Origin of the sequence: Massilia eburnea (assembly GCF_009720745.1) — a bacterium.
GTDB classification, from domain to species: domain Bacteria; phylum Pseudomonadota; class Gammaproteobacteria; order Burkholderiales; family Burkholderiaceae_D; genus Rugamonas; species Rugamonas eburnea.
Genome location: NZ_WNKX01000022.1, coordinates 1 through 56628 on the forward strand (window position 1 = coordinate 1; position 56628 = coordinate 56628).

Genomic DNA, 56628 nt, shown 5'->3' on the forward strand with positions numbered 1-56628 from the left:
ACTGAAGACATCACCGGAATGGCAAACATTACGTGAATTGGCCAATCAAGTTCTCGAACAGATGCTGTGGCCAAAGACGCCGCCATCCGTTCGTAGTGACATATACGTGACTCACCGTTAACGGCCAAAAGCAGCCTCTCATCCTTCCGGCTATATCGGCCAATTGCGGACATTTCAGATAAAGTTTAATGTTCCGATAGTTTCTCTGATCGCCACATCTAACCACAGACATGCTTTCATACCTTACCGCTCAGTTGAAATACGAAGACATGCCGCTGGCGTTACGGGTTAGGCCATACGCAGAAGACGATGAAATTTGGCAGCGACTGCCACATCTAGTTACCCTGACGCACACGCTCGAGGAAGTGCTTAGTGACGGCATGCCCATGCCAGACTACAACGACACGCTCTTGGAATTTGATGGGGACGTACATGATGCCGTTCTGGCAGACGGGGAAGTGTTCTTGGTGGAGACCTTTAACGGTAGGCGCACGTACTATGCCTGCGTATCCTCCACCGCACGCGCAGAGGAAGCGCTACAGGGCCTCATCTCAAGATACGCAACCCACGACCTGCAAATGGGCGGTAAGCGGAATCACGCCAAGAAGTTCTATCAGCGTTACCGCCAAGACTTCAAATGGCCAATTGCAGGTGACACCTAAATTCAGCGCTGAACGACCGCTATGTAGAATCACAACGGTCCGCAAAGGGGCGGAAGCCGCCTCCCATTGAGAGCCCGTGACAAGAAAAGGCAGAGCAGCTACAACCGTTTCGACCAACGGTCTACATGCCGCCAGCGCTTCACCAGTTCTGCTGCATCGCCATAGTCCAGTCGACCAAGCGCCTGCACAACGGTATATCCCATCTCACGCAGCCAACCTATATCGCTGGCCCCGAGGGCAACATAGAGGCGTTCTCCAGTCGACAGCCCTGCCGTTCTGAAATAATTTCCATCCAAGACGTCAGCGATCACCTCATCCAAATAGTCAAGTTGTTCGTGCCGCATCTTGCTTCCTTTTTCCGGGATTCGTCCTGAGCCCTTTACCGCATCTGCCGCGCGTCTAGAGCCGCTTGTGGTAATTGGCGAGGCCAATATTCGCGAGCGCGCCGCAGCAGAACAACAAGGCCGGCATCAGCGCCACCGGCAACTGGATGGGCAAGACACAGGCGATGACCAGGCAGCAGCAGGCCACAATCGCCCCTGACACGCACGCTGCGAACACTTCTGGGTTGTGGCCGGAGAAGTCTTTTCCTTTGACGGACCGCCGCACAACCCCGTCCACGACAGCGGCGACAAGAAAAGGGAGCAAGCCAGGAAGCAGGTACAGCACCACGGCAGCGCGGTAGGTGGCCTGAATGAGCAACGCATTCAAGGAGCGGAAGTATTCGTTATTTAGAAGACGGTTCCCGACGGCGGCTACTTCCGGCAGTACCTTGGCGTTCTTTCCTGCCGGGCCTTGCGCAATCGGGATCAAGGGAGGGCTCGGCGTGGAGTCCGGTTGCAGGTCGAGCATCTTGGCCAGCATCGCCATGGCGTGGTCCTGGCCCCAGAATTCGGACAGCAAAGCATGCTCAATGCGCACCTGAGAAATGAACACGCCAGCAGGTTTCGCGGCGGGCAGGTAAAGTACCAGCATGAGCAGCGAAACCAAGGAGCAAATGGTGACGATCCGGATCATCCTGATTCTCCCGCGTCCTCCTGCCCCTCCCCGCCTGCGTACGGTCCGGGATCGAGCAGTGTGAAGCGCCCTTTGCACAACCGGCCACCTGACACGGAGGCAAAGAACTGCAGGTTAGGCAGTTTCCCCAACAGCGAAGTTGGGATCAACTCACTCATCTCTTCGGAGATCTGGGCGGATTCGACCATCGTGAAGTCACCGAGATGGCCGTCCGAGGCCGTGTTACGGCCGACCTTCATGTTGTGGATCGGCGTCTGGCCAAAGGTTTCGTTGACAAATTCCTGCGTCGGCTGATCCTTGGTACGGAAGGCAATCAGGTTGTTCAGGTTACCCAGCGCCATGCGCGCCGCCTCTTGATTCCCGAGGCGCTTCGCCAAGTCAGCGATCGTCTGCATGGCCGCCGTCGTATAGATTCCCCCTTCCGCTCCCTTGTTCATGATCTCGATCAACGGCTGGTTAATCACGTTGGAGACTTCGTCGACGAACAGGGAAATCCTCCGGTAGCCACCAAGGTTGTAGCGGATGCCGGAGCGTGCCGCCAGGTCCGCCAGGCACATGGCGCCGATGGCCGACGCCACGGACGGATCTGGGAGCGAATCGAGGCACATCAGCAGGACGTGACCACCGCGCTCGATCTTCTCCAGGTTCATGATCGGGCGCTCGTCGTCGGCATCGAACGGGTCGGGCGATAGCGTGCGGCCCAGGTCGCCGGAAGTGAGCATGGAGAGGATCGGCAGCAGGTTGGCCGTGATCTTCTGATAGTGCTCGCGGTTGTGACGGAAAACGCGGACCTGAGAATCGATTGCCTTGTCGCGCCGCGATTCATGGACAAACCGCTCGTAATATTCGACAAATCCCAGCAGTTCGCAACTGGCGATCGGCGACGGTGACTTGATGGTTCCGCGGCGTGCACGGTCAATGAGACGCGCGAGTTCTGGTTCCTGGCGCCAGCCCATGCCGAGCAGCTCCTCGTAGAAGCGCTCGAGCGACAGTTCTAGGATCGGCTCAATACCGCCTTCGATATACTTGGTCAGCTTCATGAGGTTAGGCCGCATCTCCAACCGGACCATCCCTTGGGTCACTACATTGACTGCATCCCAGCCAAACGCGGAAAACGCCCCGGCCGTGTCCGGTGGCAGGATGGACTGGATACGTGACGCGATCTCAGTTGGTTTCTGCCAGTTGAACGTGAAGTCCAACCTGGCGCCCGTTTCCGGGAACGCGGGGTGAAACCAGAGAAATCTGTCCGGTTCGCGATAGTCGGCGCAGGCCCGCATCACGATATTTTTCAGCCGCTTGGAATTCTTCGGGTCCAGGATGATCACGACGTCGCCGCGCCGGATCGCCTGGGTTATCAGCCAGCCGAGACATACGCCTTTGCCGGACTGCGTGGTCCCGACAATCAGCGTCCCGCCTTCGAAATTTTGCAACGGACGCGTCAGCAAGATTTCCTTCTGCTCGACGCCATGAATGTACGGCAGACCGATCTCCCCTTCCGGCTGGGCCGGGGTCACATACCCCAGCAGGCGCAAGATGTGCGGCGAAATTTGCAGATCGCGGTAGTCGACTTTCGCTAATTCATAGAGCCGCTGCGAATGAAGCGGCTGCCACTCAAATCCAAAACCGAAGACCACCTGGTCCGGATCGGTCGTGAGATGAGAAAGCTCTTTCGTAGTGATCACCTGCATTGCCCGTCCCGAGAGCGCCGCACGCACACCGATAATGCGTAGGCCCTGGCGGAGTCGCCGGAAAGCGAACGCGACGCAGATGAGAAGCATCGCCGCCCCCAGACGCAGCGGAACATGCCGCGGCGTCATGGCCACGTATGCCAACCCGGCTCCGCACCAGACCATGGCCGAAAGCAGTTCGATCGGCCGGCGCCAAGGCATTTCATATCGACGAAGCAGCATCGTGCCCTCCGCCATGCGCCTTCTCGCTCGTTTTCTCCAACTGCAGGCCTGATACGCAACCGGCGTTGATCAGGAGGCCGGGAACTTTGGCACCGTGCATTTCCTGTGTATGGATACGCTCACCGTCCGGTTGCGCGGCCAGCATGCCGGCATCCGCCAGCGCGCGCTGGGCACGTCGGGCGTCAATCCCGCGCCGCGCCAACTCGCCCAAAGGAACGAACAGCACGCCATTGTCCAGCAGGCACGCCGACGGCGGCTCTCCGGACAGCGTCCCGACAATGTCGGTGAGGGCGACAGCAACCTCCGGATTGAGCCGCATGGGTGCCGATAACACGGCGCGGTGCCGTTTTCCGCTCCCCTCTCGCGGAGTCCGCGTGCTCGCCGTACCAGCCGCGCCCTGGTCAGTGGCCTCGACTGGCCCTTCGCCCGTTGGAGGAGGCATTTCGCCCATTTCGGGCAGGCTAAGCTGCATGCACTCACGCTTGTGCTTAGGAGCTTCAACAGGAACTGCAACACCGCGCCTCTGGCTGTCGTCCGCTTGCATCGCTTGCGCCACCGGCGCAGTGTCGTTTGACGGGGCTGCAGGCAGATCCGGTGGCGTCTGGCCCGCCGGTTCGGCAGATAGCTCCAGGGGGAGCGGCGATGGGCGTGGCGTCAGAACAGCAAGGATGGTGGATGGCGAAGACAGCTTGATTGCCTCGACCGGCTCGGTCCCTCCCGGCGGGTAGATGGTCCATACCCTGCACTCGGCGCTCTGCGCCCTGACGAGATCCGCTGACTCCAGAATGTCCAGTACGCCCGTAGCGGAGTCGGGAATGCCCGGGAGGCGCTCATCTTCAAGCAATTTAACGACGTCATTGATGCCGTTCGGCCAGACCAGAAATAGCCCGTCCTGGCCATACCAGAGGCGCGATTTGCCGATGTTTGGCTGCCAGCCGTGATGTGACAGCACCAGTTCGCGCATGGCCTCGACCAGATACCGTGCCACGTGCTGCGCGGGCCGGCCGGGAGCACCGCCATTCAAGCTTCGCAGGTTTCGATGAATGACCAGCGCGGCTGCATGCCGTACCAACCGGTACATGACGCTATGCTCGTGGTACATGGTCGCTCCTGCGATGGACGCCAGCATGTGCGGAACGATGATCGCATTGTCCTGGGCCAGGTCGCACATCGTCTCCGCGGGAACGATCATCGGTAGCGCGAATAGGCCGAGTGCCCTCGCTTCCTGTGACGCCTGCCACCTGACATGGACGCGGCCCAGGTTTTTCTCCTTTGACCAGCGCGATAGCGGCATCAGGTAGGGTTGCCATTCGCTCCCTTTGGCATCGACCACGCGTACGTGGCTCAGCGCCCGATGCAGCTCGTTGCAAAGACCCGCGATGAAGGTCGCGCGGCGCCAGCGCGGCTCGAGCACCCGGCGATTCGAGATGGTGGCGCGCCCCGCAAAGATCTGCGAGTCGGTCGCCTGCAGCGCATAAAAGGCGGTTTCCAGTCCGATGCGGGCGAGACCACCGTCGGCAGTAAAATAGCTGTCCATCGTAGCCGGCAACTGATTCACGTAGGCCAGGTAGTGGCGAATGGGCGCCAGCAGATCGGCTGAAAACGAGGCGGCATCGCATCCGTAGCACAGCTTGATGCGGCCAACGAGTTCGCGGTTCGATTCGAGGATCTCATCGACCGTCAGCAGGCGGAGTCCTGCATTGATCGGCGTCCCCGGCTGCCGAACATGCGGCTGCGCGGGAGAGGCCGATATCCCCTGATTGCCACCGGCATGCCGAAGCGATGCCAATATCCGCCCGATCCACATCGCCCGCCCCTCACAACGCTCAACCTGGAGCAGTGTGTGATGAGGCCAGGTGAAACTCCAGACGAAATGGGCAGATTTCGGGTGAGCTTTCGTGGCGTCCGGCTGCTACCCCACGTTACTGGCAATCGCCACGACGTTCTGCGCGACGAAGTGCGCCTGGATGTGGGGATCGCGATGGTAGCGTTTTAAAAGTTTGCAAAATACGCAGCCACCAAGATCTGCCGTCTGGTCGCCCGCTGCCACCAAGTACCGGGAATGACATCGCCGGCAGTTATGGAGTGCGAGCTGCGGTGGGCCGCTATCCCAGATGCCGTGCATTTCGCACGCAAGATTGAACGCCCGCTCGAACGGAATCGCCGGCGCAAGCGCACATCGCTCCTGGTATAGCCGATAGGCGCCAACGAGCGCTTCCGATGGCCTGTAGCCATGCTCCACGAGCAACGTGTCAAAGATCACAGCGAATATAGAAGCCTCGGCGCGATCCACCACACTGCTGCGGTGATACCAGTCGCTCGATTCGAGCCACCTGCCGGGCGCCGACGACGTGTCCTGGTAAAACATGGAACGCAGCATGGGCAATTCCAGTCCCGTAATGCGCGATACGGTGCGAATGCGTGCGCCCATGTCGACGCACTGCTTGGCCAGTTGCAGCGCACGAATGTGCGTTTCGGCGTAGAGGGAGCCCATGATAGCGGATCGTCTCGACCTAGCCGGCCGCTGCCGTGGGCAGCGTGGTGTCGCCATTTGCCGCCAGGTTGGTGCCGGCCGCGCAGAGCATCATGGCCAGTCCCAGGGGCGCATCAAGCAGCTTAGCGAGGTTGTCGACTGGTCGGAACAGGCTCTCGTGAGGCATATTCGCCGCCAGCAGCTGGAGTTCGCTCGTCGTCATGTCGGCGAGCTTGGTCGCCGACTCGGGATCGAGGTGGAATTTGTAAATTGCCGACAGACGCTCGCTACGCAGGCTGGCCTGGATCGCGAGAAGAAAATTCAGGTTGAGGTACTGCACTTCGGTCAGATGAATGGAATTCTCCATGATTGCACCTCCATTCTGCCCCGCTTTCCCGAGGCGTGGTCATCACTCCGGTACCGATATCGCGCCGCTTGGCCCGCTACCAACACCGCGCTAAAACGCACTGTGCGACGCAGCATAAGACGCCATATCAGGGGTCAGGCTATACCGCGCCCGCCGCCCGGTCAATAGCATGTGCTGGTTGTGTGCACAGCAAAAGAAAACTGGTCTTGACTTCGCCACCTACTAAGGTAGATGCTAACGCTTATAGCATCGTGAAATCATCGGGTACCGCGCATAGCTTTTGCTAAATTCCGACTCCACTGATCGCACCCTGGAACAACATGGAAACTACCCAGCGCAACGTTCCTCTTACCCGGCTTCAGGCACAGCAGATTGACCTTCACCTGGCCCCCGGTGTGGCTAACCGGTTGGTCGCAGAAATGGCGTTACGGGATGTATCGCAACACCAACACGTGCACTACCTCAGCGAGATTACTGGCCGCGCACTGCAAACCGTTTCCCGCTGGGTCGATCCCGATAAACCTGGCATGCCCGATCTGCGATCGCTCGCCCTGCTCTCCATCCAGTTTGGCGTTGATGCCAACTGGTTGCTCGGTCTCTCTGCCCACCGTACATCGTTCCGAAATGACCTTTTGCCGCCCACGCTGACACGGCAATTACTCAAAAAACCGCCACCAACCGATTGGCTTGGGCCGTTGCTCGCTCAAACCACCCCTTTCGCCAAGCAGTCCGTTGCGACGATGCACGGTCAGGACATGGCACCTGTTATCCTTGATGGCTCGCCGTTCTTCTTCGATGCTACGATCACGAGCGTCAACTGCAACGGCATCTACTACCTCCAATACCGCGGTCAAACGATGGTACGCCATATAGAGATCCGCATCGGAGAAGGCGTGCTTCTCCGATGCGAAAACCCTCAGTACGAGGCGACGAGCATCTCCGACCTGGATGCGACGCCCGATTTGCACATCCTCGGACGCGTCACCTTGGTCATCAACGCCTGCCGCCTATAGCCTGGCCTTCCGCGGCACCATACAGTACTTCATGCCGCCTCGGCCAGATGCTTCCATTCGCTCGGGCTTAACTCCAGCAACTTGCCACCGAGTTCTTCAAATTCGGTCGCGCGATCATAATCGGCGACCTCCTGCGAGTAACCGGTGACGGCGTTGACCAGACCATAGCCGTTCAAATGGTGATCGGAAACCAGGTGCCGCAGGACACCTGCGCACTCCATCTCATTCAAGGCATAGCGGTTGGCCAGCACTTCGACGACCTTCAACGGGTTGCCGGTAATCTTGATGCCCATCGTCTTGCGCATCTTCTCCGAGATGAGCTGGAACGTCGTCTCAGATACAGCCGTCTGCACCAGATCCCGTACCTTCAGGAAGATTGCCTTGTCCTCGGCTTCCAACGTATCGTCCTGGTATACCCGCACAGATTCATCATCGGAAACGAGGGCCCGGCCAGCGTGGTTCTTTCGCATGCTGCGGTCCGCGACGATTAAACCGTTGCTGCACACCAAGCGGTACAGCAGCGGTTCTACGCGAAGCGTGCCACAACCGACTTCCGAATTGCTGACGATGACGCCGGCCTGCAGGATGTCGCCAGGGGCCACCTCGCATTCGATCTTTGAGGTGATCACCTTCAGGTACAGCTTCGACTCGGTCAGTTCAACCGATTCGAATCGTGCACCAGGTAGTTGCTTCAGGATCGGCATGACGCTCATCGCCAGGTCAAAGTTATCGAGGCGCCGATAACGGTTGGACAGGAACGCCCTCGCCCTGCCATCCAGCGTCCGCACCATGTAGCTGTCCGGCGCGTTGATCCGGAGCCAGCCATTGATGTTCTGGTCCAGCAGTTCCGGATACAGGTCTCGCATCAGCTTGAAGTAGGTGAACGGGATGTTCAGCTTCTTCGCCAACTGCGAGCATGCCAACTCGCTCAGCGGATAGCGCCATGGACCATCGGCCTCGTCAACCACCAGGCCGCACTGATGCGATGCCAGCGTTGCGCTTTGCATCATCTTTGCAGGAACGATCAAGTCCTTTTTTGCGACGGCCTGGCGTTCGAGTTCGTTTGCCAGGTCAATCAGGTTGCGTCCAGTCTTCATGATTACGTCTCCAGAAAAGAAGCGGACGGCCCGCCCCCACCGGGGAACGTGCCCCCGCGGGGTTGAAATCAAACCGGCAAATACCGGCACTACGACATCCCGTTGACCGGGACTACATCACTTCGTTCAGGCAGCCTGCTCAACACCAGGCGCTTGGTGGAATAGGACGTTTGCCCAATCTGCGCCAGCGGCACGGGGAATGAACACCTCCGCCGAACGCTTCTCGCCGCGCACCCGCCTTTTTAAAAATTGGCGTGCCAGCACATACGAAGAGGCCTGCCCGTCAAACATGGAGTCCGCATCGTTGTCACCGTAGATGCGCAACCTACGGACCTCCTCCGGAATCCACATGCGTTCCAGGTTTCCCGCGCAGATCCCGATCCAGATGGACTGCCCGGTGCGCTTCAAGATGGCCAGACCAGTCTCAATGCCCTCGCAAACCGCGAGTTCGGCACCAGCTGCGGCCAACCTGATCGCGCCGCCTTCAACGCCTCCGCATAGCAATTTCTTGGCGTCCCTGCCGGAAAGCTTTCGTCCATCCTGCAGGTAGGTCCGGTGCAACGATACGATCGCACCATGCCGGTCATGAACGCATGCGACCATTGCAGGAAAGCGGCCTACAAGCACCGGTTTCCCGGTTGCAGCATCGAGCTCGAAATATCCGAGCGACGGGTGCGACCGCAACGCGTCGGGATATGACCCCATTCCCAAGCCTCGGTTACATAGATAACGGTCCACTTCGTCGCCATGCGTAATTGGCCTGGTTTCGGCAAGAATCTTTTGCATAAGCGATGAGGCATCCTTTTCCGAAGTTTTCCTGGGCGGCGGTGCCGGCTGCATGCATAAGGCGCGCTCCACACGATGGAGTGCAGTCGCTGCGCTCCATCCGAAGTACCCCATGAGCAGCTTGAAGCCACCGCCAGCGCCGCAAGCCCGGCAGACATAGTTGCCATCGCCGAACTTATCGGTGTATTGGAACCGGTCCGTACCACCGCAGCCAGCAAGCGGGCAAGGTTGGTTTTTCCGATTCAGCACGGCCTCCTCCACGCCGAGTGCGATCAGCAGGCTGGTCCACCGCCCGTAGGCATTGGAGCGCGCCAACCGAAAGCGTTCTTCCAACTGTTCCTTGGTCATACATCCTCCGAACAGTCAGCCGGCCAAGCGCTGCGTGAACAGCATGCCGCTCTTGAGCGCGTGGCCCAGCAAGGCATCCATCATCAAACGACGCGGCAGATAGATCGCACGGCTTTCGTCGCACCGATCGACACTGCGGATCACGAAACCACCTGATTCCAGTGCGATGTGGACTGGACGATCCTGGCTGCGGATATGGAACATCCGGCCCGCTTGGTTCGTCACAATCTCGCTTTCCTTGACCAGGTATTCCAGCTCGCTCAAACCACGGACCTCGATAAAGCGTTGGTCCGAACGTAGAGCAATCGACAATTCTTCGAACATGATGATTTCCTTCCAAATGTCAGGTGCCGATTGATCAGGCGAGTCTCGCCTGATCGCGGCAAACGATTCACGAGAACAGGTCATTGCGTTCGCTATGACGTTTGACCTCTTCGTTCAACCACTGAGGGTTCTTGGCGAGGCATTCGGCGACCCAGTTCGGGTTGGCCATGACCGCCTCTTGTACCCACTTCGGATAGCTGCTGATCGTGGCTTCGAGCCAACGATGCAGCCTTACGCGCAGCCAGTCTCGTACTTCCTGCGGATCAAGCGATCCGATGAAGGGCAACTCTGACAACGGGCTACCAGAGACAACGCGCAAGCAGTTAACAAACGAGAATGGTTTGGTATCGCGCTCGGGATCGGTGAAGACCCAACGGATGATTTCGAATTTTTCGGCCAACGGCGTGCCTGGATTACTGAGCAGCTTGACCTTTTGCAGCAGCCACCAGTGCAGATGAACGACATCCTCTTCCGAAAATTCGACGGGCGTGTCGTCATCCAGCAGTTGGTGCCAGGGATCGATGGCAGCGCGACGGCCAGCGGCCGAGTGCGTGCCACCTTCAATATGGGCGGACTGATTCATGATTGTCTCCCTGAGGAAAAGAAGAGCGAGACAATCATCCTCACGGGATGGTTGTCCCATGGGGATCGAGAGAAGGCCGGCGAATGCCGGCAAATGGTTGGACTGGCTTGACTGCTACGGCCTGATGCCGTTCTGGACGGGCTGCCAGCTACCGTCAGGAAACCGGATAGGTGGAACTGGCTTCTAACTGCACGAGAAAACGTCTTCGGCGGAGCCAGCCCTATGCTGCGTGCATAGAACCCAATCTAGAAAACCGCCATTGCTTCGTCAACTAAAGTTCAACGAAAAAGCATGCTTTCCGAAGCTTGTGGACGAAATCAGTAACCCCACCGGCTATCCCCAATGAAAGCGCCCCAGGTACTAGCAGGTTTTCTGGTTGCAGCGGCATTTTCACGCGCGCACGATAGCCGTTACAAAGCGCGCATGGAGGCCATCGTGAACTCACCCACCGAAGCAAGACTGACCATCAAGGCGGCCGATCACGGCGCTACCAATCGCAAACTGCTGGCGCGGCAGGCCGCGGCCGACCTGACGCGTATCGAATCCGCCAGCCGCAAGATCAGCATTCACCTATCCAGTCCCGAAGGCAAGCGCCTTTATCTTCGCTGCTTCGACATCACGCAAATGAACCTGCACTTCATCGCAGTGTTCGCGCGCATGAAACTGCCCGGGGAAGACGTCGACAAGGTGGAACAGGAACTTCGCCAGCTATTCGACTCACGACTCGCAAGGCTCAACCAATCGCTCGTAGACATGGAAGCGAAGTGCCAGGCGAACGGCATACTCAATTTGGCGACCTACGACGTTGAACCGATGCTCATGGAAGCAAAGGTGTATTCGACATTGGGCCGCCTGCTACTCGAGATGATCGAGAAAGTGGACCAACTTATGCCGATGCTCGAGACACTATGCATTGACGAAGCCATCACATCGAGTCAACTCAATGTCGAGAAGTCAAGGATCAAGAAAAATGTGCGTGGCGCAGCGAGCGCAACGCGCATGCTTAGGATGGCACTCGAAAAGCGTATCACCGCATCAGACACTGTCCCGAGTCAACGTTTCGGAGACCTTTCATCTACCAAGCATGCAATCATAAGCTTGGGAGGCACGATCACAGCCTAGTAGCTGAATGCGAGGTCAATCGACAGCAAGCTGGCTCTAGTGAGGGCTCGCGCGAACGGCCACGCAAACCATATTCAGTGCCAGGATAAGCATGAAAGTTTGAGCCAGTTTATGCCGAAATTAATTCAACCAAACGCTCTAGTGCATCATGAATAGAGCTCAATGCCGTCTCGGCGTAGATCGCCGCTGCGGACAATTCATTTTGGGCCATTTTTTCGTCCGCCATCGTGAGGTTGGAATGACAGACAGCTCGCAACATTCGCATTCCATCTGGATCAACCCCCTCCAATACGGAAAAGACTTTATCGTCCATCAAAAAAATACTCATAAAGCCATGCAAATGATCCAAGCCAATCTTAATATCTTTCGGATGCTGCAAAGCAACCGGCCTCGGATTTCTTCGATATGAGCTTAGATAAAGATCATTATATCTTACAATAAGGTTAGAAATTACAGAATAAATGGCGACATCAAGTCCCGCTTTTGGTTTGTAAACCCAATGACACTGAACTACATCTTTCGCATTCTTCCAAGAAAATCGCGCAAAATACCCAGCAACAGGAATAATGACATTCTCTCGCTCGCCTTCAAATATCCACTGATGCACCCGCAGTTTTCTAGTAAGAATTGAGACAAATCGGTCCCTAGAAATATCTAATAAAGATATAGTCTCCTTAGCCTGTGACAGATCAACATATATGGGATCACCGTGAAAACCTGGGTAAACAACAATACGAGAGCCTGAATCTTCAGCTACGTTCGAAGACGAACGGTGCCCCAACACGGCATTCAACTTGTCATCGACATATGCATTTGCAAATCTAAATGCGCTCTCAATGGACTGGGTTCTCAGATAATGTTCATAGAAATGTCCAACGAAATCTATAGTTGCCTCATCATCAGCATCTCCAGTTATCGAAATCACATAAGGCGCGGCGGACAATAATGACAGCGCCATGTCTGAAGAAAAACAACTCATCAGAACAACAGCGCATAATGTTTTCTGAGTGCTATTTATCAACTTAGCAAGATGATCCGCACTGACCAGATTGCTTGAATCAGCATTAGTATCGAAATATAAGCCGCTGGAACCTCCGTGTCCGGAAAAATGAATGACATCATACTGCCTGTCAGCAATAGTGCGTGCAAGATCCTGCAGTGTGGCTGCATGCTTGCGATCAACTGAAACGACCTGTTCTTTGCCAAGATTGATTACCTCTTCAATTCGGCGATGTTCTCGATCAATGCGCAGCCTCTCAAGATCAGCCGGGCTGCTATAAACAATTAGAATAGATTTCATATAATTATTGGGAGTGAATCAACCTCGGCACCATTGGTCCAACGATAGATTATATCAGTTAAGATCCGGCATAAAATCCTTCGACATTGGATAAACTTGCATAATAGTTTCCTCAGTCAGGTAGTTGACGGGTGACCTTTGGCTAGATTATTGAAGACCATTAAACTTCCATCCAGCGTAGCACCTCGCCTTGGCGCCTTGGACGGAAACTCAATTGACCTGACTCGATCAGGACGATTAATCTGCTCAACTCAAAAGAATGTCGATCATCGCTGCAGCCGCAGGAAAGTCATGCTGAGGAACTGCGACTTGATCAAGCAAACCAGTTGCTCACATGATTCTGCACGAGCCCTACCGCCGCAACGCATATTCATGTAATTGCCAACACGGAGGAGTGTCCCCCCTACGCTGAGATCGCGACACGTTATTTCAAAATTACAGAAACACCATCCTCGCGAACGCCATAGCGAGTCTTGTACTTCCACTCATCACGTAAATGGTCGGAGTCCCACATCTTGTTAAAATCAGAGCGGCAATTAAATACTAGTTCCACTCCCTCGGGGCTATGCTTGACTACTCTTGCTACAGCCTCCCTATCCGGATGCTTAAAATAGGCGCCATTTGAAGAAAAGACTGCAGTCTTGCATTTAACCGCTTCTAACAACTCTTGAGAAACGTTGTGCTTACTTCCGTGATGTGGCAACTTGAGCACGTCAATTTCGATGCCCAGTTTCCCATACTTCTTCTGAATTGCGTTTATGAGGACCGTGGGATGCGCATCCGCTCCAAGTAGAATGCTCTTTCCGTCAAATTCGACTATGAATGCGATGGATGAACCGTTTGGCACCTCCGTGTCCTCTTCGAAAGCCTCGTCGGCCAAAGCGTCAACATCAAATCCGAAGGTCTCGAAACCTTCTGGTATGGGCTGTGGTGCGACCTGATCCAAGTTGGGCAATAATCCTGCCTTTTCAATTTCCCTATCCCAGCGACCAATCATCGCCCGAAGCTTTTCCCATGATGGAGAAAGAATCGTCAGCTTTGCATCACCCGGGAGCTTTATCTCTTTCGGCGTACCATCCTCACTCAGTGAAATTTGGGAAGCCGCATACAAGCTGTTCCAGGGCAGGTTATGCTCTAAGAGCGCGTCAGTTACTCTCTCCCCTTGCACGGCACCAAAGTGCTCCAGCACATCAGCCGGCTCGAGGTGGCGTCGCCCATTGAACCAAATTTCCTTAAACATCCCGCCGTACTTTGGGTCCTCCAGCACTGAGATCGCCCCACCTATATGGTCAGCATCGACGTGTGTGATAACTAAGAGTTCATTCGAGCCTGGTTCATTTCGGACTATATCTAATGCCTCTTTAACGCGCTTGGCAGTCCCAATGGTTCCGCAGTCCACTACGATCCTATGAGGATTAGCCTCCAGCCCGTACTCCAGCCAAAGGCAGTCTCCATGGCCAGCATAGAGAGAATGCATGCGGAAGATCTTCTTAGACATCGTCATTCTCCAAGTGGAAAACGCAGAATGGTTCAAGCGGATTAACTCGACGTCGCAGGGCGGTAACCAGTTTGTCGGCCCGTCGCATCTTCGCGAGCACGTCTTTGGGCAGATCGGATTCAAGCAATATGCCAATGTTCGATGCGGTAAGACCAAGTCCCATGCGAAACATTGGCGGGCCCATTTCCAGCGAGCTCTCGATTAGACTCGCGGCCTTCAAAAGTCGTTCCGACAAGTCGTCTGGAAAATAACTATCGAAATTTCCGCGCTTTTCCCCATAAACGTCACTGCGCTGCAAGAGAAGCGTCGCGTGCAAAATTCTGCCGTCGGGCACATAGTCAAAATATGCCCCTAGATTCCCAATCCAATAGTGCCAGGGGACTCGAATCGCATTGGGAGGGGCATTGAGGAGAGCATATCCAGCAGCGGCAGCTGCAACCGGGTCGTCTGCTTTTGCGTACAAGAGTTCCTCCGCACTGTCCAAAACCCGAACCGCCGCACGCAAGTCGTTTTGCCGAAGAAACTGCAACAGAGAGTTATAAGCTGGGTTCTCGACCTCAATGGTAATGGAAGGAACCTGTTCCCCTAGTTGGGGAGGTGCAATTGCAATGCGTACGCTTCTTGCACCAAAGCCCGCCGGAACCGAAACGAGAGTTCGGCCTCCGTCCTGTTCGCCATCAACAACTGCAAACCTGCGTCCAAAATGTCGATCAAAGGTCCCTCTTTCGAGCTCAACAATCAATTCATTATTTTGGACAAGCGCAGCCACTCGCTTGGTCGGGCTTATTAGAAACACCGCCCCGAAGTAACGCTTAATCGAGATCCCTTCAATAAATGCCGGCCACTTAGCGTATTCGGACTGCACGATATCAACCGAATAACCCTCTACCCGCGGAACATTTGATGCCAATGCAATTGCGGGTTGTGCTCGCCTTTCCTCTCCTGTACGAGATGGCGCAATCACAATTGGAGCACCGATCGTGCCGCGAGAAACCGGCTTTCTCCGTGCACCGTTCCCCTCAGTAGCGCCGCCACGCATCTTGGTACTGCGAGTCGAACTCGGAGAGGACGGAGGCGGTTTTGGCACAGGTAAGGCGAGTTCGCCTGCAGAGGTATCGCTTTGGCCGATTGTGCTCCAATGCTGAAAGACTTTCGCATCCTCGGCTAGATACTCGAGTTTAGGGAATAAATTGTGCGGGTAGTCGCCAGTACTTGCTCCTAATCCTGAGGACTCGTCGATTGTGGACAATGTAGTTCCAACTAAAGGCTCATCGCTTAATTTGATAGAAATCAAGTGATGTTGAGCGCCCACAGGCACCTCAAAAAGCTCTTGGACCTGCTCACCACTTGGAAACTTCGCTTTGACCCAGTAAGTACCCTCAGCCAGCTCCTCACGGATCGTACTATCGTGATCAGGACCATACGGTAAGTCGAATCGCACGATATTGAATGCTTGACGTGCGTACGCTGGCCAGACGCTTACAAGCGCGACTCCAGGTCGACGGCTACGCGTTTCACGGATCGAAATCGTTACTTTTGTCATGGATTCGCGTCGAATGAGACAATCGCGTAAGGCGGATGAGGAGTAGCTTTCTTAGACTTCTTACCAATGTCCTCAAAGTCAGCCTCAAAAGAGTACAAATCCATACCTAGGTCCAAGTGCCAAGGATCTGCCGCACCAACGGGCCGTGATTCCCCGGAGCTGCAGGCGAAAGCAGCAAAGCGAGTCCGCTCCCTTGGTTTGCAAAGTACAGCAACGGGCACTGTCGGGTCACCAGGCAATGAGTGGATCTTTATGTTTTTTGCCATTCTATCCAATGTTGCGTATTGTTCGGGCGGCGCACCGGGCATCCGCTGAATAATAAAATTGATGCCCAACCTCAGAAACTCCGGCGCGATCACCCACGAACCGTCGACTTCATCTTGAAGCGCTCCTGCGCCTTTCATAGCATGAAGCATTGCGCTAGTGAAAACACTAGGCTTTCCTGGTATTCCATACGCGAGCGCACCAAGCTTGGATGCCCATAAAGCGGCCTGCTCAACGACATCAAGGCGAGCCAATGCAGCTCCATTGATAATTGGCTGGCCGCGCGCTTCCCCGTACTTCTTGAAAGCAGAATTCTTAAACGAACGGCAGGCGTCTAAGAAGAACAATTGCTGCGTTGCCTTCTTTCCACGCGTGCCATCCATCATAGCGACGATATCTATAGCCCCTGTATTAAATGGATCGTCTGCATCATCGCCGAAGTTCTCAAGGAGTAGTGAATGCACCTCTCCATTGCTCAGACCATGCCCACAGAAATAGAACATAAGCACGCTGTTAGGGGATGTATCTCCGCGCGCAGCCCACTCTTTGACAGTACGCCTAACGTTAGCCATAGTGGGAGGAGCGACTTCAACATGTGCCCCATTCCAGTCAGTAAAGTTACCACCTGGTGAGCTTAAGACTTCAATGCTCTTAAGCGGCGCAGAATGAGGCTTAAACTCACTTTTGAGCCAGTCTACCAACGCTTCGCCCGATGGCACCGGCGAGGCCAACTGGCCCAACTCGCCGTGCTCAGGCAAACGTTGATCCGCATCACCGTCCTTCAGGAAGGGATAGCGGCCGACTGCAATCACAAGAACATGTACTGCCGGCTCAGCGTCAATTTGTGCCGGATCAGTCAATAGAGTCATCTCGATCCTAATTATTTTCTTTGAAAACACTACCACATCGGCAGCCCGAGAAAGTCACCAACTCTCACGCAGCCTAAACAATTCAAGCGGAGATTGGCCAATACCGGTTAGCTAATCTTATTCACCGACCGCCTGCCGGGCGCAACCTAATCGTCTCTTGGCGCCGATTATGAATCTTGAATCTCATGTTTAGGATGCGCTAGCGTTGAATATAAAAAACTACGGAGCCAGCAGAATCGAACGTCGGCCTACGCGAAACAGAACCACGGCACCCTGTCCGCATAAAGAAGTGACGACAACAAGCATAGCTTGCGTTCTATGGCGCTTTTTGGATTGGGAATCACTGGCCAATCCTTCTCGAGTTCACGGGTCCGACAGACCTGGTTTCCGACCTCCCAAACATAATTGTGTCCGCCATAGACTACGGGTTCATCAAAATTGCTATAGTTCTCCGGCACGTAGGCTGTGAAGCCACTGCCGTCGAGGCGCCACAAGTCATCATCTAAGAGTTCACCGAGACCGGCTAGGTGGGCGCATCGAAGTACTACTGCTAGGGTTTCGCTTGGACGGTCAATTGAATATACAGCCTCGCGATAGTCATTCGAATCCACCGCCAAAATGTAGTTCAGGATAGCATCACCCTCCACATTCTCCCGCAGTAGGCGCCCTTGAGTTCTAACCAGCTTGTTATACAAGTGACCAATTAAGAGTTCCTCTTGATCCTGCAGTCCCAAATCCCTAAGCGCAGCAAGAGAAACGCTCCAGCCGGCTGTTTGCAGATTGCTTACCGGCGTAATTGAATAGGTGTACATTTCGAGGAGAAGGTCAACAACCTTTTGAAATCGGTTCTTACTCGCCTCATACTGCTGGCCGCCTGGAGCAGTGCACAGAACTGGAATCGCGGACCAGGCTAACATCTTAGTCACGCGTATAGGCAGCGTGTGCAATGTGCCAACGCCAGCCCCTTGTTCCAGCAGCGCGTAATCATCGGACTCCAAGTCCAAAATGAACTGGTCACACATTTCCGCCACGAGTATATTCACTTCATCAATGATCTCGGATGCTAGCTGATCGATCGTTTCATTTCCACTATGCTGGAGCAGAGCCACCGCCAGTGCGCTTGAGACCTCAAATGGCCGGCTTAAATCCTGCGATTCTTCCGCCTTCACCATGAGCGAAATCCGTACTCTCCTTGCGAATCCGGCCAGTATTTTAGGATCGTCGCGCAATGCAGAGAAAGCCTTCTTTAAAGTGACGATGGCGTGCGAAGCATTCCAATTGGACCCAATCGCGGTATGCAAATCCCAGAGAGACTTCGCGTGCGCCTGCAATGACTTTGCTGACTTGGCTTCCCATTCCTTCACGAAAATACGAACCGATGAAGAGGTTTCTTCCGAAAAATGCCGATTCGTTGTGAACTCAGACGTCGCAGAAAGATTAAGGCCCCATACCACAGGCGTCTGACCCGTTCCTTTCAGGCGCTTTGCCACATGCCGCCCCACTTCCATCAGGTCCAGCATAGGACTATGTGCCTGCACAAAATCCTCGCCTTTAATGCATTTTACGATTGCCTGAGTACCTATGCCGCCCTCACTTTCCTCGCCAGCTCCTTCATCCTTAGCAGCCGTGGCGAGCAATGTAATGCTAAGCGTGTCCGCATCCCCCAAGAGCTCAGGCTTTAGTATTGACGTGAGGTCCGCGACCAATCCTCCAGCCTCACAAGCGTCAATGACTATGTTGGATTGATTCGGGCGAACGTCCGCAATAATCCGAAACAGATCAGACAGCGAGAATGCCGACAGCGCCAGGGAACTGTCCCTTGTATCCCGAGGCAGCATATAAAAGCCGCCGGACCGCACAGAGCCGTGGCCGGCAAAGTAGAATGTAAATGTCTCGACCGACTCATGGCCAATCAGTTTCAACCGGAACGCGTCCTTGATCTCTTCCAACGTCGGCGAGAGCAGCAACTGCGAATATTCAGCAGAATATCCACCTTGCTCATTATCAGTCAGAATGTTAAACATGCTTTTCGCATCAAGTTCAGCGGCGTCCAACTGGTCTAATAAAGCTGAATCATACGAGTTACACCCAACTACAATTGCTACCCTCACCTAGAATCTCCGTAACGCTTGAACCGTGCTTGCCGCGCACGTTCTCGCTCGCGGCCTTTTTCAATCTTCATTTCTTTCAATTGCTCGATTTCCGCAATCTGTTCGGGCGAAGCCTCCTTTGCAGCTCTCTTAAATGCATCGAATGCCTCAGGGCCAACGAACATCGTTGGAAGCTTTGGAGTAAAGTCCGGTGACACTTGGATCTCAAGCTTTTCCCACATACGTCTGTGTGCAGCAAGAGTAGAACCTTCTGCCCTTGCATCGACAACGTTGCCAACGCTTGTACTAGCGTCCCCGACGACTGCAAAGACGTTCGCCGTAAACTGACTCGTTACAGAACTCGCGATGGAATTAAGCATTCGTCTCAGCACCGAGAGATCGTTTTCAACCAGCTCTTTGAATTCAACTGTTTGCACGGAACTAATGCTGCGCGTTCCACCATCGAAGTACACATCATCAGCTGGTCGAACCATTCGCCCCCCGTGAACGAATCGGTTTATGTTTTCCGGTGGAATAAACTGTTCGGTCGCAGCTCGGTGAATTTCCGCGAGCTTCTTGAACAACGAAGCTGAGATTGCTTTGTTCAGTTCCTTGTCAGAGAACAAGTGCGACGATGCTCGGAGCTCAATTTCCGTTCTTTCCCTCATTACGTCTCCAGTGCATCCTTTAGATTCTTCACATCGCGTCCTTTACCTCTATCGATTAAGCCGCTTCCACACGCAATGCGAGCCGCACAAAACTCCTTGATCATTTTTGTCCTCTCTCTGTTTTTCACAGCGGCCGCAGTAACGCTTAAATGCCATTTCGTTTCGTCACATTTTGAATGTCTCACACGCCTCGACAATGGAAATCCTCGTCCACTTGGAGCAAAGTGAATCGATTGTGAGCGTTTCGTTGGCTGCATCTGTGAAGGTGCCAGTATTGGACCAACCTCTTGCCACCTTCAGTTGGCCTTGAGCATCAACATCGTGCATATCTGCGAATTCGCGACCAATTCGTCGGCGTCACCAATTTTCTGTATAGTCATCGTTTCCTCGCTCAACCCAACGCATGTTTCAGTGCTGCACCGGCTAACACCTTAATCGCTTCGAACGTCAACTCAACACCCTTTTTCTTAGCTGTTGTCTTGATGGACTCCCAGATAGTGGCTGATCTCATGGTGTCGAGCAAGTCATGTCCGTCCATGGTCAGTCGAGGACCATGAACAGCATACGAAAACCGATTGTCGGCTCCACGGACAACACTTAGGCCATCTATATACCGCTTCTGAATAAGCAATTCGAGGTGCCCGAAAATGCGAGCTTCCGCGTTCTGCTGTTCCGCCACCTTGATATCAAATTCTGCCCATGACATGTCATTGGGGCGGTTCAGTCTTTTCGGGACATCCGCAAACACGTCTCGTCCCTCTTCAATATCGGTCAACTGCTTCCGCAGCAAGTCCCAATCTCGCTTCACAATTATTTCCTCGCGCCGGCAACCGGCCGATCTCGGGCGCCTTTAGGGCGCTGCTTCCATCGTTCTGATATGCGTCACGAAATGCCTGACACATCACCTTGGCGGTGAACCAGGTTGACCCAACGTTCTGCCTCATCTCGGCTTAAGCTCAACATTCGATCCGTAAGGTCTGGATCATTGGCCGCCGCCAGCATATTGTTAAGCGCAAGGAATGCAATGAGCTGATAGCGCATGGTCAAGTACAAGTCTTTGCTCAAGTCAGGCTGTCGCTGCGCCAACGCGCTCAACTCAAGGATCGCATTTCCAAGTTTATCGGCGACATAGTCGAGAGGCACACCGAGGCGCTGCTCTTCCTTTTCGTATGCGGACCCATTAGCTTTCGTTGGGTATTGATCCATGCTCTCTCCCAATCCTTTCTTTTCGAAGCGGGCGTGGCGCTCGATCTCAATCAAGCCGTCCTTATCCCAGGCACAGCAGCCTTCGTAAATTCGAGTTCCAAACAATTAGCTCACCAGCCTCGTCAATGAGGCGTAGCCCGCTTCATCCATTAACGCTCTTAGTTCGCATCTGCGTTTTGGCGTTACCAAGATCAGAATAGGTCTGGCCTTCGCCCATATGCTACTCGTTATCGCGCAGGGGAACGTAGTGGATCGATTCATCTAAAAGCCTATTGAACGTCTCAAATAGCACTGCTGCTCGGTCAAGCGTGGAGAGCACTGACGGCGCATCCAAGTCAAGGATTGACGGATGCTCTAGCAACCAACGAGCAGGAACAAAGTGATCAAACTCGGCAACCTCTGAAGGCATCAGTTTAAAGAGAGCCTCTGCCTTTTTAACAACCCTCGAAGTTGGCGCTGCCGACAAGAGAGAGTCTTTGCCTACCACGTGCGAGGCAGGAGGTGAGTAAGCCCCGTTTAGAATTTCAATGAACAGATCTACGTGCAGAATGTCCTCAACATCAGCTTCTTCTTGAGACGTAAAATCGGCACACGTATAAAGATGCCCAGATTTTAGGATCTCCGCCCTCTTAAGGTTCTCCACCTTCGTCTTGTCACCATTGGCAATATCGGAGAGAACCGCCACATTGATATTATTGCCCCCAAATAGCCGCACGAACGGCGCTATCTTATCGATTCCACCTGCCGGACAAAGCGTCCACTTTGCGCTTAGTCCCTTGCGCCCTCGCTTGGTCAGCGCCTGAGAGAGAACTTTCAGATAAAGGATGTCCGAAGGCCCTTCTACGAGCAAAGTATTCGCCCCTATGAAAAGCGACTGCGTAACTTCATAACCTAGTGCTCCCTGTAAAGGGAAAAGCGTGTCGTCACCCACCTCAAGAACATCCATGCGTACTTTAGTTCCCTTCACTTCGGGGCGCCGATTGGATCCTGAAACAACCACATCTTCAACTATTTTGACGTCCGACAATCGATCCATGGGAACCATGAACGGTGAGTGTGTTGAATAGATCACCTGATGATCCGGAAGCAGGCGCTCAACGATGTAGCGCAAGAGATCCCCCTGTGCCTTGCCGTGAAGAGTCAAGCCTGGTTCGTCCAAAAGAATTATTGCATTTCCACTAGTTTTCTTAAGTTGCTTAAATTGAGCCAGGAATGAAAAGAACCACACAAAGCCTGCACTTCGCTCGGACAAAGGCAGAGTCGCTTTGTGATTGGTGTTCTTGATTCTGATGTCGGCGACCAACCCTGCATTGAAGGGGGCTTTATCTGCAGACTTGGCATTGTCAATTTCGATAACTACCTCTAGAGCGTTATTTTGACTCCAGAATTGGAATATCTCGTCCGTAATCTCATTACTCGCAGCTTCGCATTTTGCTTTCAGTGCCTCACGTCGGTCCGCCTCAAGCAACTCTTCCAAAGTCGTTCCCGCATACTCTAAGAAATCCAGGAAGATCTTGTCACCACTCGAGACAGTACCCTGCTGTTTATCTTGCTGCAGCTTCTGGATTGAGACCATTCCAGACATTCGTTCGAAATGAGAAGTAAAGAAGAACTTTGGCTGCCGCTTTTCCAGAATATCGATCACACCCAAGTCAAAGTCTGACTGACGGGATTTCCGTATTTCCTGCAGCAGACTTTCTTGTTTTGGTGTTCGCTCTGTTAGCGAAGAAAGAGCCTTATCGGCCGAAGGTCCATCATGGACGCCATGAAGGACATTTCGCTCAGTGGCATCAAGGGCGCATTTGTTGACCAGGTACTCAAGGCACTTCGAATGATCGACCTCCAATACCCAAATCCGCTTACCATCTTCGTATCGGAAACCGAAGTGCGTCTGGACCGTATCACCTTTGAGCACTCCGTCACCAAAGCGGCTAGTAACGGCCGCCTTATCTGCAGAATCCAGACGCCACCAAGCCCTAATCACCTCGGCAGTTCCAAATTCATGACGATCATCAAACCTTGTTGCAAATCGCCGCGGGTAATCAATGGTCTCGTCAAACTCGAATGGTTGAGATGGACGCAAGCCGCGTATCGCAGATAGTAGAGCGGTCTTACCGGCCTCGTTCTTACCAACAAGGCAAGTAAGATCTCCTATATCAAACGAACCACTATCTTCGACCGAACGGTAGTTTTGAACCCTGACACGTGTAAGTTTCATAGCCCGGCCCCTCTCGCGATAGCGTTAATGGAATTCGATGACCCATTCAGCAATTAATGGATATGAACAACCACCATTGCCATTATCGCAATGTACATTTTTAGCCAGTCACGATCAAGCCATCTGTGTCGCTTTTACGTACTACGAAGTGCATACGCAAAGCATTGGGGCCGCATTTTTCGGCGGACAGAAATCGTGTAAGCAATTGATTCTATTGGCCTACCCTGCAGGAATCGAACCTGCGATCCTCGACTCAGACGGCCGTTTACGGAGGATAGGACGCTGCAGACAACTCACTAAAATCGAAAGTCAATCTCAAATTCTACGGCCGCCGCCCAGTACCGTAGCATGTCACTATCCCCCCAGCACTTACCCCGATCGAGCGTCCTGCGGGCGGCCCAGGATGGGTGGGCTAATCGCCAATGCCTTCGATTTTTCGTGGACTTCCAGAGCTTTCGTTCAGGTTTTTCATACCTTTTTTTTATACCATGCTCACAGGCAACAAAAAAGGCCTACAACGAAGAGTTGTAAGCCTTTGATTTTGTTGAGTGTTTCTGGTGGGAAGTACAAGTTTCGAACTTGTGACCCCTGCAGTGTGAAGGCTACTAGCGAAAACGCATGCTTGCGTGATTCGAAAACATGCACTTATGCCAAGAACACTTTAATGAAAACCGTCGCGCAATATTCCATCAACGGATAAAGAAATATAGCTAATAGAAACCAAAAGGAGGAACCCGTTTAGCACAAAATGCTCAGACCACTGTACAAAATGCCAGTTATCAAGCTTTTACCGACAAGATCGGTAACTTTTCGCGCAAACACGGTAAAATCTGCAGCACTTACTGATGTGACAGCAAGTTAGTCGAAACGGTAGGTTCCCCGAAGAGCCACTTATCGGGCTCGCCGGGGAAAGAACACCCATGTAGCAGACGTCCTTGTGTGAGAACTCGAAGTCTGCTTTATGACAGCCCCGATGTCAATTGGAGTTTGTCTTACATGGGAAAACTTTACTTTTTAAGAGGAGTTTTACTATGGCGGACTGCCAAATCAATTGTATCAACCTGTCGAATTCTGGCAGGAATCACGAGCACATTACCCATGTAGGTAATGGGCGATCTTGGCGCATCACCCGCGAAGATGCAATTCACCGTATCAAAGCCGGTATCGACACGTTTTATGTGGTGGACATTTACGGTCGTCGCGCAAACGTAGGAGTTGTGGATGCAAGCCCGCCATATCTACGTACCTACGCAGATGGCGTGTGGACTGACAACCTGTTGGCCCAAACTACCTGCCAGTTGTACTGAGCTGAAACGCAGCCCGCTTCGGCGGGCTGTTGAGACACTGCAGGAAGCCTCGCCTTTAGATTCACCTCCACACATGAACAAAAGTGGGGAGCTCGTCACTCATCGTTGCTCAATTGCGTTGCACAAGATTTTGACGTACGTCGAATCCGTGACTAAATTGACCTTGCAGCAGCTGGCCCTGCGGAATTTGGCGAGCCCCCTGAAATGCTTCGGCATCCTAGTCAGACAGGTTGCCCACTCCCACAGCAAGAGTGCTTACGATCTGGCGTCGTCGGTCGTCGCTAATCTTCCCGTTGATTGCAGCTTAGCATGAGCGAATATTGGCCATGCATCGACTTGCCATGGACTGGAAAAACAGTCGGCGCACCGATCCCTACTCTAGATTGAAGGAGCCAATAATGGATGCCCGCACTCTCGACACGACGGAAATGATGGCCCCAGGCCGAATTCTCATCAAACGCAAACAGTTACTGCAGAAAGTACCGCTTGGCGAGCGAACTATCCTAGAATTGGAGCGCGCAGGCAAATTCCCGAAGCGCTTCTCAATCACCGCACGCGCTGTGGCGTGGGATCTCAACGAGGTCGACGCTTGGATCGCGCAGCAGCAAGCTGCCGCTGTACCGCAACCAGCACCAGGCATCAAGCGCCCTTAACCCAACCATCTATCATATCAGCCCAGTCCTGCATCATCGCGCGCCGCTGATCTGCATATTCCGCCTTGTTGTACACGGCACGCACACCACGCTGTTCATGTGCGAGGCACTTCTCGATCCAGTCAGTGTTGTAGCCGGCTTCGTGCAACAGCGTCGAAGCCGTGCGTCGTAAATCGTGCGGCGTGAAGTCGGCCAACGGACGCCCTGCTTCGCGCGCACTGCGCGACACGGATGTTGTCACCGAATTCAACGTGGCGTTCGAGATCGGTAAATCTGCATCGTACCGAGACGGCAGTACGTAGGGCGAGCCAGCGGCGCACGTGCGAAGTGCGATGAACATATCGATCGCCTGGCGCGACAGATAGACGTTGTGCGGGTTGCGTCGCTTCATGCGCTGCGCCGGGATGGTCCAGACACCGCTGGTGAAATTGATCTCGTCCCAGGTGGCGTCGGTCAGCTCGGACTTGCGGACCATCGTCAGCAGCAAGAGCTTCACGGCCAGGCGCAAGGTCGGCGCACTTTGGATTTTCTCGAGGTGCTCGTACAGCCATGGGATCTCCGTGCTGCTTAGCGCCCGATCCCGCGGCTGGAATGTGGCGATCGAGCACGGAGGAACCTTATCCGCCGGGTTCGGCGCCTCGTGGCCACGTTGGCCGGCATGCCGGAACACCAGCATCACGATCTCGCGCGCGTGAACAGCGGTTGCAGGCGCGCCCCGCGCCACAATCGCATCGCATACCCGACGCAGCTCTTCATGCGTGATCTCATGCAGCAGCATTTTCCCGAACGGCCGGTGCAGATCGCGCTCATACACCGACCGGCGCATGTCGCGAGTCGATTCGGCCATGCGATAGGTCGACAACCAACGCTCGGCCCATTCGCCAAATGTCTCCTCGCCAGCTATACGGGCCTTCTGGCGCCGCTTCTGCTGCGTCGGGGACTTGCCTTCCGCCACCAACTTCTTCGCCGCCACGAGCTTCTCGCGCGCCTCCGCGAGCGTGACGCCACCTACCCCATACTTGCCCAGCACCAGCGTCTCCTGGCGCCCGTTGACGCGGTAGTTATACCTGAATGACACCACGCCCGAGACAAGCACCATCGCATACAAGCCATCGCGGTCCTGGACCTTATAGGCCTTCGGACCAGGCTTCAAATTCCGCAGCTTAACGTCCGTCAGCATAAACCCTCCGTTTTCAATACCATCATCCTGCCTGTTTCCCTCTATAAATCAACACGTTAGCGCACTCAAAAACCCGGCCTTTCGTGGTGATTTTGGCCGAAAAACAGCTTTCCGATACCATCACAAAAAAGTGTGGTGAATCGGCCATTTTTCGCCGTCAAATCAGTGACTTAAGCGATTCCGATACCATCAACTCGTCGAAACCGGGTTTGATGGTATTTGCGTGACCACCGCAACCAGACTCGCGCATACCATCGCCGAGACCATCAATTTCACCTGCTTCCCCTTGCCAATCGTTGCCAGATTTCGCCACCAGAAAAAGAAAAAGCCCCTGAAAATCAGGGGCTTAGTCTTGGTCTAATGCCGAGTGCTGCGCGGTGCAGCCAGACGGGAAATTATTCCCATTCAATGGTCGCAGGTGGCTTGCCGCTGATGTCGTAGACGACGCGGTTCAGGCCACGCACTTCATTGATGATGCGATTGGAGACCTTGCCCAGCAGCGAGTGCGGCACGTGCGCCCAGTGCGCGGTCATGAAGTCCTGGGTCTGCACGGCGCGCAGCGCTACGACGTAATCGTAGGTGCGGCCATCGCCCATCACGCCGACCGACTTCACCGGCAGGAAGACAGCGAATGCCTGCGAGGTAGCGTCGTACCAGTTGGCTGGTGCGTCTTCGCCCGGCATGGCGGCGCCTTCGTATGGGGTGTTGCGCAGTTCTTCGATGAAGATGGCGTCGGCGCGGCGCAGCAGGTCGGCGTATTCCTTCTTCACTTCACCCAGGATGCGCACGCCCAGGCCTGGGCCCGGGAATGGGTGGCGGTACACCATCTCGTGCGGCAAGCCCAGGGCCACGCCCAGCTTGCGTACTTCGTCCTTGAACAGTTCGCGCAGCGGCTCGAGCAGCTGCAGCTTCATGGTCTCAGGCAGGCCGCCCACGTTGTGGTGCGACTTGATGGTCTGGCCTTTCTTGCCCTTGCCCGCGGATTCGATCACGTCAGGGTAGATGGTACCTTGCGCCAGCCACTTGGCGTTCACCAGCTTGGCCGATTCGGCCTGGAACACTTCCACGAATTCGCGGCCGATGATCTTGCGCTTCTGCTCTGGATCGGTGACGCCGGCCAGGTGGCCCATGAACTGTTCGGTTGCATCGACCTGGATCACTTTCACGCCCAGGTTCTTGGAGAACATGTCCATCACCATCTTGCCTTCGTTCAGGCGCAGCAGGCCGTGGTCGACGAAGACGCAGGTCAGCTGGTCGCCGATGGCGCGGTGGATCAGTGCTGCAGCCACGGAGGAATCAACGCCGCCGGACAGGCCGAGGATCACTTCATCCTTGCCGACTTGCGCGCGGATCTTCTCCACTGCTTCGGAGATGTAGTCCGGCATATTCCAGTCTGCCTTGCAGCCGCAGATCTCGTGCACGAAGCGGCCCAGCATGGCCTTGCCCTGCACGGTGTGGGTCACTTCCGGGTGCCATTGCACGGCGTAGAACTTGCGCTCTTCGTCGGCCATGCCGGCGATCGGGCAGGAATCGGTGGACGCCATCAGCTTGAAGCCGGCCGGCATTTCCAGGACCTTGTCGCCGTGGCTCATCCAGACCTTCAGCATGCCGTGGCCTTCGTCGGTGACGAAGTCGTTGATGCCGTTCAGCAGCGCGGTGTGGTTGCGGGCGCGCACTTCAGCGTAGCCGAATTCGCGCACCAGGCCGTTTTCCACTTTGCCGCCCAGCTGCGCAGCCATGGTCTGCATGCCGTAGCAGATGCCCAGCACTGGCACGCCGATTTCAAATACGGCTTGCGGTGCGCGTGGGGAATCGCCTTCCAGCGTGGAGTTGTGGGAGCCGGACAGGATGACGCCCGATGCGCCGTAGTTGCGAATGAATTCGTCGCTGACGTCGTACGGGTACACCTCGGAAAACACGCCCGCATCGCGCACGCGGCGTGCGATCAGCTGGGTAACCTGGGAACCAAAATCAAGGATGAGGATTTTTGAGTGCATAGCGGGGGCAAAAAAAAATTGCGGCGACACTTGGTCGCCGCTTTGCGGAGTGACTTATTCGGAGCGGTAGTTCGGCGCTTCTTTGGTGATCTGGACGTCGTGCACGTGCGATTCGCGCATGCCGGCCGACGTGATCTCGACGAATTCTGCTTTCTCTTTCAGTTCGTCGATGGTGGCGCAGCCGCAGTAGCCCATGGACTGGCGCACGCCGCCTACCAGCTGGAACAGGATCGCCAGCACGGAGCCCTTGTAGGCCACGCGGCCTTCAATGCCTTCCGGTACGAACTTGTCCTGCTTGGCGCTGGCGTCCTGGAAGTAGCGGTCAGCCGAACCGTCAGCCATCGCGCCCAGGGAGCCCATGCCGCGGTAGGACTTGTACGAACGGCCCTGGTACAGGATCACTTCGCCCGGTGCTTCTTCGGTGCCGGCGAACATGGAGCCCATCATCACGGTGGATGCGCCGGCTGCCAGTGCTTTCGAAATGTCGCCCGAGAAGCGGATGCCGCCGTCGGCGATACATGGAACGCCGGTGCCCTTCAGTGCTTCGGCCACGTTGGAGATCGCCGTGATCTGCGGTACGCCCACGCCTGCAACGATACGGGTGGTGCAGATGGAGCCTGGGCCGATGCCGACCTTGACCGCGTCCGCGCCATATTCAACCAGCGCCTTGGCTGCAGCCGCGGTGGCGATATTGCCGCCGATGACGTCAACGTGCGGGTACTTGGTCTTGATGTACTTCACGCGATCCAGGATGCCCTGGGAGTGGCCGTGGGCGGTGTCGACTACGAGCACGTCCACGCCTGCCGCTACCAGCAGGTCGATGCGCTCTTCATCTTTCGCGCCGACCCCGACTGCCGCGCCCACCAGCAGCTTGCCGTGCTGGTCTTTCGATGCGTTCGGGTGTTCGGTGGATTTCTGGATGTCCTTGACGGTGATCAGGCCACGCAGTTCAAACGCTTCGTTCACCACCAGCACGCGCTCCAGGCGGTGCTTGTTCATCAGGCGCTTGGCTTCGTCGGTGTTGGCTTCTTCGTTGACGGTGACCAGCTTTTCACGCGGGGTCATCTTGGCGCGCACTTCGGCGTCCAGCTCTTTTTCAAAGCGCAGGTCGCGGTTGGTGATGATGCCGACCACTTCCTTGCCTTGGACGACCGGGAAGCCGGAAATACCATATTGCTCGGTCAGCTTGATCACGTCGCGGATCTTCATGTCCGGCGGAATGGTGATCGGATCGCGCAGCACGCCAGCCTCGAAACGCTTGACCTTCGACACTTCACGCGCCTGGTCTTTCGGCTTCAGGTTCTTGTGGATGATGCCGATGCCGCCCTCTTGCGCCATGGCGATCGCCAGACGGCTTTCGGTGACGGTATCCATTGCTGCGGACAGCAGGGGGATATTCAGGCTGATGTTGCGGGTCAGGCGAGTCTTGAGGGACGTATCCGCAGGCAGGATGTTGGAATACGCGGGGACGAGGAGCACGTCATCGAAAGTGAGTGCTTTTTGGAGCAGACGCATAGTATTTCCTATAGGCGCAAAAGTAGATTATACAGAAAACCGCCGCTTTCGTCATGGCAATCTTCGGAGGGGAACTGTTGCGCCGATGCTAGCGCTATCATTGCGTCTCAAATTCTTCTTTACAAATTTCATGACCAAGCTAAACTCTCGTCAATGATAGCGCTATCAGCGATAAGGAGACAAATGAACAAGATTACGAATAACCGCTGGGTCGTCATGGGCGTCAGCGGCGCAGGCAAGAGTGAAATCGGGGCCAGGCTGGCCGCGGCGCTCGGCGTCCGCTTCCTCGAAGGAGACAGCTTTCACACGCCGCAGAACGTCGCCAAGATGTCCGCCGGCATTCCGCTCGACGATGGCGACCGCGCCGGCTGGCTGCAAGCACTGAGCAATGAGATCGGCGCCGCGCGTGAACGCGGCGAAGGCCTGGTCCTCTCCTGTTCCTCGCTTAAACGCCGCTACCGCGACCTGCTGCGCAGCGGCGACCCTGGCCTGCGCTTCGCCCACCTGCACGGAGAGCGCACCCTGCTGGAACAGCGCATGCGCACTCGCCCCGGCCATTACATGCCAGCCTCGCTGCTGGACAGCCAGCTGCGCGACCTCGAACCGCTGCAAGCGGACGAGGCCAGTTTGCAGCTGGACCTGGCGCAAGCACCACAGCAGCTGGTTGACGCCATCCTGCGATCCCTCGAATGAATAACCAGATATTCACACTACAATCAAAAATGGAGACAGCATGAAAACAAGCACAAAAGTCGCAAAACGCCGCTGGGGCATTGGCGCCCTGCTCGGTATTGGCGTCCTGATCAATTACATCGACCGCATTGGCCTGTCGGTGGCCGCTCCGCAAATCCAGGAAGCGTTTACCCTGACGCCGGTCGATATGGGCCTGCTGTTCAGCGCTTTCGCCTGGTCGTACTCGCTGCTGCAGATTCCTGTCGGCATGGTGCTGGACCGCTTCGGCCCCACCAAGGTTGGCCGCTGGGGCGCCTTCCTGTGGGGGCTGGCCTCTACCATTACCGCGTTCTCGAGCGGCTTTGCCGGCATCTTTGCGGCGCGTGTATTGCTGGGCATTGCTGAAGCGCCGGCCTTCCCGGTCAGCTCCAAGGCCACCGGCTATTGGTTCCCGCGCAAGGAACGCGGTACCGCTACCGCCATTTTCGACGCGGCGGCTAAATTCTCCAACGTGATCGGCGTGCCGCTGGTGGCGGTCACGGTGGTCGCTTTTGGCTGGCGCTGGGGCTTTGCGCTGACGGCGGTGCTGAGCTTCAGCTACTTCTTCGCTTTCCTGCTGTTCTATCGCGACCCTAGCTCTGATACCAGGCTGTCCAAGGCTGAACTCGATTACATCCAGCGCGGCGGCGCAGCGCCCGAAGGTCCGGCCGAAGGCGGCGCAGTCAATATGCTCGGCTACCTGCTCACCAAATCCAAGGTGTGGGGCCTGACCATCGGCTTTGCGGCATACGGCTATACCTTCTACCTCTTCCTGACCTGGCTGCCCGGCTACCTGGTGCAGACCATGCACATGAGCATTATCAAATCGGCTGGCTTCGCCGCGATCCCATGGGCCGTAGCGACGGTGACCGACCTCTTCGTCGGCGGCTGGCTGATCGACCACTTGATCGCCAAAGGCAAGAACGAATCCACGGTGCGCAAGAGCGTGCTGGTGATCGGCATGCTGTTCGGCCTTGCCGTGTTCGGCGCGACCCAGACCACCGATCCGGCCTGGGCCATCTTCTGGATTTCGATTGCGCTGGGCGGCCTGGCATCTGCCGCGCCGGTTGGCTGGTCGCTGCCGTCGCTGATCGCACCGAAAGGCGGCGCCGGCACTGTCGGCGGCATCATGAACTTCGCCAACAACCTGATGGGCGCTGCGGCCCCCATCGTTACCGGCATGATCGTCGGCGCCACCAACTCGTTCGCCAATGCCTTCATGGTCGCTGGCGTCATCCTGCTGGTCGGCATCGTGTCCTTCGTCTTCGTGCTCGGCAAGATCGAGCCGCTGCCAGATCCCGCACCACGCGGCAATACCGTACCCGCCTGACCCAATCATTACTGGAGACAAAATGAACAAACGCATGATTGCGGTGGCTGCGCTCGCCCTTACGGCTTGCAGCGGCGCCGCACTGGCTCAAAGCAACGTCGCTTTTTACGGCGTGATGGACCTGGGTATTTCCCAGGATCGCGGCGGTGTCGCAGGCACCTCGACCCGCGTCACCAGCGGCATGGCGACGCAGAGCCGCTGGGGCTTCCGCGGCAGCGAGGACCTTGGCGGCGGCAATTCAGCCTTCTTCGTCATTGAGGGAGGCATCCACGCCGACGTGGGTATTTCGACCCAGAACAACACGCTGTTTGGCCGCACCAGCATCGTCGGCCTGCGCAATGCAAAGCTTGGGTCGATCTCGATCGGCCTGCAGGATACGCCGCTGTTCACCACTCTTAACACGGTGGTCGACCCGCTGCGCAACGGCATCGCCCGCTCCAACAACCTGATGCCGTCGACCGGTTTCCGCGCCAACAATTCAATCCTGGTGCGCAGCGCCGAGATCAACGGTTTCAGCGTCGACTTCATGTACGCGGCGGGCGAAGTCGCGGGCGACATCGGCGCCGGCCGCTCCATGGGCGGCTCGGTCGGCTACAGTAACGGGCCGCTGAACATCCGCCTGGCCTACCATCACCGCAACAACGACACCGCGTTGCTGAAGGACACCAGCAGCGGCCGCAACTTCCTGCTCGGTGCGAATGTTGACTTCGGCGTGGCCAAGGGCTGGTTCGGCTACGGCGTGGACAAGGGATTGAACAGTGCGCCGCTCAATAGTTCGCTCAACGCGTTCGGCGGCACGCCGCCGACGCCGTCAACCGACAGCCGCGATTTACTGCTGGGCGTGTCGCTCCCCTTCGGCCCACACACAGTGGTGGCAACCTTCATCGACAAGGATGACCGAACCACGCTGAACCAGGACGCACGGCAGTACGCCCTCGCCTATATGTACGCCTTTTCCAAGCGTACCGACATCTACACCTCGTATGCGCTGATCCGCAACCACCGCGGCGCTGGCTATACCGAGGGAAATAGCGAGGAGCCTGGCCTGGGCGACCGTCAATTCACGGTCGGCCTGCGTCATCGTTTCTAATCCGCCGCAGTTTCTTTGATTCCTGTAGGAAATATATTTGACAAGGAGGGGATTTCGGGGTGAAATGTGCACTCTCACCCAAGGAAATCCCCTATGAATCAACGTATTACCCGCCTGGCGCTGGCAACCGCGCTGATTGCCTGCACTTCACTCGCCCAGGCACAGTGGATGTGGGTAAATGAAAAAGGCGTCAAGCAGCTGTCCGACCAGCCGCCGCCACCGGGCACGCCTGCCAACAAGATCCTGAAAGCGCCGCGTGGCGCAGGCGTGGCCGACTTGCGCAATGAAATGGCTCCTGCCCCTGCCGAAGGCGACGACGCTGCAGCCGCGGATACCAAGGCACCGAAACCAAAGCCAACCCTGGCCGAGCGTAACGCCGACTTCAACAAGCGCCAGAAAGAGAACGCTGAGAAAACTGCCAAGGCGGAGGAAGAGGCCAAACGCGAAGCTGAGCGCAAAAAATACTGCACGGAAGCCAAGGCCAATATCGGCCTGCTGGAAAGTGGCGCGCGTATTTCCGATACCGCCCCAAATGGCGAGCGCACCTTCCTCAGCGATCAAGACCGTGCGAGGAAAATCAAGGAGCAGCGCGAATCGGTGAACAGCACCTGCAAATAACGGGAACTGCTGCTGCCGGTCATGGTCAAAGGGTGCGTGGAGAGGGATAAACGTACCGGAGGCGGCCATGAGCGGCAATGACCCTAGTCAGCAGCAGTAGCTTGACCACGAAGTCCGCATTACACGGCTTGAAGAAGCCGTTATACACATTCAGGCCACGTGCTGTCGAATTGAGGCTGCGCTCAAGACTTGCATCGCGAACAAATAGCCCTGCGCGACAGCCTTGAGCGCCAAATGGAAGCCCTGCGCCAGGAATTTCACCGCGACCGCCGCTTCTCGGCAATGCTCTTCCTGGCGACACAACTGGCCGTGGTTGGCGCGTTGCTGCGGCTGGCCGGCGTGTTTTAAGCCTTCTTGGCCCGGCGCCGCCGGGCATCTTTCGGGTCAGCGATCAGGGGGCGGTAGATTTCGATACGGTCGCGGGCCCGCAGCACGGTATCCAGGGTCTTCTTCTTGCCGTAAATCCCGACCGGCATGGTCACCAGGTTGATCTCCGGCGCATCCTGCAGGATGCCGCTCATTTCAATGGCCTGGCCGATCGTCGTGCCCTCCTCCACTTCCAGCGCATACAGGATGGGCTGCGACGCAGGCGCGAAACACAGCGTAATCTTGATCCGTTCAGCCATAGACGGTCTCGGCGCGTTTGCAGAAGGAATCGACCATGCTGTTGGCGATCATGCTGAACACCGAGCCAATCACCTGTTCCAGCAACTTGCTGGAAAATTCGTAGTGCAAGTCCAGTTCGACCTTGCAGGCGTCTTCGCGCAAGGCCTTGAAAGTCCAGGTGCCATCCAGGGTTTTGAAGGGGCCGTCGACCAGCTTCATGCGGATTTCACTGGATGGCGTATTGGTATTGGACGTGGTGAAATGCTGCTTCACACCATGGAAATTGATCCCAACGCTGGCGACAACATGGTTCTCACCCCGTTCGCGGACATCAACTCCGCCACACCAGGGCAAAAATTTGGGATAATCCTCGACCTTTGCCACTAAATCAAACATTTGCTCGGCGCTGTATCCCAGGAATACCGACTTGTGCACTACTGCCATTGAGTAACCGTTTGCTATGATGTTGTCCAAAGAACCCGTAGTTTAACAAACCCACGCATTTTTACCCATGTCCATTGCCGATAATCGCAAAGCCTTCCACGACTACTTCATTGAAGACAAGTATGAAGCCGGGATCGCGCTCGAAGGCTGGGAAGTCAAGGCGATCCGCGATGGGCGCGTTCAGATCAAGGAAGCTTACGTTACCATCCGCGATAACGAACTGTACCTGTTTGGCGCGCACATCAGCGCCCTGCCTACCGCTTCCACCCATATTCACCCGCAAGCCGTGCGTACGCGCAAGCTGCTGCTGCATCGCGCCGAAATCGATAAACTGGTAGGCAAGGTCGAACGCGCCGGCTACACCCTGGTACCGCTGAACCTGCACTTCAAGGGCGGCCGCATCAAATGCGAGATCGGCCTTGCCAAGGGCAAGAAGCAGCACGATAAGCGCGCCTCGGAGAAGGACCGCGATGCCAGCCGCGAAGTGCAGCAGGCAATGAAGCAGCACCGTCGCTGATATTTCCAATTCGCAACACCGGTGAAAGGAGATCGTTCATGCGTGCCTTCGCTGTAGTACTGCTTCCCCTGGCACTGGCAGGCTGTGCCAGCTGGTTCGAGAAGCCAAAGGAAATCAATTACGCCACGACCGAGCAGAACCAGTTCATTGCGGCCAGCTACCAGGCTGCCGATGCGTTGTTGAAGCAGCTTTCTGGCCGCGTGGTCGCCGGCAAGCCGCTGATCGTCGCAACCGTCGTGAACATCGATGCGCTGGACCAGAGCTCCACGCTGGGCCGCCTGGTGTCGGAACAGGTGTCGACCCGCATGGCGCAAGGCGGCCTGCAGATGCTGGACATGAAGCTGCGCAACGCGCTTTACATGAAGCGGCAGCAAGGCGAAATGATGTTGACCCGTGAAGTCGCCGACGTCGCGCGCACGCATGATGCACAGGCAGTGGTGGCGGGCACGTATGGCGAGACCAGCGACGCCGTCTTCATCAACATCAAGGTGGTGCAGCCGCAAACCAATCAGGTGCTGGCTGCCACCGACTTTGTGCTCGCCAAGGATGCCGTGGTGCGCTCTATGCTGCTGACACGCTGAGCAGCTCCACCAGCTTGGGCAGGACCTCCTGCGCGGGCAATTCCAGTTTCAGCGAAATCAAGTCGTCTGCGCGGGTTCTGCCCGCATTGATGGCGGCGATTGGCTTGCCGGCCGCCGCAGCCATCCGGCAGAAGCGGAAACCGGAAAACACCATCAGCGAGGAACCGACCACCAGCAGCGCATCGGCCGCCTCCATTTCGGCCAGTGCCTGCGCGGTACGCGCCTGCGGCACATTATCGCCAAAGAACACCACATCGGGCATCAGCACCCCGCCGCACGCCGCGCAGGCCGGGGCGCGAAAGTCCTCCAGCGCATCGGGCTCGACGGCCGCATCGCCATCGGGCAAAGGCTGCGCCAGCACATTTGCCAGTTCCGGATTGTCGCGCTCCAGCTGCGGCTGCAGGCTGGCGCGCTCGTAACGAGCCTGGCATTCAAGGCAGACCACGTGGTGCAGGTTGCCGTGCAATTCGATCAGCCGCTTGCTGCCGGCGCGCTGGTGCAGGCCGTCGACATTCTGCGTGATGACGCTGTGCAGGTGGCCGGCCGCTTCCAGTTCGGCCATGGCCCGGTGGCCGGCATTGGGTTCGGCGCGCGACATGGTCGGCCAGCCCACCATGCTGCGCGCCCAGTAGCGGCGGCGCACGGCTTCGTTGCGGCGGAATTCAGGACCCTGGATAGGCGTGCGGCCGCGCCGTACGCCATCCTTGTCGCGATAGCCGGGAATGCCGGAGGCGGTACTCAGGCCGGCCCCGGTCAGGGCCAGAACACGCCGGTGGCGGCCGAGGAAGCGCGCCAGGTCGGCTTCAATCGAGACCAGAGCATCCATTGGGCTTGAAGATTCGCTCGGCGGACGCCGGGTATTTGTCCAGCTTCGACGCAGCGCGGGTTGGACGCGGAGCGAAGTCGCCACCGCAATTCGGGCATTTGCCATGCAACTTGTTGTCGACGCAATCGGCGCAGAACGTGCATTCGAATGAGCAGATCAAGGCGTCTTGCGCGCCGGGCGGCAAGTCCTTGTTACAGCATTCGCAGTTAGGGCGCATTTGCAGCATATGGGGCTCCTTAGCGGTAACTCAGGGCGTTCAGCAAGGTGCTGGTGGTGTCGGCATCATCCAGCGCCTCATTGGTGGGGCGCGCGAAGGTGCGTTCGCGGATGCGGCTCAGGCGCTCGATCAATTCCTGCCTGGGCAGGCGCGATTGCACGATGGCGGCCGGGTCGACGTTGTCATACTTGCCGTTGCTGGCCTCCAGCGCATCAAGTTGGCGCCGCACTTCCGCATCGGACAAGGTCCCCTTGCCTGCTTGCGGCATTGGCGGCTGCGCGAGTTTCTCCCGCAGCGGCGCCAGGAAAGCGCGGCCTTCCGGCGACAACGCCCGCGGGCTGAGCGCCAGCACAGCCATGCGCCCCTGCGGCCCGCCTGCACGCACCAGGAAGTTGACCGCGCGCGTGAACACCTCCATATCCGGGCTTTGCAGCAGCGGCGCGACGGCAGGCACACTGTCCGGCGAACCGGCCAGCAGCAACACGTCCAACACCGGCTTGGCCAGCGCCGGATCGCGCAGTTGGTCGGCCAGATGGCGTTCGCCGGCCAGGCCGAATTGGCCGTACAGAAGAGCACGGACACCGCTTTCCTCAATCGAACTGCCCTGTTGCGGCAGCGGCAACGTGACGGACTTGCGCAGGAAGATGCGGTCGAACAAGGGCAGCAAGCGAGGATTGCGGCTGGCGGCTGCCGCATGCATCAGGCGGAATAGTTGCGGACCGTCGAGCAGTGCATCCGGATTGATCGCCAACGCAGCCTGGGTCGCGAGCGCCTTATCCGTTTCCGCGCCATAGGCCAGAAGGAAGCAAGCGGCATCCAGCAAGAGCTGCTGGCTGGGGCGCGGCGAGCGCAGTTCGGCGGCCAGTTCCCGGCGCAGCAAGGGGGTGGCATCGTCCCGGTAGTCGCCGAAATAGCGCCACGCTGAATCAAGCTCGCGGCGCTGGGCGCCCGCTGCGGACGCATTGGCGGCGGCAGGCATGGCACGGATCTGCGCGATGCGGGCAGAGATGGCCGCATCGAGCGCGGCATCGGCTGCCAAGGCAGATGATGCAAGGCCCGCGGCCATCGCAGCAGTCACCACCGAGTTCAAGAAGAAGCGCTTCATGCCGACAACCTGCGCTGCAAATCGGCCACCGAAGCGTGCCACTCCTCGTAATGCTCGCTGTCTTCCCACAGTTCGCGCAATTCGGAAGCGTCGGACAGCACCAGCGCCAGCGCGCGAGCCGCCTTCTCCGCGATATCGGCGCGCGGCTTACTCAATTTAGCCTGCACATCAGCGACCCATTGATCGACAGCGGCGGAATCTTCATCGCTCGCCCCGCCCTTGCCTTGCAGGCGCGACCAGGTTTCCACCGCAGCCAACGCCTCAGCGCCAAACGGCGCCTCCAGGTACTCGGTGGTCTCCGCCTGGAGCACGTTGTTCAAGGTGTCCTCGATAAAATACAGGTCCCGTGATTCCTGCAGGTCCTCCACCCAATCCTGCGCGAAATCGTTGCCATACGGTCCAACAGCCCAGGTTCCCAAAAGCGCCTCCTGTTCAATATAAGGTCGCATTGTACGCAATTACGGTCCAGCCCGTGTCCCACCCTGGGGTCACACCCGAAATGGGACACGAGCTCGGCCAGGATGCGGTTGAGCCCGTGTCCCGATTCGGGTGTGACCCCATGGTGGGACACGGGCTCAGCCGCAGTTATTTCTGGGTCTTGACGACTTGCAGGGCGGTGGCGATCAGGCTGCTCATGTCGCCGACGTTGGCGGGGACGATCAGGCTATTGTTGGTCTTGGCCAGATTGCCGAAGGCGCCGACGTATTGCTCGGCGACTTTCAGGTTCATCGCGGCTTCGCCACCGGGCTGCTGGATAGATTTGCCCACTTGCGTCAGGGCGCCAGCTGTCGCTTCTGCAATCGCCAGGATGGCGGCGGCTTCGCCTTGGGCGCGATTGATGGCTGCCTGTTTGTCGCCTTCGGAACGGGCAATCGCTGCTTCGCGTTCGCCGGTGGCGATGTTGATCTGTTCCTGCTTGCGCCCCTCGGAGGCGGCAATCAGGGCGCGCTTGCCGCGTTCGGCCGTGATCTGGGCCTGCATGGCGTGCAGGATCTCCTGCGGCGGCGTCAGGTCCTTGATCTCGTAGCGCAGTACCTTCACGCCCCAGTTGGCAGCCGATTCGTCGATCGCATTCACCACCGTGGAGTTGATGTGGTCGCGCTCTTCGAACGTCTTGTCCAGCTCCATGCGGCCGATCACGGAACGCAGCGTGGTCTGTGCCAGCTGCGTGATCGCGGCGATGTAGTTGGAGGAGCCGTACGAGGCGCGCATCGCGTCCGTCACCTGGAAGTACAGGATGCCGTCCACCTGCAGCTGCGTATTGTCCTTGGTGATGCAGACCTGCGACGGCACGTCGAGCGGAATCTCTTTCAGCACGTGCTTGTAGGCGATGCGGTCGATGAACGGCACCACAATATTGAGGCCGGGCCCCAGCGTGGCGTGGTATTTGCCCAGCCGCTCAACCACCCAGGCGTGCTGCTGGGGCACCACGTTGATGGTCTTGAAGACGAACACCAGCGCTACGATAAAGATGACCAGCGTGACGGTGCCAAAACTGATTTCCATTCACTTCTCCTTGTTATGCGCCGACGATCAGTCGGCTGCCGCGAATTTCGCGGATCTTGAATACGCCTGGCGCGGCCACCTCTCCCGGCGCGAGTTCAACGTCCCACTGGGCGCCGCGATACATGACGCGTGCAAACCCGTCCTGCCAGGCCGGCACATTGATGGACTGGCCCACATCCATGTTGACGTCCGGGTTGGCGGAAGCTGGCCTGCGCTCGATTTTGCCGAAGCGGCTGCGGCGCAGCAGCAGCGTTCCGATGGCCGCCACTATCGCTGCCACCAGCATCTGTCCCGGCATGTCGATGCGCAGCAGCGAGATCAGCGCGCCCGCGCCCATGCCGATGGCGATCATCAGCAGGTAGAAGGTGCCGCTAAACAGTTCGGCGATGACCAGCACGCCCGCGCCAATCGCCCACAGCATCCAATCAGCCATCACAACCTCCCAAAGTAAAAAACCCCCGCGGCCGACAAGGCCACGGGGGTTTCAGCCGCTTATCGGCAGCTTATTTTTGCATTTCTGCCAGCTTTTGCCAAGTGTCGATGACCGAGTCCGGGTTCAGGGACATGGTCTCGATCCCCTGCTCCATCAGCCAGATCGCCAGGTCAGGATGGTCGGAAGGACCCTGGCCGCAGATGCCGATGTACTTGTTCAGCTTACGGCAAGCCGAGATGGCCATGCCCAGCAGCGCCCGCACCGCAGGATCGCGTTCGTCGAAGTCGGCAGCCAGCAGCTCCATGCCGGAGTCGCGGTCCAGGCCCAGGGTCAGCTGGGTCAGGTCGTTGGAACCGATCGAGAAGCCGTCGAAGTGCTCCAGGAACTGCTCCGCCAGCACGGCGTTCGACGGAACCTCGCACATCATGATGACGCGCAGGCCGTTCTCGCCGCGTTTCAGGCCGTTCTTGGCCAGCAGGCCGACAACCTTTTCCGCCTGGCCCAGGGTACGCACGAACGGCACCATGATTTCGACATTGGTCAGGCCCATCTCTTCACGCACGCGCTTCATGGCGATGCATTCCATCTCGAATGCAGCGGCGAAGTCCGCCGACAGGTAGCGCGCAGCGCCGCGGAAGCCCAGCATCGGGTTTTCTTCGTCCGGCTCGTAGCGGGAACCGCCGATCAGCTTCTTGTACTCGTTCGACTTGAAGTCGGACATGCGCACAATGACTTTCTTCGGCCAGAAGGCCGCGGCGATGGTGGCGATGCCTTCGGCCAGCTTGTCGATGTAGAACTGCTTAGGCGAAGCGTGGCCCCGTGCGACCGATTCCACTGCCTTTTTCAGGTCGGCGTCGATGTTCGGGTATTCCAGGATCGCTTTCGGGTGCACACCAATATTGTTATTGATGATGAACTCCAGGCGCGCCAGGCCCACGCCGTTGTTCGGCACGGACTGGAAGTCGAAGGCCAGCTGCGGGTTACCCACATTCAGCATGATCTTGGTCTTGATCGGCGGCAGTTCGCCGCGCTGGACTTCGGATACTTCGGTTTCCAGCAGGCCGTCGTAGATCTTGCCTTCGTCGCCTTCGGCGCAGGACACGGTCACGAAGTTGCCGTCTTTCAGCACGTCGGTCGCGTCGCCGCAGCCCACAACCGCCGGCACGCCCAGTTCACGCGCGATGATCGCAGCGTGGCAGGTACGGCCCCCGCGGTTGGTGACAATGGCGGAAGCGCGCTTCATCACCGGTTCCCAGTTAGGGTCGGTCATGTCGGCAACCAGCACATCGCCCGGCTGTACGCGTTCCATTTCGCTTGGATCGCGGATCACGCGCACGGGACCGGCGCCGATCTTCTGGCCGATGGCGCGGCCGGAAGTGAGCACGGTGCCGGTCGACTTCAGTTTGAAGCGCTGCTGCGCTTCGTGCGATTTCTGCTGCGATTTCACGGTCTCAGGACGGGCCTGCAGGATGTACAGTTTGCCGTCGCGGCCATCTTTGCCCCACTCGATGTCCATTGGGCGACCGTAGTGCTTCTCGATGATCATGGCGTACTTGGCCAGTTCGACGATTTCGGCGTCGACCAGGGAGTAGCGGTTGCGCATTTCGATAGGCACGTCGACGGTCTTCACGGAACGGCCAGCCTTGGCCTCGTTGGTGAACTCCATCTTGATCAGCTTGGAGCCGATATTGCGGCGGATCACGGCGGACTTGCCCTGCTCCAGCATTGGCTTGTGGACGTAGAATTCGTCCGGGTTCACGGCGCCCTGCACCACGGTTTCGCCCAGGCCGTAGGAGGATGTGATGAAGACCACGTCCTTGAAGCCCGATTCGGTATCGATGGTGAACATCACGCCCGATGCGCCGGTGTCGGAACGCACCATACGCTGCACGCCGGCCGACAGCGCCACTTCGGCGTGGGTGAAGCCTTTGTGCACGCGGTAGGAAATCGCGCGGTCGTTGTACAGGGATGCGAACACGTGCTTCATCGCTTCCAGCACGTTGTCGATGCCGACCACGTTCAGGAAGGATTCCTGCTGCCCTGCGAACGATGCGTCAGGCAGGTCTTCCGCGGTGGCGGAGGAGCGCACGGCGAACGAAACTTCGGTGCTCGAATCGGCCACCAGCTTGTCGTAGAAGGCGCGGATTTCGGCTTCCAGACGTGGCTGGAATGGGGTATCGACGATCCATTGACGGATCTCGGCGCCGGAAGCTGCCAGGGCGCGCACGTCGTCCACGTCCAGGTGTTCCAGGCGGTCGGCGATACGCTGGGCCAGGGATGGGCCGCCGTCAACGCTGTGCGACAGGAAGTCGCGGAAGGCTTGGGCGGTGGTTGCGAAGCCGCCAGGCACTCGCACACCCGCACCAGCCAGCTGGGAGATCATCTCGCCCAGCGACGCGTTCTTGCCGCCGACGGATTCGACATCCGTCATGCGCAAATTCTCGAACGAGGCAACATACACCCCGTCGGATTGCTCCTTCATTACTGCGTTAGTCATAAAGACACCTTTTTGATGATAAAAATCTTTACGCAGGTGCGCGTGGCATCGTTCTTGTCATTCTTGGCGCCGTGCAGCACAATCTTACTGTTGGCAAGCATTTTACAGCCTGCCGAGCAAATTGACGATTCATACATTGGAAAAGCTTTTTTGATGCCACAAGATCAACGTTTATTGCCGGCTTCGAGCCGCACCGTCTTTTTTGTCTCTGACGGCACGGGCATCACTGCCGAAACCTTTGGCCACTCGGTGCTGACGCAGTTCGACCTGCGCTTCCGCCAGATCCGCCTGCCCTTCATCGATACCTGCGACAAGGCCTATGATGCAGTGCGCAAAATTAACGAGATCGGGGCCGAGGATGGCGCCAAGCCGATTGTCTTTTCGACATTGGTCAAGGCTGAATTGTCGGAGGTGATCCAGCGCGCCAACGCCATGCACATGGACTTGATCCAGACTTTTGTGGCGCCGCTGGAACAGGAACTGGGCGTCAAATCAACCCACACCATCGGCCGTTCCCACAATGTGGTCGACAGCGAGGAATATAAGAACCGCATCGAGGCGATCAACTTCTCGCTGGCGCACGATGATGGCCAATCGAACATGAACCTGTCGTCGGCGGACGTCATCCTGGTCGGCGTGTCGCGCTCGGGCAAGACCCCTACTTCGCTGTACCTGGCCATGCAATATGGCGTGAAGGCGGCGAATTACCCGCTGATTCCCGACGATTTCGAACGCGGCAAGCTGCCGTCGGCCCTGTATGCCTACAAATCGAAGATTTTCGGGCTCAGTATCGAGCCGCAGCGCCTGTCGGAAATCCGCAATGAACGCCGCGCCGGCTCCAAATACGCTTCGCTGGAAAACTGCCGCTACGAAGTGAACGAGGCGGAGGCCATGATGCGCCGTGAAGGCATCCGCTGGCTGTCCTCCACCACCAAGTCGATCGAAGAAATTTCGACCACCATCCTGCAGGAAATCAAGCCGAATCGCTCGGTCTACTGATTGTCAGAAGAAGCTCTTCCAGTCGTGCAGCCAGCCGGGGATATCCTCGACCGGCATGGGATTGGCGATATAGAAGCCCTGGGCGTAGGCGCAGCCCAGGCCTTGCAGGAAATCCCAGTCCTGCCTGGTTTCCACGCCCACTGCACAGGCGCGGCGTGACAGGCTGGTCGCCAGTCCCAGGCAGGATTTCAAGACTGTGCTGATGGCGCGCTTGCGCGAGGCGCCGTCCACGAAGCTGCGGTCGATCTTCAACTCCGAGAACGGGATGGCAGCCAGCAGCTGCAGGTTGGAGCGCCCGGTGCCGTAGTCGTCGATGGCCAGGCCGAAGCCCATCATGCGCAGGCGCAGCAGCCTTTCCAGGAAGTGGGGATTGGTGGTCAGCACCGAAGCTTCCGTGATCTCGAATGTCAGGTAGTCCGGCAAGATGCGGTGGCGCTCAAGGCAGGCTGTGATCTGCGCGACGAATTGCGGGTGTGCCAGCGTGCCCGGATCCACATTGACCGAGAACGAAATCGGAATGCCTTGGTCGTGCAGGCTGCGGCAGGCGGCCACCGACTTTTCGATCATGCACCAGTCGAGGAAATCGACGCGGCGTACCCTTTCCAGCACCGGGACGAAGGCCGACGGCCCCAATACGCCAAATTGCGGGTGGCGCCAGCGGGCGAACATTTCCAGCCCTTTGACGGCGCCGCTCTCGAGTTCAATCTTGGGCTGGAAGTAAGGGTCGAACTCGCGCCCCTGCAGGCCGCGCCCTACTTCGGCAAAGGTGAACTCCGGATGCTGCGGTTCGGGCTCCGGCTCGGTCGATGGCTCGATATAGTGGGCAATCATCTCCTGCAGGCGCGCCGAACTGAGTGGCTTGGTGGAGCTGCCAAGGACTTCGATGCCGTAAGCTTCGGCCATGGTCTCCACCGAGAACAGCACGTCGGCGCTTTGCGAGGACAGGATGATGACGCCGGCGCGGCAGTGGAATTGCGCGAGGCGCCGAATCACTTCCAGCCCATCCATGCCGGGCAGCGACAGGTCCATCAGGGCGATGTTGGCCGGGGGATTGAGGCCGGTTTCCAGCAGGCGCAGTGCGCTCAAGCCGTCCGAGGCCATGGCAATGTGTTGGGCGCCCAAGTGACGCAGCATGCCGGCCAGGAGTTCACGCTGGACAGGCTCACCTTCGGCGACCAGGAAATGCAAACTTGCGATTTCCATAACACCTATTCCAATCTGAGTATTCTTATTACCCCAGATTCTGCCTTACTTGCTCGAAAAAGCATACCGCCGCGCAAGCCGCGACATTCAGGGATTCGACGTTGCCCAAGTGGGGCACAATCACGCGATGGGTGGCGCCATTCAGCAGTGTGTCGGACACGCCCTGCCCTTCGTGGCCGAAAATCCAGGCCACCGGGCGCTTCAGGTCCAGCTGGTAAAGCTGTTCCGCCGCGTAGCCGCTGGTGGCCAGGGTGGCGATCTGCGCCCCCTGCACCAGCGCCGGCAAGTCAACGTTTTCGTAGATATCGAGCACAAAATGGGCGCCCATGGCCGCGCGCAGCACTTTCGGCGACCAGCAGAAGGCGGTGCCGGGGGCGCAATAGACTTCCTTGACGCCCGCCGCAGCGGCGCTGCGCAGGATGGAACCGACGTTGCCCGGGTCCTGCACGTTATCCAGCAGGACGGCGTTGACGGACAGGGCGTGCGGCACGTCCTTGTTCGGCGTCTCGATCAGGAACATCAGGCCGACGCCATGTTCGACCTGGCTCACCGCATGGTAAAGCTGGTCGCTCAGGCATAGCACGTGGGCGTGGTCCGCTTCCAGGCGGGCGATGATGGCGGCGACTTCCGGGTTCTGCAGGGCGCCCTCGGCCACGATGGCTTGTTCAGGGTGGCCACGCAGTTCAAGCCAGGTTTCGCACAGGTGCACGCCATCGAGCAGGCTGCGGCCAGCCTTGCGGCGCGCCTGAGAATTGGTGGCGAGCTTGGAAAGTTCTTTGTATTGCGCGTTGTCGCGCGAGGTGATGTGCTTCATAGGTCGCGCTCCAGGACTTCACGGACCGGCGCAAAGCTGCGGCGGTGCACCGGCGAAGCGCCATGCTCGCGCAGGCGCTCCAGGTGCAGCGCGGTGCCATAGCCCTTGTGCTGGTCGAAACCGTATTGCGGATATTTCTTGTGCAGCTTGACCAGGGCGGCGTCGCGCGCCGTCTTGGCCAGGATGGAGGCAGCGGAAATGGATTCGATCTTGTCGTCGCCATCAACGATGGCAATGCTCTGGATGCGCATGACCGGGCACTTGTTGCCGTCGATGAGCGCCAGAGTCGGCACGGTCGACAGTGCATACACGGCCCGCCTCATCGCCAGCAGGCTGGCCTGCAGGATGTTGAGGCGGTCGATTTCCTCCTCCGAGGCTTTTGCCACGGCCCAGGCAATTGAATGCGCACGGATCAGCGGCGCCAGTTCATCGCGCTTTGCTTCATTCAGCTTCTTGGAGTCGCGCAGGCCCGGAATGGGACGTTCGCGGTGCAGGATTACCGCAGCAGCGAACACAGGACCGGCCAGCGGCCCGCGCCCCGCTTCATCGACGCCGCAGATGATCTCCTCGAGGGAGTATGGAAGGTCATCAAACAGACCGGATTGTTGGACCATTGCTCTATTTCTTTCTACTGCCCAGTCCGTGTCCCACCATGGGGTCACACCCGAAATGGGACACGGACTCGGCCGCGGGCGTTGCCGAGCTCGTGTCCCATTTCGGGTGTGACCCCAAGGTGGGACACGAGCTTATCTGTTGATAACCTTGAGGACTGCTGCGGCGCCTTCCTGGGCGCTGTTTCGCAGCAGGCTGTAATGCATGTCGGTGAAGCGCTGCACCAGCTGCAGGCGGTGCGGCGCGTCGCTCAGTTGTTTCCACATGGCGTCGGCCAGCGTTTGCGCTGTCGCGGCATGCTGGATCAGCTCTGGGACCAGGGTTTCTTTTGCCAGGATATTCGGCAGGCCGATCCACGGCTGGTAGGCCATGTGCTTCATGATATGGTACGACGCCGCCATGATTTTGTATGCAATCACCATCGGCTTTTTGAACAGCGCCACTTCCAGCGAGGCGGTGCCCGATGCCACCAGTACGGCGTCGGCGGCGCAGATCGCCGTGTGGGACTGGCCGTCCAGCACCATCAGCTCGACGTCCTGCAGCCCGGCTTGCGCCACCAGCTCCAGGAAGCATTTGCGCTGTTTTTCGCCGGCCATCGGCACCACGAATTTGAGCGAGCGGTCGCGCTGCAGCAGCAGCTTGCAGGCGCCGATGAAGGCGACGGTGTTGTACTTCAATTCGCCCATGCGGCTGCCCGGCATCACGGTGACGACGTTGGCGTCTTCCGCCAGGCCAAGCTGGCGCCGCGCGGCCGCTTCGTCGGGCTGGATCGGGATCACTTCGGCCAGCGGGTGGCCGACATAGGTCACGGGCACGCCGGCCGCCTGGTAGATCGCTTCCTCAAAAGGAAAAATCACCAGCATATGCGACACGGACTTGATGATTTTCTTGATCCGGCCGCCGCGCCAGGCCCAGATCTGCGGCCCGATGTAGTGCACGGTCGGGATGCCCGCTTCACGCAGCTGCGCTTCCAGCCCCAGGTTGAAGCCCGGATAGTCGGCGCCGATGAAGCAGTCCGGCTTTTCAGCCAGCAGCTGGTCGCGCAGGGAATTCTGGATGCCTTTCAGCTCGCGGTAGCGCGGAATGACTTCAAACAGTCCGCGCACCGTCAGCTTATCCATCGGCCACTGCGACTCGAAGCCATGTTCCATCATGGCCGGGCCGCCGATGCCGTGGAAGCGCGCATCGGGCAGATGCAGACGCAGGCCGCCCAGCAGGCGGCCTGCCAGCAGGTCGCCGGACGGTTCGCCGGCGACGACTGCAATCGATACGTCAGCGGACGATGCCACGGGTGGTCGTATCGAGGAACTCGCGCATGGAGCGCGCGGCCGCTGCGCAGTCTTCCGGCAGTTCGGCTTCGGCGGCGATCATGGCAGCCTTGGCTTCGTCCAGCGTCAGGCCCGAGCGGTACAGAAGCTTGTAGGCGTTGCGGATGGCGTTGATCTGCTCGCGGGTGAAACCGCGGCGTTTCAGGCCTTCGATATTGACGCCGTGGGCCGCTGCCGGGTTGCCGTTCAACAGCACGTATGGCGGGACGTCCTGGGTCAGGCTGGTGCTCATGCCGACGAAGGCGTGGGCGCCGATCTTGCAGAACTGGTGCACGTTGGCGAAGCCGGACATGATCACCCAGTCGCCAATCTCCACGTGGCCCGCCATCTGGGCATTATTGGAGAAGACGGTGTTGTTGCCGACGATGCAGTCATGCGCCAGGTGGACGTAGGCCGAGATCCAGTTGTTGTTGCCCAGCTTCGTTACGCCCTTGTCCTGCACCGTACCGAGGTTGAAGGTGCAGAACTCGCGGATGGTGTTATCGTCGCCGATCTCCAGGCGGGTCGGCTCGCCATTCCATTTCTTGTCCTGCGGCGCGGCGCCGATGGACGAGAACTGGAAGAACTTGTTGTTCTTGCCGATGGTGGTGTGGCCCTCGATGACCACGTGCGGGCCCACCACGGTATTCTCGCCAATCACCACGTTCGGGCCAACGATCGTGTATGGGCCGATCTCGACGCCCGCGGCCAATTCGGCCTTGGGATCGACAATCGCTGTTGGGTGGATGGTCGCCATGCGTGTTACTCCACGGAGCGGATGGTGCACATCAGCTCAGCTTCCAGCGCTACCTGGCCGTCGACCGAGCCGACCGCCTTGTATTTCCAGATGCCGCGCGCATTGCGCACGATTTCCACGTCCATCCGCAGCTGGTCGCCGGGACCTACCGGGCGCTTGAAGCGCGCATTGTCGATGCCGACGAAATAGACCACCGAATTCTCGTCCGGCTTCAGGCCGATCGATTTGAACGACAGCAGCGCGGCGGCCTGCGCCATCGCTTCGATCATCAGCACGCCAGGCATGACTGGCTTGTGCGGGAAGTGGCCGTTGAAGAATTCTTCGTTCGCGGTCACGTTCTTGATGGCGGTGAGGGTCTTGTTTTCCTCGTAGTTGAGAACACGGTCTACCAGCAGCATCGGATAGCGGTGCGGCAGGTAGGACTTGATCTCACAGATGTCCATCGTCTTGTTTTCGGTAGTAGTCATGATTCTTCGTTTTCGCTTTTAGTTTTAATGGTCTTTTCCAGCGTGCGCAGTTTTTCGCGCATGGTCGGCAGGTTGCGCACAATCACAGCCGATTTCTCCCAATCGCTGTGCTTGGCAATCGGATAGGAGCCCGAATACTGGCCCGGTTCGGAAATCGAGCGCGACACCAGGGCGCCGCCCGAGATATTCACCTTGTCGCCGATGTTGATGTGGCCGACCACCATCGCGGCGCCGCCGAACGTGCAGTACTTGCCGATCCTGGTGCTGCCGGCGATGCCGACGCAGGCCGCCATGGCGGTGTGCGCGCCAATATGGATATTGTGGGCGATCTGGATCAGGTTATCCAGCTTGACGCCGTCTTCGATCACGGTGTCGGCCAGCGCGCCGCGGTCGACGCAGGTATTGGAGCCGATATCGACATCATCGCCCATCACCACGCGCCCCACCTGCGGGATGCGCACGTAGACGCCGCCGTCGTTGGCGAAGCCGAAACCGTCGGTGCCGATCACGGCGCCCGAATGGATGATGCCGCGCTTGCCGATCACGCACTTGGCGTGGAAGGTCACGTTGGCGAAGAAGTGCGTGCCCTCGCCGATCTCCGCCTCGCGGCCGATATAGCAGCCGGCGTCGATCACCACGCCAGGGCCGATCACGGCGCCCGCCTCGACCACCGCTTTCGGGCCGATGTGGGCGCTGGGGTCCACCTTGGCTGCAGGGTCGACCCACGCCGTCGGGTGCACGCCGGCCGGACGCACGTAGGCAGTCTGCGCCTCGAACATCTGCGCGGCACGGGCGAAGTACACGTAGGGGTTCTTGACGACGATGCGGGCGCCTTTATAGGTCTCCGCCACGAAAGCGTCGTCGTTGGCGTGGACAATCAGGGCGGCCGCCTGGCTTTGCCCCGCCTGTTCGCGGAATTTGGTATTACTGAGGAAGCTGATTTGCGAAGCGCCTGCATCGGTCAACGGTGCGATCCCCGAAACGACAAGTTCCGGGTCTCCCACAAGTTGACCGCCCAGGCGTTCGACCAGTTCACCTAGTCGAAGGCCCATGTTCAATCCAATCTCGTTTGTTATTTGTCCAGCGCTTCCAGCACCTTGGCGGTGATGTCGATGCGCGGGCTGGCCCACACAGCGTCCTGCAGGACGATGTCGTAGCCTTCGGTAGTTGCCAGCTGCTTGATGATCTTCGTCGCCTTTTCGGCGATCGCGGCACGCTCTTCGTTGGTGCGCTGGTTCAGGTCTTCGCGGAACTCGCGCTGGCGGCGCTGGAAGTTCAGGTCCGCCTCGTAGGCTTCGCGCTGCAGCTTGCTGCGTTCTGCCTCCGGCTTGGTGGCGCCTTCCTTTTCCAGCTTCTCGGCAGCTGCCTTGGAGCGCATCGCCAGTTCCTGCAGGGCCTTTTCGCGGCTGGAGAATTCTTCGCGCAGCTTGTTGTCGGCGGCTTTCGCCAGCTTCGACTCGTTGTAGATGCGTTCGGCGCTCAGCCAGGCAATCCGGGAGGACTGCGCCTGCGCCGGTGCCGTGGCCATGATGCCCAGCGCCATAACAGCAGCGATTTTGCTCAGCGTAGCGGTGGCAGTCTTCAACTTGATTCTCCGTCCAAATAAGTTGCTTTGTTGCACTTTTTGATGCACTAAGGGCATCAGAAGCCAGTACCCATCTGGAACTGGAAGCGTTCCAGGCGGTCGCCCAGCTTGGCATTCAGGGGCTTAGCATAACTCAACTTCAGCGGGCCGACCGGGGAAATCCAGCTCAGGCCCAGGCCGGTCGAGAAGCGCAGCTCGGACAGGCGCATCTTCTGCCCTTCCGAATACACCTGGCCGCCATCGAGGAAGCCGAACCAGCGCAGCGAGCGGTCCTGGCCCTGGCCCGGGAATGGCAGCTGCAGTTCGGCATTGCCGATCATCCGCTCGGCGCCGCCCAGCGAGTCGCCGTAACGCGGGTCGACCGCGCCCAGCGAGGAGCTGGTGTAACCGCGCACGGAACCGATACCGCCGGCGTAGAAGTTCTTGAACACCGGGTAGGCGTGGCCGCCGAAACCGCGGCCGTAGTCGAATTCGCCCTTCAGTGCCAGGGTGATCTTGTTGGTCAGCGGCTTGTACCACTGGGTTTCGTACACGCCGCGCCAGTATTTCGAGCGGCCGATGCCGTCGAATTCCAGGTTGATACGCTGCATGTAGCCGATGGTCGGCGTCATGGCCGAATCGCGGCTGTCGCGCGCCCAGGCCACGGTCAGCGGCACGGCATAGGCGTTGACCGAACCGATACCGGTGGACGGACCGCCCAGGTCCCTCACGTACTGCTTGAAGTAAGTCGGCGAAGTCTCGTCGGTGGTGACGTTCGATTTTTCCAGGCCGATACCGAAGAAGACGGTATCCACCTCGGAGAACGGCACGCCGAAGTTGACGCGGCCGCCGGTCTGCTTGATGGTATACAGGCCCGTGTTCACTGCAGGCGGGCGGAAGGTACGCAGGTACACTTCATAGCTGCGCGACACGCCGTCTTCGGTGAAGTACGGGTTCACGTGCGAGAAGGCGATGGTGCGGCTGTACTTCGACGTATTCAGCTCCAGGCCCACGGTATTGCCCGAGCCCGCGAAGTTGGCTTGCTGGATCGCGGCATTGAAGGTGAACTTTTCAGCCTGCGAGAAGGCGCCGCCGATCTGGAAGTTACCGGTTGGGCGCTCGGTCACGGTCATGTTGATGTCGACCTGGTCGGAGGTGCCCTGGGCTTCCGGCGTGTCGACCGTCACTTCCTTGAAGTAGCCGGTGCGGTCGACGCGGTCGCGCGAAGCCTTGATCTTGTTGGCGTCGTACCAGCTCGATTCGAACTGGCGGAACTCGCGGCGGATCACTTCGTCGCGAGTGGTGGTATTGCCCTGGACGTTGATGTGGCGCACATAGGCGCGCTTGCCCGGGTCGATGAAGAAGGTGAATGCGACTTCGCGCTTGGCCTGGTCGATTTCCGGGTTGGCGTTGACGTTGGCGAAGGCGAAGCCGAAGGTGCCCAGGCGGTCGGTAATCAGCTTGTTGGTGACGGTCAGGGCCTTGCCGGAGTACAGCTCGCCCTTCTTCAGCAGCACCAGCTGGCGCAATTCTTCCTCGCGGCCGAACATCTCGCCTTCGAACTTGATGTCCGAGACCTTGTACTTCTCACCCTCGGTGATGTTGATGGTGATGTAGATGTCCTTCTTGTCCGGGGTGATCGACACCTGGGTGGAATCCACATTCATCTCGATATAGCCATGGTCCAGGTACCAGGACTTGATGGTCTCGATGTCGCCATTCAGCTTGGTCTTGGAGTACTGGTCGGCCTTGGTGTACCAGCTGAACCAGCCGCCGGTATTCAGGGCCATCTGCTCTTTCAGCTCCTTGTCGCTGAAAGCCTTGTTGCCGACGATGTTGATCTGCTTGATGCGCGCCACGTCGCCTTCGTCGACGTCGAAGTCGATGTTGACGCGGTTACGCTCCAGCGGGGTGACGGTGGTGGTGACTTTCACGCCGTACAGGCCGCGCGACAGGTACTGCCGCTTCAATTCCTGTTCGGCGCGGTCGACCGACGCCTTGTCGAAAGTCTTGGCTTCGCCGACGCCGATGTCCTTCAGCGCCTTGACCAGCATGTCCTTCTCGAATTCGTGGGTGCCCTTGAAGTCCACCTTGGCGATGGCCGGACGTTCTTCCACGATCACCACCAGCACATTGCCGTCGCGCTCCAGTTTCACATCCTTGAAGATGCCGGTCGCGTACAGGGCTTTGATGGTGGCTACGGATTTGTCGTCACTGAAGGTTTCGCCCACGCGCACCGGCAGGTAGCTGAACACGGTACCGGCTTCGGTACGCTGGATGCCTTCGACGCGGATGTCCTTGACGACAAACGACTCGGCGGCGATTGCGCTGCCGGAGCAGATTGCCAGGACGGCTGCGCCTACCAGGGTGCGGCGGAATTGAGGGGCGATACGATCAGTGTGTAATTTCATCGGCAAATCGAAAAAAATTAAAGCTTCCGGGCCAGGTCGTTAAATATCGCCAGCGCCATTAAGGACACCAGCAAACCCAATCCAATCCGCTGCGCCATTTCGGCAAAGCGCTCGGAAATGGGGCGCCCTGTCAAAACTTCCAGCGAATAATACAGCAAATGCCCCCCATCCAGAACAGGAATTGGCAGCAAATTCATTAGTCCAAGGCTCACGCTGATAAAGGCCACGAAGCCGATAAATGATTCGGCGCCCATTTTGGCGGTTTCCCCGGCATATTCTGCAATGGTCAGCGGCCCGGTAATATTCTTCAGCGAGACTTCGCCCACAATCATGCGGCCCAGGATCTTGAAGGTCATCGAACAGATTTCCTTCACCTGGCGCACTGCCTTGCCCGCAGCATCCAGCGGACCGTAATGCACGATCATCGTATCAATGGAGCCCACCAGTTCGGCCTTGATCTTACCGACTGTTACAAGGCCCTTGCTGTTGGCGGCCTTGTCCTCGACCGGGTCCGGCGTCAATTCCAGCTGCTGCTGGCGGCCGTCGCGCAGCACGGTGACCGCCAGTTTGCGGCCCGGCGAACGCAGCACTTCGGCCACAAACGCGCGTGCATCGTGGATCTGCAGGCCATCCACGGCCAGGATCACGTCCCCTTTGAGCATGCCGGCGCGGCGGGCGGCGCCGCCCTCCTCCATGCGGCCGATCATGGGCGGCGGGCGCATCAGGTCCAGGCCCATGGCCGCCGGCACATCGTCTTCCAGGCTGACATGGGCTGCCGCTTCCGCCGGCAGCGTGGCGCGCACCTCGCCGTAGCCGGGGCGTTCGAGCACCAGGGCCATGGCTTCGCGGTGGATGGCGGACTGGATGATGGCCCAGCGCAGCTCGGACCAGCCCTGCACCGGATCGCCGTTGATGGATTTCACGAGGTCGCCGCGCTGCAGGCCTGCCGTGGCGGCGGCGGTCGCCGTCGCCGGCTCGGCGATGCGGGCGGTCGGCTCGCGCACGCCGGCCATGTACAGGCCAGCATACAGGACGATGGCGAGCAGGAAGTTGGCCAGCGGGCCGGCTGCCACGATGGCGATGCGTTTCCAGACGCTCTGGCGGGTGAATTCGCGCTGGAGGTCTTCCGGCGTGGCGCCGCTCAAGTCGCTCTCGCGGGCATCCAGCATCTTGACGTAGCCGCCCAGGGGGATGGCGGATATGGCCCATTCCGTCTGGTCAGGGCCGAATTTGCGCATCCAGACGATGCGGCCCATGCCGACCGAGAAGCGCAGCACTTTGACGCCGCACCAGCGCGCCACCAGGTAGTGCCCCAGCTCGTGAATGACGATCAGGGTGCCGAGGCAGGCGATCGTGGCGAGGATGGTGCGCAGGAGATCCATGGCGCTACCCGGCGATAATCCGTTCCGCTGCGGCCCGCGCCAGCGCATCCTGCGCCATCACGGCCTCGATGCTGCTGGCCGCGCCATGCGGCAGTTCGTCCATGACCTGCGCGATGACGCGGTCGATGCGGCGGAAGCCGATACGCTGTTCGAGGAAGGCTTGCACCGCCACCTCGTTGGCTGCGTTCAGCAGGGCCGGGGCGGTACCGCCGGCGCGCAGGGCTTGATAGGCCAGCGCCAGGCAGGGGAAGCGCTCGAAGTCCGGCTTTTCGAATTGCAGGGTGCCGACCTGGGTCAGGTCCAGCTGGGCCACGCCGGATGCGACGCGCTCCGGATAAGCCAGGGCGTGCGCGATCGGGGTGCGCATGTCCGGGTTGCCCAGTTCCGCCAGCACGGAGCCGTCGTTGTAGGACACCATGGAATGAATCACCGATTGCGGGTGGATCACCACTTCGATCTGCTGCGCTGGAGCGCCGAACAGCCAGTGCGCCTCGATCACTTCCAGGCCCTTGTTCATCATGGTCGCGGAATCGACCGAAATCTTGCGGCCCATGACCCATTTCGGATGCTTGCAGGCCTCGTCCGGGGTCACGTTCTCCAGGGTCGCCACATCGCGCTTCAGGAATGGGCCGCCGGAAGCGGTCAGCAGGATCTTGGTCACGCCAGCGGCAGCCGGCACGCGGCCATAGCCTGCAGGCAGGCACTGGAAGATGGCGTTGTGCTCGGAGTCGATCGGCAGCAGCGCAGCGCCGCTGCCGGCCACGGCATCCATGAACAGCTGGCCGGACATCACCAGCGCTTCCTTATTGGCCAGCATGACCTTCTTGCCGGCGCGGGCGGCAGCCAGGGTCGGCGCCAGGCCTGCGGCGCCGACGATGGCGGCCATCACGGCATCGGTTCCGGATGCGCACGACACGCTGCACAGCGCAGCTTCGCCCCACTCCACTTCCGTCTTGCAGCCGGCGGCGCGCAGCAAGGCGCCCAGCTGGTCGGCGGCAGCGGCGCTGCCCACCACGGCGCGGGCCGGATGGAACTGGATACACTGTGCGGCCAGCTCCTCGACCCGGCTATGGGCCGTCAGCGCATAGACGGAATAGCGGTCCGGGTGACGCGCAATGACGTCCAGCGTGGATACGCCAATGGAACCGGTGGCGCCGAGGATAGTAATGCGTTGCATGGAATTCCTTAGAACAGCCTTGGGGTAATCAACGCAGCGATGGGCAGCACCGGCACCAGCGCGTCGATACGGTCAAGCACGCCGCCGTGGCCGGGCAGCAGGTTGCTGCTGTCCTTCATGCCGGCGCGGCGCTTGAGCATCGATTCAAACAGGTCGCCCACGACCGAGGCGGCGACGATCAGCACCAGCACGGCCAGCGCGACGCCCCAGCCCAGGTGATCAACCAGGCGCACCGCAAACGTGTCCTGCAGCAGCGGTACAGATGGCGCCAGCAGCACAGTCACGGCAGCCAGCAGCAGCACGGAAACCATGCCGCCAACCGCGCCTTCCCACGATTTGCCGGGCGAAATGGTCGGCGCCAGCTTGCGCTTGCCGAAGGCCTTGCCGGAGAAATAGGCGAAGATGTCGGCCGCCCACACCACCGCCATCACGGACAGCAGGTAAACCGGCCCGCGCGCAAACAGCAGCAGCATGGCGACGAAACAGGACACCAGGGTCGCCGCGTACACCATGCTGAGCATCGTGTTGCCCGTGCCTTCAGCCGGTGGCAGGCCCAGTTTCAGGGCAGGCGCGAAGCGGATCAGCCAGATCGCCGCGCCAATGGCCAGCCAGAACTGGGCATGGTCCAGGCCATTGGTGAAGATGAAGGTGTAGGCGAAAGCGGCCGTCCAGGCCAGGGCCGCGACGACCGCGAGGCGGTTCTTGAACAGGCGGAAGGCTTCCCAGACGGCAGCGCCGAAGAACAAAGCCACGACCACCTGCACCGCCGGCAGGTAGCCGGAGAACAGGACGGGCAACAGTACCGCCAGCAGCAGGACAGCGGTAATCACGCGGGTTTTCAGCATCGTTATTTAGCTCTTGTTGGCCAGTTGGTCGCCGGTGCGGCCAAAGCGGCGTTCGCGGCCCTGGTAGGAGGCAATCGCCTCGTCCAGGCGCTCTGCATTGAAATCGGGCCAGTAGGTATCGGTGAAATACAGCTCCGTATATGCCAGTTGCCACAGCAGGAAATTGGAAATGCGCTCTTCGCCGCCGGTACGGATGAACAGGTCCGGCTCGGGCGCATAAGCCATCGACAGGTAGGGCGCCAGTTGCTCCTCGGAGAAGTCGGTCGCGCCCGGATGCTCGGCCACCATCTTGCCGATCGCCTGCATGATATCCCAGCGTCCGCCATAGTTGGCGCACACGGTGACCGTCAGGCGGGTGTTGTTGGCCGTCTTGCGTTCGGCATTGGCGATCATTTCCTGCAGCTTATCGCCAAAGCGCGACAAGTCGCCCACCACCTTCAGGCGGATATTATTGGCGTGCATCTTCGCCACTTCGCGCTCCAGGGCGGTCACGAAAAGCTTCATCAGCAGCGAGACTTCCTCTTCCGGCCGGCGCCAGTTCTCGGAACTGAAGGCGAACACGGTCAGGTATTCGATGCCGCGCTCGATACAGGCTTCGA

The 56628-nt window shown here is 58.3% G+C and carries 56 protein-coding genes (1 of these 56 only partly in view); 12 read left to right on the forward strand and 44 right to left on the reverse strand.

The features are described 5' to 3' along the window. Positions 1-254 precede the first annotated feature (254 nt). Positions 255-662, forward strand: a complete 408-nt coding sequence (locus GM658_RS22615) for a DUF695 domain-containing protein (RefSeq protein WP_170298924.1) — start codon at positions 255-257, stop codon at positions 660-662. A gap of 98 nt (positions 663-760) precedes the next feature. On the opposite strand, the gene GM658_RS22620 is transcribed toward GM658_RS22615, so the two are convergent. The 6 genes from GM658_RS22620 to GM658_RS22645 form a co-directional block, all read right to left on the reverse strand. Next, the gene (locus GM658_RS22620) at positions 761-1006 is read right to left on the reverse strand and encodes a hypothetical protein (RefSeq protein ID WP_155456330.1); all 246 of its coding nucleotides are present in this window, start codon (positions 1004-1006) and stop codon (positions 761-763) included. A 55-nt stretch (positions 1007-1061) separates the two neighbouring features. Further along, the gene (locus tag GM658_RS22625; RefSeq protein WP_155456331.1) at positions 1062-1679 is read right to left on the reverse strand and encodes an IncC plasmid conjugative DNA transfer DtrJ family protein; all 618 of its coding nucleotides are present in this window, start codon (positions 1677-1679) and stop codon (positions 1062-1064) included. Beyond that, the gene (gene traD / locus GM658_RS22630; RefSeq protein ID WP_155456332.1) at positions 1676-3589 is read right to left on the reverse strand and encodes a conjugative transfer system coupling protein TraD; all 1914 of its coding nucleotides are present in this window, start codon (positions 3587-3589) and stop codon (positions 1676-1678) included. Before traD ends, GM658_RS22625 begins: the two co-directional genes overlap by 4 nt. Further along, positions 3570-5396: a MobH family relaxase gene (mobH, locus tag GM658_RS22635; protein WP_155456333.1), complete on the reverse strand. Its 1827-nt coding sequence runs from the start codon at positions 5394-5396 to the stop codon at positions 3570-3572. Before mobH ends, traD begins: the two co-directional genes overlap by 20 nt. Before the next feature lie 105 nt (positions 5397-5501). Then, positions 5502-6083 (reverse strand): FlhC family transcriptional regulator, encoded by a 582-nt coding sequence (locus GM658_RS22640; RefSeq protein WP_170298925.1) that lies wholly within the window; start codon positions 6081-6083, stop codon positions 5502-5504. Positions 6084-6102: 19 nt separating this feature from the next. Next, entirely contained in the window at positions 6103-6429 is a 327-nt protein-coding gene (locus GM658_RS22645) for a flagellar transcriptional regulator FlhD (protein ID WP_155456335.1), read from the reverse strand. Between the two features lie 320 nt (positions 6430-6749). Here GM658_RS22645 and GM658_RS22650 point away from each other — a divergent pair, with 320 nt between their 5' ends. Beyond that, positions 6750-7442 (forward strand): S24 family peptidase, encoded by a 693-nt coding sequence (locus tag GM658_RS22650; RefSeq protein WP_155456336.1) that lies wholly within the window; start codon positions 6750-6752, stop codon positions 7440-7442. Positions 7443-7471: 29 nt separating this feature from the next. Here GM658_RS22650 and GM658_RS22655 read toward each other — a convergent pair whose 3' ends face one another. From GM658_RS22655 to GM658_RS22670, 4 genes are all read right to left on the reverse strand, one after another. Beyond that, a complete protein-coding gene (locus tag GM658_RS22655) occupies positions 7472-8539 on the reverse strand; it encodes a DUF932 domain-containing protein (protein ID WP_155456337.1) in 1068 nt (355 codons plus the stop codon). Positions 8540-8665: 126 nt separating this feature from the next. Continuing rightward, a complete protein-coding gene (locus GM658_RS22660; protein WP_155456338.1) occupies positions 8666-9673 on the reverse strand; it encodes a DUF7146 domain-containing protein in 1008 nt (335 codons plus the stop codon). Between the two features lie 15 nt (positions 9674-9688). Then, complete coding sequence (locus GM658_RS22665; RefSeq protein ID WP_155456339.1) at positions 9689-9997, reverse strand: hypothetical protein; 309 nt, start codon at positions 9995-9997, stop codon at positions 9689-9691. Positions 9998-10064: 67 nt separating this feature from the next. Continuing rightward, positions 10065-10580 (reverse strand): hypothetical protein, encoded by a 516-nt coding sequence (locus GM658_RS22670; protein ID WP_155456340.1) that lies wholly within the window; start codon positions 10578-10580, stop codon positions 10065-10067. A gap of 342 nt (positions 10581-10922) precedes the next feature. Between GM658_RS22670 and GM658_RS22675 the strand changes: the two genes are divergently transcribed. After that, positions 10923-11702, forward strand: coding sequence for a DUF1845 domain-containing protein (locus GM658_RS22675; protein WP_155456341.1), 780 nt, complete (start codon positions 10923-10925; stop codon positions 11700-11702). A gap of 109 nt (positions 11703-11811) precedes the next feature. Here the strand turns inward: GM658_RS22675 and GM658_RS22680 are convergent, their stop codons facing one another. The 9 genes from GM658_RS22680 to GM658_RS22720 all read right to left on the reverse strand — a co-directional run bounded on the left by GM658_RS22680 (position 11812) and on the right by GM658_RS22720 (position 23358). Then, positions 11812-13002: a CHAT domain-containing protein gene (locus tag GM658_RS22680; RefSeq protein WP_155456342.1), complete on the reverse strand. Its 1191-nt coding sequence runs from the start codon at positions 13000-13002 to the stop codon at positions 11812-11814. 424 nt (positions 13003-13426) lie between these two features. Continuing rightward, positions 13427-14500 (reverse strand): ComEC/Rec2 family competence protein, encoded by a 1074-nt coding sequence (locus tag GM658_RS22685; RefSeq protein WP_170298926.1) that lies wholly within the window; start codon positions 14498-14500, stop codon positions 13427-13429. Beyond that, positions 14493-15941 carry a hypothetical protein gene (locus tag GM658_RS22690; protein ID WP_211841914.1) on the reverse strand — a complete coding sequence of 483 codons (1449 nt, stop codon included), beginning with the start codon at positions 15939-15941 and terminating at the stop codon, positions 14493-14495. The genes GM658_RS22685 and GM658_RS22690 overlap by 8 nt, the downstream gene beginning before the upstream one ends. Before the next feature lie 98 nt (positions 15942-16039). Further along, positions 16040-17206: a caspase family protein gene (locus tag GM658_RS22695; RefSeq protein ID WP_155456345.1), complete on the reverse strand. Its 1167-nt coding sequence runs from the start codon at positions 17204-17206 to the stop codon at positions 16040-16042. A gap of 218 nt (positions 17207-17424) precedes the next feature. Then, positions 17425-19287 (reverse strand): caspase family protein, encoded by a 1863-nt coding sequence (locus GM658_RS22700; RefSeq protein ID WP_155456346.1) that lies wholly within the window; start codon positions 19285-19287, stop codon positions 17425-17427. Continuing rightward, positions 19284-19934 (reverse strand): hypothetical protein, encoded by a 651-nt coding sequence (locus GM658_RS22705; protein ID WP_155456347.1) that lies wholly within the window; start codon positions 19932-19934, stop codon positions 19284-19286. Before GM658_RS22705 ends, GM658_RS22700 begins: the two co-directional genes overlap by 4 nt. 391 nt (positions 19935-20325) lie before the next feature. Continuing rightward, positions 20326-20742 carry a DUF2513 domain-containing protein gene (locus GM658_RS22710; protein ID WP_170298927.1) on the reverse strand — a complete coding sequence of 139 codons (417 nt, stop codon included), beginning with the start codon at positions 20740-20742 and terminating at the stop codon, positions 20326-20328. Between the two features lie 74 nt (positions 20743-20816). Then, positions 20817-21194, reverse strand: coding sequence for a hypothetical protein (locus GM658_RS22715; protein WP_155456348.1), 378 nt, complete (start codon positions 21192-21194; stop codon positions 20817-20819). A gap of 166 nt (positions 21195-21360) precedes the next feature. Next, entirely contained in the window at positions 21361-23358 is a 1998-nt protein-coding gene (locus tag GM658_RS22720; RefSeq protein WP_155456349.1) for an AAA family ATPase, read from the reverse strand. A 1031-nt stretch (positions 23359-24389) separates the two neighbouring features. Between GM658_RS22720 and GM658_RS22725 the strand changes: the two genes are divergently transcribed. Together GM658_RS22725 and GM658_RS22730 are read left to right on the forward strand one after the other, a co-directional pair. Further along, the gene (locus GM658_RS22725; RefSeq protein ID WP_155456350.1) at positions 24390-24665 is read left to right on the forward strand and encodes a DUF3892 domain-containing protein; all 276 of its coding nucleotides are present in this window, start codon (positions 24390-24392) and stop codon (positions 24663-24665) included. Positions 24666-25063: 398 nt separating this feature from the next. Continuing rightward, on the forward strand, positions 25064-25318 hold the full coding sequence (locus GM658_RS22730) for a helix-turn-helix transcriptional regulator (protein ID WP_229417026.1): 255 nt from the start codon (positions 25064-25066) through the stop codon (positions 25316-25318). Here GM658_RS22730 and GM658_RS22735 read toward each other — a convergent pair. The 3 genes from GM658_RS22735 to guaB form a co-directional block, all read right to left on the reverse strand. After that, on the reverse strand, positions 25305-26498 hold the full coding sequence (locus GM658_RS22735; RefSeq protein ID WP_155456351.1) for a tyrosine-type recombinase/integrase: 1194 nt from the start codon (positions 26496-26498) through the stop codon (positions 25305-25307). The two genes, GM658_RS22730 and GM658_RS22735, sit on opposite strands and share 14 nt — an antisense overlap. A 395-nt stretch (positions 26499-26893) precedes the next feature. After that, positions 26894-28495: a glutamine-hydrolyzing GMP synthase gene (guaA, locus tag GM658_RS22740; protein ID WP_155456352.1), complete on the reverse strand. Its 1602-nt coding sequence runs from the start codon at positions 28493-28495 to the stop codon at positions 26894-26896. A gap of 54 nt (positions 28496-28549) precedes the next feature. Next, the gene (gene guaB, locus GM658_RS22745; protein WP_155456353.1) at positions 28550-30010 is read right to left on the reverse strand and encodes an IMP dehydrogenase; all 1461 of its coding nucleotides are present in this window, start codon (positions 30008-30010) and stop codon (positions 28550-28552) included. A 183-nt stretch (positions 30011-30193) separates the two neighbouring features. On the opposite strand from guaB, the gene GM658_RS22750 reads away from it, so the two are divergent. The 4 genes from GM658_RS22750 to GM658_RS22765 all read left to right on the forward strand — a co-directional run bounded on the left by GM658_RS22750 (position 30194) and on the right by GM658_RS22765 (position 33759). After that, a complete protein-coding gene (locus GM658_RS22750; protein ID WP_229417027.1) occupies positions 30194-30703 on the forward strand; it encodes a gluconokinase in 510 nt (169 codons plus the stop codon). A 40-nt stretch (positions 30704-30743) separates the two neighbouring features. After that, a complete protein-coding gene (locus GM658_RS22755) occupies positions 30744-32051 on the forward strand; it encodes an MFS transporter (RefSeq protein ID WP_155456354.1) in 1308 nt (435 codons plus the stop codon). A gap of 22 nt (positions 32052-32073) precedes the next feature. After that, entirely contained in the window at positions 32074-33141 is a 1068-nt protein-coding gene (locus GM658_RS22760; RefSeq protein ID WP_155456355.1) for a porin, read from the forward strand. A gap of 93 nt (positions 33142-33234) precedes the next feature. Further along, a complete protein-coding gene (locus tag GM658_RS22765; protein WP_155456356.1) occupies positions 33235-33759 on the forward strand; it encodes a DUF4124 domain-containing protein in 525 nt (174 codons plus the stop codon). Between the two features lie 344 nt (positions 33760-34103). Here the strand turns inward: GM658_RS22765 and GM658_RS22770 are convergent, their stop codons facing one another. Next, entirely contained in the window at positions 34104-34385 is a 282-nt protein-coding gene (locus GM658_RS22770; protein WP_155456357.1) for an RnfH family protein, read from the reverse strand. Further along, positions 34378-34809, reverse strand: coding sequence for a type II toxin-antitoxin system RatA family toxin (locus tag GM658_RS22775; RefSeq protein WP_155456400.1), 432 nt, complete (start codon positions 34807-34809; stop codon positions 34378-34380). The genes GM658_RS22770 and GM658_RS22775 overlap by 8 nt, the downstream gene beginning before the upstream one ends. A 67-nt stretch (positions 34810-34876) precedes the next feature. Here GM658_RS22775 and smpB point away from each other — a divergent pair, with 67 nt between their 5' ends. Both smpB and GM658_RS22785 read left to right on the forward strand, forming a co-directional pair. Next, positions 34877-35326 carry an SsrA-binding protein SmpB gene (smpB, locus tag GM658_RS22780; protein ID WP_155456358.1) on the forward strand — a complete coding sequence of 150 codons (450 nt, stop codon included), beginning with the start codon at positions 34877-34879 and terminating at the stop codon, positions 35324-35326. A 38-nt stretch (positions 35327-35364) separates the two neighbouring features. Continuing rightward, the gene (locus GM658_RS22785; RefSeq protein ID WP_155456359.1) at positions 35365-35907 is read left to right on the forward strand and encodes a FlgO family outer membrane protein; all 543 of its coding nucleotides are present in this window, start codon (positions 35365-35367) and stop codon (positions 35905-35907) included. Here GM658_RS22785 and GM658_RS22790 read toward each other — a convergent pair. The 7 genes from GM658_RS22790 to ppsA all read right to left on the reverse strand — a co-directional run bounded on the left by GM658_RS22790 (position 35888) and on the right by ppsA (position 42491). Continuing rightward, positions 35888-36733, reverse strand: coding sequence for an NAD-dependent protein deacetylase (locus tag GM658_RS22790; RefSeq protein ID WP_155456360.1), 846 nt, complete (start codon positions 36731-36733; stop codon positions 35888-35890). The genes GM658_RS22785 and GM658_RS22790 overlap by 20 nt on opposite strands. Then, on the reverse strand, positions 36711-36959 hold the full coding sequence (locus GM658_RS22795; RefSeq protein WP_155456361.1) for a DUF1272 domain-containing protein: 249 nt from the start codon (positions 36957-36959) through the stop codon (positions 36711-36713). The genes GM658_RS22790 and GM658_RS22795 overlap by 23 nt, the downstream gene beginning before the upstream one ends. Before the next feature lie 10 nt (positions 36960-36969). Then, complete coding sequence (locus GM658_RS22800; RefSeq protein WP_155456362.1) at positions 36970-38055, reverse strand: hypothetical protein; 1086 nt, start codon at positions 38053-38055, stop codon at positions 36970-36972. After that, positions 38052-38474, reverse strand: a complete 423-nt coding sequence (locus GM658_RS22805; protein WP_155456363.1) for a DUF4259 domain-containing protein — start codon at positions 38472-38474, stop codon at positions 38052-38054. Before GM658_RS22805 ends, GM658_RS22800 begins: the two co-directional genes overlap by 4 nt. 166 nt (positions 38475-38640) lie before the next feature. Continuing rightward, complete coding sequence (locus GM658_RS22810) at positions 38641-39561, reverse strand: SPFH domain-containing protein (RefSeq protein ID WP_155456364.1); 921 nt, start codon at positions 39559-39561, stop codon at positions 38641-38643. A gap of 13 nt (positions 39562-39574) precedes the next feature. After that, on the reverse strand, positions 39575-39994 hold the full coding sequence (locus GM658_RS22815; protein WP_155456365.1) for an NfeD family protein: 420 nt from the start codon (positions 39992-39994) through the stop codon (positions 39575-39577). 70 nt (positions 39995-40064) lie between these two features. Further along, on the reverse strand, positions 40065-42491 hold the full coding sequence (gene ppsA / locus GM658_RS22820; RefSeq protein WP_229417028.1) for a phosphoenolpyruvate synthase: 2427 nt from the start codon (positions 42489-42491) through the stop codon (positions 40065-40067). A gap of 153 nt (positions 42492-42644) precedes the next feature. Between ppsA and ppsR the strand changes: the two genes are divergently transcribed. Then, on the forward strand, positions 42645-43490 hold the full coding sequence (gene ppsR, locus GM658_RS22825; RefSeq protein ID WP_155456366.1) for a posphoenolpyruvate synthetase regulatory kinase/phosphorylase PpsR: 846 nt from the start codon (positions 42645-42647) through the stop codon (positions 43488-43490). Positions 43491-43493: 3 nt separating this feature from the next. On the opposite strand, the gene GM658_RS22830 is transcribed toward ppsR, so the two are convergent. From GM658_RS22830 to uppS, 13 genes are all read right to left on the reverse strand, one after another. Then, the gene (locus tag GM658_RS22830; protein WP_155456367.1) at positions 43494-44693 is read right to left on the reverse strand and encodes an EAL domain-containing response regulator; all 1200 of its coding nucleotides are present in this window, start codon (positions 44691-44693) and stop codon (positions 43494-43496) included. A 28-nt stretch (positions 44694-44721) separates the two neighbouring features. Further along, the gene (locus GM658_RS22835) at positions 44722-45507 is read right to left on the reverse strand and encodes a TrmH family RNA methyltransferase (protein WP_155456368.1); all 786 of its coding nucleotides are present in this window, start codon (positions 45505-45507) and stop codon (positions 44722-44724) included. Beyond that, on the reverse strand, positions 45504-46121 hold the full coding sequence (gene rnhB / locus GM658_RS22840) for a ribonuclease HII (protein ID WP_155456369.1): 618 nt from the start codon (positions 46119-46121) through the stop codon (positions 45504-45506). Before rnhB ends, GM658_RS22835 begins: the two co-directional genes overlap by 4 nt. 132 nt (positions 46122-46253) lie before the next feature. Then, positions 46254-47408, reverse strand: a complete 1155-nt coding sequence (gene lpxB / locus GM658_RS22845; protein WP_170298928.1) for a lipid-A-disaccharide synthase — start codon at positions 47406-47408, stop codon at positions 46254-46256. Continuing rightward, a complete protein-coding gene (lpxA, locus tag GM658_RS22850; protein ID WP_155456370.1) occupies positions 47392-48183 on the reverse strand; it encodes an acyl-ACP--UDP-N-acetylglucosamine O-acyltransferase in 792 nt (263 codons plus the stop codon). Before lpxA ends, lpxB begins: the two co-directional genes overlap by 17 nt. Before the next feature lie 5 nt (positions 48184-48188). Further along, positions 48189-48650, reverse strand: a complete 462-nt coding sequence (gene fabZ / locus GM658_RS22855) for a 3-hydroxyacyl-ACP dehydratase FabZ (RefSeq protein WP_155456371.1) — start codon at positions 48648-48650, stop codon at positions 48189-48191. Further along, a complete protein-coding gene (gene lpxD, locus GM658_RS22860; RefSeq protein ID WP_155456372.1) occupies positions 48647-49702 on the reverse strand; it encodes a UDP-3-O-(3-hydroxymyristoyl)glucosamine N-acyltransferase in 1056 nt (351 codons plus the stop codon). The genes fabZ and lpxD overlap by 4 nt, the downstream gene beginning before the upstream one ends. A 20-nt stretch (positions 49703-49722) precedes the next feature. Further along, positions 49723-50235, reverse strand: a complete 513-nt coding sequence (locus tag GM658_RS22865) for an OmpH/Skp family outer membrane protein (RefSeq protein WP_229417029.1) — start codon at positions 50233-50235, stop codon at positions 49723-49725. Between the two features lie 56 nt (positions 50236-50291). Further along, entirely contained in the window at positions 50292-52625 is a 2334-nt protein-coding gene (gene bamA / locus GM658_RS22870) for an outer membrane protein assembly factor BamA (protein WP_155456373.1), read from the reverse strand. A gap of 17 nt (positions 52626-52642) precedes the next feature. After that, complete coding sequence (gene rseP / locus GM658_RS22875; RefSeq protein ID WP_155456374.1) at positions 52643-54007, reverse strand: RIP metalloprotease RseP; 1365 nt, start codon at positions 54005-54007, stop codon at positions 52643-52645. A 4-nt stretch (positions 54008-54011) separates the two neighbouring features. Continuing rightward, a complete protein-coding gene (ispC, locus tag GM658_RS22880; protein ID WP_155456375.1) occupies positions 54012-55184 on the reverse strand; it encodes a 1-deoxy-D-xylulose-5-phosphate reductoisomerase in 1173 nt (390 codons plus the stop codon). 8 nt (positions 55185-55192) lie between these two features. Further along, positions 55193-56029: a phosphatidate cytidylyltransferase gene (locus tag GM658_RS22885; protein ID WP_155456376.1), complete on the reverse strand. Its 837-nt coding sequence runs from the start codon at positions 56027-56029 to the stop codon at positions 55193-55195. A gap of 6 nt (positions 56030-56035) precedes the next feature. Further along, positions 56036-56628, reverse strand: the 3' portion of a protein-coding gene (gene uppS / locus GM658_RS22890; RefSeq protein ID WP_155456377.1) for a polyprenyl diphosphate synthase. Its footprint extends 157 nt past the window's final position; the window shows 593 of its 750 coding nt (coding positions 158-750); its start codon lies beyond the right edge, outside the window — the gene reads right to left on this strand; its stop codon occupies positions 56036-56038.

What these genes read in the sequence shown, in the direction of transcription:
- GM658_RS22730 (WP_229417026.1), top strand. Translation starts at nt 25,064, where the DNA reads ATGGATGCCCGCACTCTCGACACGACGGAAATGATGGCCCCAGGCCGA.
- GM658_RS22765 (WP_155456356.1), top strand. Translation starts at nt 33,235, where the DNA reads ATGAATCAACGTATTACCCGCCTGGCGCTGGCAACCGCGCTGATTGCC.
- GM658_RS22720 (WP_155456349.1), bottom strand. Translation starts at nt 23,358, where the DNA reads ATGAAACTTACACGTGTCAGGGTTCAAAACTACCGTTCGGTCGAAGAT.
- bamA (WP_155456373.1), bottom strand. Translation starts at nt 52,625, where the DNA reads ATGAAATTACACACTGATCGTATCGCCCCTCAATTCCGCCGCACCCTG.
- GM658_RS22650 (WP_155456336.1), top strand. Translation starts at nt 6,750, where the DNA reads ATGGAAACTACCCAGCGCAACGTTCCTCTTACCCGGCTTCAGGCACAG.
- rseP (WP_155456374.1), bottom strand. Translation starts at nt 54,007, where the DNA reads ATGGATCTCCTGCGCACCATCCTCGCCACGATCGCCTGCCTCGGCACC.
- GM658_RS22775 (WP_155456400.1), bottom strand. Translation starts at nt 34,809, where the DNA reads ATGGCAGTAGTGCACAAGTCGGTATTCCTGGGATACAGCGCCGAGCAA.
- GM658_RS22655 (WP_155456337.1), bottom strand. Translation starts at nt 8,539, where the DNA reads ATGAAGACTGGACGCAACCTGATTGACCTGGCAAACGAACTCGAACGC.
- fabZ (WP_155456371.1), bottom strand. Translation starts at nt 48,650, where the DNA reads ATGACTACTACCGAAAACAAGACGATGGACATCTGTGAGATCAAGTCC.
- GM658_RS22750 (WP_229417027.1), top strand. Translation starts at nt 30,194, where the DNA reads ATGAACAAGATTACGAATAACCGCTGGGTCGTCATGGGCGTCAGCGGC.
- GM658_RS22670 (WP_155456340.1), bottom strand. Translation starts at nt 10,580, where the DNA reads ATGAATCAGTCCGCCCATATTGAAGGTGGCACGCACTCGGCCGCTGGC.
- GM658_RS22620 (WP_155456330.1), bottom strand. Translation starts at nt 1,006, where the DNA reads ATGCGGCACGAACAACTTGACTATTTGGATGAGGTGATCGCTGACGTC.
- smpB (WP_155456358.1), top strand. Translation starts at nt 34,877, where the DNA reads ATGTCCATTGCCGATAATCGCAAAGCCTTCCACGACTACTTCATTGAA.
- GM658_RS22735 (WP_155456351.1), bottom strand. Translation starts at nt 26,498, where the DNA reads ATGCTGACGGACGTTAAGCTGCGGAATTTGAAGCCTGGTCCGAAGGCC.
- GM658_RS22800 (WP_155456362.1), bottom strand. Translation starts at nt 38,055, where the DNA reads ATGAAGCGCTTCTTCTTGAACTCGGTGGTGACTGCTGCGATGGCCGCG.
- GM658_RS22725 (WP_155456350.1), top strand. Translation starts at nt 24,390, where the DNA reads ATGGCGGACTGCCAAATCAATTGTATCAACCTGTCGAATTCTGGCAGG.
- GM658_RS22680 (WP_155456342.1), bottom strand. Translation starts at nt 13,002, where the DNA reads ATGAAATCTATTCTAATTGTTTATAGCAGCCCGGCTGATCTTGAGAGG.
- GM658_RS22660 (WP_155456338.1), bottom strand. Translation starts at nt 9,673, where the DNA reads ATGACCAAGGAACAGTTGGAAGAACGCTTTCGGTTGGCGCGCTCCAAT.
- GM658_RS22785 (WP_155456359.1), top strand. Translation starts at nt 35,365, where the DNA reads ATGCGTGCCTTCGCTGTAGTACTGCTTCCCCTGGCACTGGCAGGCTGT.
- traD (WP_155456332.1), bottom strand. Translation starts at nt 3,589, where the DNA reads ATGCTGCTTCGTCGATATGAAATGCCTTGGCGCCGGCCGATCGAACTG.
- GM658_RS22885 (WP_155456376.1), bottom strand. Translation starts at nt 56,029, where the DNA reads ATGCTGAAAACCCGCGTGATTACCGCTGTCCTGCTGCTGGCGGTACTG.
- guaB (WP_155456353.1), bottom strand. Translation starts at nt 30,010, where the DNA reads ATGCGTCTGCTCCAAAAAGCACTCACTTTCGATGACGTGCTCCTCGTC.
- GM658_RS22705 (WP_155456347.1), bottom strand. Translation starts at nt 19,934, where the DNA reads ATGAGGGAAAGAACGGAAATTGAGCTCCGAGCATCGTCGCACTTGTTC.
- ppsA (WP_229417028.1), bottom strand. Translation starts at nt 42,491, where the DNA reads ATGACTAACGCAGTAATGAAGGAGCAATCCGACGGGGTGTATGTTGCC.
- GM658_RS22770 (WP_155456357.1), bottom strand. Translation starts at nt 34,385, where the DNA reads ATGGCTGAACGGATCAAGATTACGCTGTGTTTCGCGCCTGCGTCGCAG.
- GM658_RS22760 (WP_155456355.1), top strand. Translation starts at nt 32,074, where the DNA reads ATGAACAAACGCATGATTGCGGTGGCTGCGCTCGCCCTTACGGCTTGC.
- ispC (WP_155456375.1), bottom strand. Translation starts at nt 55,184, where the DNA reads ATGCAACGCATTACTATCCTCGGCGCCACCGGTTCCATTGGCGTATCC.
- GM658_RS22645 (WP_155456335.1), bottom strand. Translation starts at nt 6,429, where the DNA reads ATGGAGAATTCCATTCATCTGACCGAAGTGCAGTACCTCAACCTGAAT.
- GM658_RS22830 (WP_155456367.1), bottom strand. Translation starts at nt 44,693, where the DNA reads ATGGAAATCGCAAGTTTGCATTTCCTGGTCGCCGAAGGTGAGCCTGTC.
- GM658_RS22795 (WP_155456361.1), bottom strand. Translation starts at nt 36,959, where the DNA reads ATGCTGCAAATGCGCCCTAACTGCGAATGCTGTAACAAGGACTTGCCG.
- GM658_RS22665 (WP_155456339.1), bottom strand. Translation starts at nt 9,997, where the DNA reads ATGTTCGAAGAATTGTCGATTGCTCTACGTTCGGACCAACGCTTTATC.
- ppsR (WP_155456366.1), top strand. Translation starts at nt 42,645, where the DNA reads ATGCCACAAGATCAACGTTTATTGCCGGCTTCGAGCCGCACCGTCTTT.
- GM658_RS22685 (WP_170298926.1), bottom strand. Translation starts at nt 14,500, where the DNA reads ATGTCTAAGAAGATCTTCCGCATGCATTCTCTCTATGCTGGCCATGGA.
- GM658_RS22675 (WP_155456341.1), top strand. Translation starts at nt 10,923, where the DNA reads ATGAAAGCGCCCCAGGTACTAGCAGGTTTTCTGGTTGCAGCGGCATTT.
- rnhB (WP_155456369.1), bottom strand. Translation starts at nt 46,121, where the DNA reads ATGGTCCAACAATCCGGTCTGTTTGATGACCTTCCATACTCCCTCGAG.
- GM658_RS22640 (WP_170298925.1), bottom strand. Translation starts at nt 6,083, where the DNA reads ATGGGCTCCCTCTACGCCGAAACGCACATTCGTGCGCTGCAACTGGCC.
- lpxD (WP_155456372.1), bottom strand. Translation starts at nt 49,702, where the DNA reads ATGGGCCTTCGACTAGGTGAACTGGTCGAACGCCTGGGCGGTCAACTT.
- lpxA (WP_155456370.1), bottom strand. Translation starts at nt 48,183, where the DNA reads ATGGCGACCATCCACCCAACAGCGATTGTCGATCCCAAGGCCGAATTG.
- guaA (WP_155456352.1), bottom strand. Translation starts at nt 28,495, where the DNA reads ATGCACTCAAAAATCCTCATCCTTGATTTTGGTTCCCAGGTTACCCAG.
- GM658_RS22755 (WP_155456354.1), top strand. Translation starts at nt 30,744, where the DNA reads ATGAAAACAAGCACAAAAGTCGCAAAACGCCGCTGGGGCATTGGCGCC.
- GM658_RS22790 (WP_155456360.1), bottom strand. Translation starts at nt 36,733, where the DNA reads ATGGATGCTCTGGTCTCGATTGAAGCCGACCTGGCGCGCTTCCTCGGC.
- GM658_RS22810 (WP_155456364.1), bottom strand. Translation starts at nt 39,561, where the DNA reads ATGGAAATCAGTTTTGGCACCGTCACGCTGGTCATCTTTATCGTAGCG.
- mobH (WP_155456333.1), bottom strand. Translation starts at nt 5,396, where the DNA reads ATGTGGATCGGGCGGATATTGGCATCGCTTCGGCATGCCGGTGGCAAT.
- GM658_RS22625 (WP_155456331.1), bottom strand. Translation starts at nt 1,679, where the DNA reads ATGATCCGGATCGTCACCATTTGCTCCTTGGTTTCGCTGCTCATGCTG.
- GM658_RS22815 (WP_155456365.1), bottom strand. Translation starts at nt 39,994, where the DNA reads ATGGCTGATTGGATGCTGTGGGCGATTGGCGCGGGCGTGCTGGTCATC.
- GM658_RS22835 (WP_155456368.1), bottom strand. Translation starts at nt 45,507, where the DNA reads ATGAAGCACATCACCTCGCGCGACAACGCGCAATACAAAGAACTTTCC.